Consider the following 57,671-nt stretch of genomic DNA (forward strand, 5'->3'; position numbering starts at 1 on the left):
CTTCCGGATCGGCTCGATGACGAAGCCGGTGCTCGGAGTGGCCACGATGATGCTGGTGGAGGACGGCAGGCTCGCCCTGGACGAGCCGATCGACCGCCTGCTGCCGGAGTTGGCCGGCCAGGGCGTGCTGCGCCGGCTCGACGGCCCGCTCGACGACACCGTCCCGGCCGACCGCCCGACCACGGTCGAGGACCTGCTGACGTTCCGGATGGGGCACGGCATGATCTTCGAGCCGAGCTTCCAGCCTCCCTACCCGGTCGTCACCGCCGCCAGCGAGCGGCAACTGCGGATCGGGCCGCCGGATCCGCGTACGCCGCACGACCCGGACGAGTGGATGAGACAGTTCGGGGCGCTGCCGCTGCTGCACCAGCCCGGCGAGCGGTGGCAGTACGACAGCGCCGCGCTGGTGCTCGGGATCCTGGTCGCCCGTGCCGCCGGGCAGTCGTTGCCGGACTTCTTCCGGACCCGGATCTTCGAACCGCTCGGCATGATCGAAACCGGCTTCTCCCTGCCCGCCGGAGACCTCGACCGGCTGCCGGGCTACTACGCGACCGACCCCGAGACCGGCGCGCTCGCGGAGCAGGAGCTCTCCGCGCCGGGCGAGTGGGCTGAGCCGCCGGTCTTCCCGTCCGGCGCGGCCGGCCTGGTCTCCACCGTGGACGACTACCTGGCGTTGGCCCGGCTGCTGCTGCACCGGGGAGTTCACCGGAGCGAGCGGCTGCTGTCGGAGCGATCCGTCGAGTTGATCACCACCAACCACCTGACGCCGGAGCAGATCGCCGGGGGCGGGCCGGTGCTGGACGGACAGGGCTGGGGCTACTGCCTGGCGGTCAACACCGCGCCGGACGAGGTGTCCCCGGTGCCGGGCCGGTACGGCTGGGACGGCGGCTACGGTACGTCCTGGTTCAACGACCCCCACCGGGGTCTGATCGCGATCGCGCTGACCCAGACCGTCGCCTTCCTGTTCGACGGTGGGCTGACGGAGTTCCGGCGGCTGGCCTGACCGCTCTCCGACGAGCGCCTGGCCGGAGTTCCCGGACCCCGACGAGCGAGCCGGATCAGTCGCGCCGGGTCGGGCTGACAAAATGCATGTTCATGGAGCAACGCGTTCATTTCATCACGGTGGCGACGCTCGATCTCGATGCGGCCCGGCGCTTCTACGTCGAGGGGCTGGGCTGGACGCCGACGCTCGACGTACCGGACGAGATCGTCTTCTTCCAGCTGGCTCCGGGAGTGGTACTCGGGCTCTTCGACGCGGACGCGTTCCTCGCCGACATCGACGCCGGATCCGCACTCGCCGCCGCGCCGAGCGGCTTCACCCTCTCGCACAACGTCGACAGCCCCGAGGAGGTCGACCGGGTGTTGGGTCAGGCACTCGACGCCGGGGCGAGAATCGTCAAGTCGGGCCGGCAGGCCGCCTTCGGCGGCTACCACGGGATTTTCGCCGACCCGAACGAGGTGTTGTGGGAGGTCGCCCACAACCCGGGCTGGCGGGTCGCCGACGACGGAACCGTCGTCCTCGGCCCGGTCGAGGAGTAGCAGCCCTGGCCCGGTCGAGGAGTAGTGGTCCCGGCCCGGTCGAGGAGTGGCGGGCCGATCCTGTACGCCCGCCGGCACCGGTGACCGCGAGACACGACCCGGCCCGGCCGCGCCTCGCGGTCACCCGTCGCCGGACCTGCTATCGCACCAGGCCGATGCCGGTGAAGGTGCGGTCGTACTCGGGGAACGACTGGTTGTTGAAGGGCGCGTAGATCCAGGTACGCAACGAGTTGGCCGCCGTGTCGACCTCCATCAGCCGTACCGGGTTGGTGGTGTTCGAGTGGAACGTCTGGAGGAAGGTGTAGATCCGGTTGCCGTGTACGCCGGTGTCCACCCGGTTCGCCGCCACACCCACGTGGCCGGAGAAGACGAACTTGATGTTGGCGTACTGCTTGATCAGGTTGTCGTACAGGTACTGCGGGCTGGTGGCGCCGTAGCTCGCGCTCTGCTCGATATTGCCGTTGCCGTCGATGTAGTCGTGCGTGACGACCACGACGTTGTGCCGCGAGTTGGCGGCGACGACGCCCTTCGCCCAGTTGACCGCCTCGGCCCGGGGCCACAGTTCGAGGGTCAGCACCAGCCACTGCACGCCGCCGGCCTCGTACGTCGAGTACGAGTTGTCGACCTTGCCCGCCTCGAACTGTCCCCGTACGCCGCCGTACTGGCCGGCGGTGAAGTACCGGTTGAACACGGTCGTGTCCCGCACGAGTTCGCGGGTCCGGGCGGGATCCCGGGCCGAGCCGCCGACACCGGTCGCCTGGGTGTCGTGGTTCCCGATCGCCAGCGAGTACGGAATCCGCGCCGTCTCGAACGGCCGCATGGCGTTCCGGGCGATCTCGTACTGCGAGTGGTCCGGGGTGTCCCAGTTCACGACGTCACCAGAGTGCGTCACGAACCGCAGGTCCAGCGCGGAGCGGTTGCCGACCAGCCAGTCGGTGCGCTGCCGGAAGCGGGTGTCACTCGCGTTCAGGACCTCCTGCTGGGTGTCGGGCATGACCGCGAAGCTGAACTTCGGGTCGGTCGTCGTGGCCGGCGTCTCCATCCGGGCGTACGCCACGTGCACGTTGCGGTCGCACGACGCCGTACTCCGGTCGTTGACCAGCTGGATCCGGACGCTGTGCTGGCCCGCGCCGACCGCCGCGCCCACCGGATAGCTGCCGTAGCTGGTGGCGCTGACGATCGTGCTCTCACCGACGACCGCGCCGTCCACGGTCACCCGGATGGTCGGCCAGCCCTCGCAGTTGTCGCCGATGGCGCCGACCAGGACCCGGCCGGAGCCCTGGATCGTGGTGGTGGCGTAGCTGGAGTTGCTCCACAGTGAGGCGTGGGTACCCGACGCGGGCACCGGCGTGCCGGTCGCCGGGCGGATCGTGCCGTCCACCACGCTGAACTGCGACGGTTCGGCGGCGCTCGCGGCGCCGGTGAAGCTGGCTCCCGACGTCACCACCGCCGCGGCGACGACGATCACCGAGGTGATCACGGATCTGCTCTTCCTGGTACGCACCGTCGTTCCCTCCATGCAGGCTCCGCCCGTTGGCGGACATCTGGAGGTTAGACAAGATCAGCATCTCATCCAGCGCGATGCATGGGAACACCTGGAGAACAGTGGGAGACCGGCGGAAATGAGGGCGCGGGGGGCCCGGGACAGGGCCCCCCGCAGGGAAGGGACGGCCGGCTGTGCGCAACAGCCGGGAAGACCGTCCTACCGGTACGGGCCTCTCGCGGCGGCCTCGACCGGACCGGTCTTCCTGGACGCGACTGGCATCACGTCCACCCTGTCCAACGAGGCTCACCGGAGGGTGGTAACGGTAGAAATCGGTCGTACCCGGACGCCAACCGGGATGGCACCGGTGGATGTTGACGACTTGTCGTCGTCGGAACGACCACAAGTCGTCAACATCGCGGACGGCGCGGTGTCAGCTGCGGACGTGCAGTGTCAGCTGCGGACGGTGCGGTGTCAGCCGGCGATCTTCTTGGCCAGGTTGCTGTCCAGCGCGGCCATGAACTCGTCGGTGCTCAGCCACGGGGCGTCCCGGGAGATGAGCAGGGCCAGGTCCTTGGTCATCTGGCCACCCTCGACGGTCTCCACGCAGACCTGCTCCAGCGCGTCGGCGAACCGGGTCACCTCGGGCGTGCCGTCCAGCTTGCCCCGGTGGGCCAGGCCACGGGTCCAGGCGAAGATCGACGCGATCGGGTTGGTCGAGGTCTTCTCGCCCTTCTGCCACTGCCGGTAGTGCCGGGTGACCGTGCCGTGCGCCGCCTCGGCCTCGACCGTACGGCCGTCCGGGGTCATCAGCACCGACGTCATCAGGCCCAGCGAGCCGAAGCCCTGCGCCACCGTGTCGGACTGCACGTCACCGTCGTAGTTCTTGCAGGCCCAGACGAAGCCGCCCTCCCACTTCAGCGCGGCGGCCACCATGTCGTCGATCAGCCGGTGCTCGTAGGTGATTCCGGCGGCGTCGAACTCGGCCTTGAACTCCGCCTCGAAGACCTCGGCGAAGATGTCCTTGAAACGGCCGTCGTACGCCTTCAGGATGGTGTTCTTCGTGGACAGGTAGACCGGGTAACCGCGGTCCAGGCCGTACCGGAGCGAGGCCCGGGCGAAGTCCCGGATGGAGTCGTCGTAGTTGTACATCCCCATCGTGACGCCGCCACCGGTGAAGTTCGCGACCTCCATCTCGACCGGGGCGCCACCGTCGGTCGGGGTGTAGGTGAGGGTCACCGTGCCCGGCCCCGGCACCACGAAGTCGGTGGCCTTGTACTGGTCGCCGTGCGCGTGCCGGCCAATGATGATCGGCTTGGTCCAGCCGGGCACCAGCCGCGGCACATTGGCCATGATGATCGGCTCACGGAACACCACGCCACCGAGAATGTTCCGGATCGTGCCGTTCGGCGACCGCCACATCTTCTTGAGGCCGAACTCCTCGACCCGGGCCTCGTCCGGGGTGATGGTGGCGCACTTGACGCCGACGCCATGCTGCTTGATGGCGTTCGCGGCATCGACCGTGACCTGGTCGTCGGTCTCGTCGCGGTACTGGATCGACAGGTCGTAGTAGTGCAGGTCGACGTCGAGGTACGGCAGGATCAACTGCTCGCGGATCTGCTTCCAGATGATCCGGGTCATCTCGTCGCCGTCGAGTTCTACCACCGGGTTCGTAACCTTGATCTTCGCCATCGGCCGGCGCTCCTTCCCGGGACACATGCTCTAGCAGTACGAGCGTACTGCAGCGCGTCGGGGACCCGTACACTGCCCGCCATGGTCAGCCGTTCCGTTGGTCGAATCACCGTCACCGCGCTGCCGGACGCCGAAGGGCTTTTCTTCCAGCCCCGCGCCGAGGCGTTCCCCACCGCGACCGCAGAACACTGGCGGCTGGCCGACGAGCGCGACTCGGCCGCGGTGACCGCCGACGGGCGGTGGCGACTCCCGTTCCGCTGCTTCGCGATCCGAATCGGCGGCGACCCGGATCCCACTGGCACGGGCGCCGCTGGAACGGGCCCCACCGGCACGGCCTCCGCTGGCACGGGCGACGGTGGCACGGCCTCCGCCGGCACGGGTGGCGGTGGTATCGGGGCCGCCGGCGCGGGTGGCCGGGTGATCCTGGTCGACGCGGGCGTCGGACCGGCCGACGCCCCGGCGAAGAGCTGGGCTCCGGTACCGGGGCGTCTGCCGGCCGAACTGGCCGCCGTCGGCATCGCGCCGGACGAGGTCGACACGGTGGTGCTCACCCACATGCACACCGACCACATCGGCTGGGCAGTGACGGGAGACCCGCCGACCCCGTACTTCCGGAACGCCCGTTACCTGCTGCAACGGGTGGAGATCGACACTATCCGCCGGCACGGCGCCCCCGGGCTGGCCGAACACCTCCTCGACCCGCTGCTGGCGACCGGTCAGCTCGACGCCCTCGACGGTGACGAACGGCTGGCCACCGGCGTACGGGTGCTGTCCACCCCCGGCCACACCCCCGGCCACCAGTCCGTCCTGATCGAGGCTGACCGGTTAGGAAGGGGCCCTTCTTCTACAAAAAGCGATAAGAAGGGGCCCTTCCTTCAGACTGATGCGCTGCTGCTGACCGGCGACCTGCTGGTGCACATGGTGCAACTGGTCGCGCCCGAGCTGCCGTACGCCCACGAGGACGACCCGGTCGCGGCCCGGCGGTCCCGGGAAAGGCTCCTCGGTGAGCTGGCCGGACGGCCCGGCGCCACGCTCGGCACCCCGCACCTGAGTACACCCTTCGTTCCGCTGTAGTACTGCTTCAGGTCGATTGTCACCGGTGGTGTGGTTCGCCCTACCTGACGATCATCGATGACATGACTTCTCCGTACCCGCTCAGCCGCCGGCGATTCGTCTCGGCGGCCGGCGCCGCAACCGCCGGCATCGTGGTCGGACCCATGCTGCTGACCCCCGACGGCGCCGCCGCGCACATCCCGTCCAGTGCCGGTGGACCACTGCCCGGCAACGTCTTCACCCTCGGCGTCGCCTCGGGTGACCCACTGCCCGACGGCGTGGTGCTGTGGACCCGGCTCGCCCCGCAGCCCCTGCTCGGCGGCGGCATGCCGGCCCGGCCGGTGCCGGTGCGCTGGGAGATCGCGCAGGACCAGCGGTTCCGGCGGATCCACCGCCGGGGCACCGCGCTGGCCCACCCCGACCTGGCCCACTCGGTGCACGTCGAGGTCTCCGGACTGCGCCCGGACACCGAGTACCACTACCGGTTCCGGGTCGGCCAGGAGATCTCCCCGGTCGGCCGGACCCGCACCGCCCCGGCCGAGCACGCCCGACCCCGGCGGCTGCGGTTCGCGTTCGCGAGCTGCCAGGACTACCAGGCCGGCGCGTACACCGCGCACCAGCACCTGGCCGAGGAGGATCTCGCCTTCGTCGCCTTCCTCGGCGACTACATCTACGAGAACCGGCCGAATCCGGCGGCGTACCGGGTGCACCAGGGCAACGACGAGCCGTACTCGCTGACCGACTACCGGAACCAGCACGCCCAGTACAAGACCGATCCCGACCTGCAACGCGCGCACGGGGCGTTTCCGTGGATCGTCACCTTCGACGACCACGAACTGGACAACAACTGGGCCGACGAGATCCCGCAGGACCCGGATCTGCAGACTCCGGCGGCGTTCCAGGCTCGGCGCAGGGCCGCCTTCCAGGCGTACTACGAGCACATGCCGCTACGCCGGTCCGCCCTGCCGCGTGGCCTGGACCTGCGGCTCTACCGGCGGCTGCGGTTCGGCAACCTGGCCAGCGTGCACGTGCTGGACACCCGGCAGTACCGCAGCGACCAGCCGGCCAGCCTGGCCGACGCCGCCAACCCCGAGCTGTCGATGACCGGGCCGGAGCAGGAACGCTGGCTGGTGCACGGGCTGCGTTCGTCCGACAGCCGGTGGAACCTGCTGGCCAACCAGGTGATGTGGGCCTCGAACGACCGGCAGGCCGGCCCCGGGCAGACCTTCGACCTGGACAACTGGGACGGGTACCGGGCGCAGCGGCGTCGGCTGCTGGAGTTCTTCGGCTCCGGTCAGGTGGACAACCCGGTGGTGCTGACCGGTGACCGGCACTGCACCTGGGTCTGTGACCTCAAGCCCGACTTCGACGACCCGGCCTCACCGGTGGTCGGCGCCGAGATCACCGGTACGTCGATCACCTCCGGCGGCAACCCGGACACCGCCGCCTTCCACCGCACGTACGACCCGATCATGGCCGAGAGCCCGCACTGGAAGTACATCGACAACCAGCGCGGGTACGTCGTCTGCGACGTGACCCCGGAACGGATGCTCAGCTCGCTCCGGCTGGTCGACACGGTCTGGGCACCGACGGCCACCGTGCGGACGGCCGCCGAGTTCGTCGTACTGGCCGGCGAGCCGGGCATCTCGGTAGCCAGCCAGGAGACTCCGGCCACCACCGCCGCCGCCCGGATCCGCCCGACCGCCGAACGGACCTACCCGGTCGACGACCACCAGGACTCGTTCCCGCTCCGCTGAGACCGAGGCAGCGCGGCTGAGCCGACGCCCGGCCGGCAGCGCCGACGCCGAGCCGACCTCCGCCGGTAATGCGGGAAGGGGCCCTTCCTGGCGTTTTCCGCCTGGGAAGGGCCCCTTCTCCACCACTTCAGGGGTCACATGCTGGAGATGTCACCCTGCTTGGCCCGGACCGCCTCGGCGGCGGCCAGCAGGCTCGCCGTCTCGTCGGCGTCCAGCGGCGTCTCGACGACCCGGCGGACGCCCTCGCGGCCGATCTCGGCCTCCACACCCAGGTAGACACCGGCGATCCCGTACTCGCCGTCGACCCAGGCACAGACCGGCAGGACCTCGCCGGAGTCGGTGGCCACCGCCCGGGCCATCCGAGCCGCGGCGGCCGACGGGGCGTAGTAGGCGGAGCCGGTCTTCAGCAACGCGACGACCTCGGCCCCACCGTTGCGGGTCCGGACCACGAGCTCCTCGATCTTCTCGGCCGGCATCACGTCGCGCAGCGGCTTGCCGTCGACCGTGCTGCGGGACGGCACCGGCACCATGGTGTCGCCGTGCGAGCCGAGGGTGAGGGTCCGGACCGAGGCCACCGGCACCGAGAGTGCCTCGGCGACGAAGTTGGTGAACCGGGCCGTGTCGAGCATGCCGGCCTGGCCGAGCACCCGGTTCTTCGGGAACTGGGTGGCGAGCTGAGCCAGCGCGGTCATCTCGTCCAGCGGGTTGGAGACGACGATGACCACGGCGTTCGGGGCGTACTTGGCGACGTTCTCGGCGACCTGGCGGACGATCCGGGCGTTCGTCTCCAGCAGGTCCATCCGGCTCATGCCCGGCTTGCGGGGCAGACCGGCGGTGATCACCACGACGTCCGAGCCTTCGAGCTGCTCGTAGCCCTCGCCGTTCTTACCCGTCGTCACGCCGACGACGGTGGTCTCGAAGCCCTCGACCGGGCGCGACTGGTTGAGGTCCAGCGCGATGCCCTCGGGCTTGCCCTCGATGATGTCGGTGATCACGACCGTGTCGAAGACGTCGTACTCCGCCAGGCGCTGCGCGGTCGTGGAGCCGTAGAAGCCGGCGCCGACGACGGTGACCTTTTTGCCCATGGTCGTCCCACTCTCTGATACCGGTCGGGTTATTTCCGGACGGTATCAGTCAGAGGTGTTCGGATCTGGCCAGGGGCGGATTTGCCCGCTGTCGCTCACACTCGGGCCGCTCGCCCCGGCCATCCTCCGGCAGCATGTCCGGGGTGGGATGTCCGGATCCATCCGTCGATGCCCGTCCCGATCCCCGGGAGGTGGAGCCGGTGTCGACTCAGCCCCGCGCGGCGTTCTCCAACTGGAGCTCGGCCCGCTCCACGACGTTGCTCAGCAGCATCGCCCGGGTCATCGGGCCCACCCCGCCCGGCATCGGCACCAACGCCCCGGCCACCTCGGCGACCTCCGGTCCGACGTCCCCGGTGTAGCGGCCCTTGCCGTCCGTGCCGATCACCCGGGTGATCCCGACGTCGACCACGACCGCGCCCGGCTTGACCATGTCCGCGGTGAGCAGCCCCGGTACGCCGGCCGCCACGATCACGATGTCGGCCGCCCGGGTGTGTGCGGCCAGATCCAGGGTGCCGGTGTGGCAGAGCGTCACGGTGGCGTTCTCGCTGCGCCGGGTGAGCAGCAGCCCGAGCGGGCGACCGACCGTGTTGCCCCGGCCGACCACCGCCACCTCGGCGCCGCGCAACGCCACGTCATGCCGGCGGAGCAGTTCGACGATGCCGCGCGGGGTGCAGGGCAGCGGCCCCGGATAACCGAGTACGAGCCGACCCAGGTTGACCGGGTGCAGCCCGTCGGCGTCCTTGTCCGGGTCGATCGTCTCCAGCACGTGCTGGGTGTCCAGGTGGGCCGGGAGCGGCAGCTGCACGATGTAGCCGTGGCAGGCCGGGTCGGCGTTGAGTTCGGCGACGACCGCGTCGACCTGCTCCTGGGTCGCGTCGGCGGGCAGCTCCCGGCGGATGGAGGCGATCCCGACCTCCGCGCAGTCCCGGTGCTTGCCGTTGACGTACGCCTGCGAGCCGGGATCCTCACCGACCAGTACGGTGCCGAGCCCCGGTACGACGCCCCGCTCGGCCAGCGCCTTGACCCGGACGCGCAGTTCGTCCTTGATGTGTGCCGCAGTGGCTTTGCCGTCGAGGAGGGTGGCCGTCACAGCCAGATCGTCTCACGAGGCACCCCCGGTTGGTCGGGCACCCGCCTGGTCGGGGGTCCGGGTCAGCCACTCGGTCAGCCGGCGGTCAGCCGCGCGACTGGCACCAGATGCTAACTATACGTAACCGTGTTCTTAGTCACCCTGAGTGAGAACTTGTGGCGTTGTCCACAATATGGACCAGCCGAGAGGGCGCAATCAGGATTATCCGCCCACTCGTGGATTGGGGATCTCCGGACCGAAAGCAGTCCTGTTTCACGGGGGTAGGCGTGGGATGTCCGAATCAGCACATGGCCTGAGAGGCGATCTCTTTAGCAGCTCAGAGCAGATATGTGCAAGCGCTGGACGCCGCCTGTGTTATTGACTTGTAATCATCCAGTTTGGCCCGAGGTCCTGCTACGACCTACCTTTGCCCAGCGTTGCTCAGCGTCACCCAGCCATGGGAGCGACTGCTCAGCGTAAGGAGACGAGGAGGCTCAATGCAGGTTCGTAGGCTCGCTGCCTGGACCGCCCTCCCCCTCGCCGCGACCCTCGGCCTCGCGGCCTGTGGCGGCGGCGGGGACTCGGGAGAGAGCGATCCGAATGCCACGGTTTCGGTCCAGATCGCGGAACCGCAGCACCTGATCCCGACCAACACGAACGACTCAAGCGGTAACCAGGTGCTTTCCGCCCTGTTCACCCCGCTGGTCGACTACGACGCGCAGAACAAGCCGTACGAGGTCGCCGCCGAGTCCGTGTCGTCCACCGACAACACGCTCTGGACGATCAAGCTCAAGGACGGGTACACCTTCCACAACGGCGAGAAGGTGACCTCGGACAGCTACATCAACGCCTGGAACTACGGTGCCTACGCGCCGAACGGCCAGGGCAACAGCTACTTCTTCGAGAAGATCGCCGGCTACGAGGACCTTCAGGCGAAGGACCCGGACGGCGAGGGCCCGCAGAAGGCTCCGGAGCCGAAGGCCAAGACCCTGACCGGGCTCAAGAAGGTCGACGACCTGACCTTCACGGTGACGCTGGCCAAGCCGTACAGCGAGTTCAAGACGGTCCTGGGCTACACCGCCTGGTACCCGCTGCCGGCCGCCGCCTTCTCCGCCCCCGGCGTGATCAAGGACGGCTTCGAGGACGCCCCGATCGGCAACGGCCCGTTCAAGATCAAGGGCAGCTGGCAGCACGACGCCAAGGTCGAGGTCGAGCGGTACGACGCGTACGTCGGCGAGAAGCCGAAGATCGGCGGCGCCGAGTTCCGGATCTACCAGCAGCTCACCGCGGCCTACGCGGACGTGCTGTCGGACAACCTCGACGTGGACGTGACCGTCCCGACCGAGAACCTGAGCACCGCGGCGACGGACCTGGGCGACCGGTTCCAGCAGAGCCCGGCCTCGTCCTTCCAGTTCGTGGCGTTCCCCACGTTCCAGGACGACTTCAGCAAGCCCGAGGTCCGCAAGGCCGTCTCGATGGCGATCGACCGTGACGAGATCACCAAGTCGATCTTCAAGGACTCGCAGATCTCCGCCCGTTCGTTCGTCTCGCCGGTGGTCGCCGGATACCGGGACGACAGCTGCGGCGAGGCGTGCGAGTTCGACCCGACCAAGGCCAAGGCGGCGTACGAGGCTGCCGGCGGCCCGAAGCAGATCAAGATCACGTACAACGGCGACGGTGGCCACAAGGACTGGGTCGACGCGACCTGCAACCAGCTCAAGACCAACCTGGGTGTGGACTGCGTCGGTGCCGCCGAGCCGAAGTTCTCGGATCTGCTGACCAAGGTGGAGGACAAGCAGCCGGTCGGTCTGATCCGGATGGGCTGGCTCATGGACTACCCGTCCATGGAGAACTACCTCGGCCCGCTGTACACCACCAACGGCTCGTCGAACTACTACGGGTACAGCAACCCGGAGTTCGACCGGCTGGTGCAGGAGGGCACGGTCGCCTCGTCCGCTGACGAGGCGGTCAAGAAGTACCAGCAGGCCGAGGACATCCTGGCCAAGGACATGCCGGTGATCCCGCTGCGGTTCGGTCAGAACGTCTTCGCGCACTCGACCAAGGTCAAGAACGTCGAGGTCGACCTGTTCCAGGTGGTCGACATGACGAAGATCGAGGTCGTCAGCTGAGCTGACGAAGGCCCGGTCCGGGCCACCCGGTGATCCTGGGTGGCCCGGACCGTTCCCAACTCCGCACAACCCACCCCCCACGGAGAGTAAGCAAGTATGTTCCGCTACATCGTGCGGCGCCTGCTTCAGATGGTCCTTGCCTTCTTCGGGACCACCCTGATCGTCTACGCGCTGATGTTCGCCGGACAGGGCGACCCCATCCAGGCACTCGCGGGTGAGCGCCCGGTCAGCGAGGCGCAGCGGGCATATCTGACCGAGAAGTTCAATCTCGATCACACCGGGATCGGCGGCTTCTTCTACCGCTACTTCGACTACATCGGCAACCTGCTCCGTGGCGACCTCGGCGACTCGCTCACCGGTCGCAAGATCAGCGACATGCTGGCGCAGGCCTGGCCGGTCACCATGAAGCTCGCGGTCATCGGTCTCCTGGTGGCGATCGTGGTCGGCGTGACCTCCGGGGTCATCGCCGGACTGCGCCGGGGCGGCATCTTCGACAACGCCACCCTCGCGCTGACCCTGCTGGTCCTCGGCGTTCCGACCATCGTGCTCGCCCCGCTCGCCCAGTACTTCCTCGGCGTCAAGCTGCCGCTCTTCCCGCCGACCGCCGGCTCCGATCCGAGCCTGTACGCGCTGCTGCTACCCGGCATCGTGCTCGGCTCGCTGTCGCTGGCCACGGCACTGCGGCTGACCCGGACCTCGGTCGCCGAGAACCTCCGCTCCGACTACGTCCGGACCGCCAAGGCCAAGGGCATGACGACCCGGCGCATCGTCAGCGTGCACGTCCTGCGGAACTCGCTGATCCCGGTGATCACCTTCCTCGGCGTCGAACTCGGCAACCTGATGAGCGGCGCGATCATCACCGAGGGCGTCTTCAACATCCCGGGCGTCGGGTTCAACCTGTTCCGCGGCATCAGGACGGAGGACGGCCCGCTGGTGGTCGGCCTGGTCAGCGTCCTGGTCGTGGTCTTCCTGGTGTCGAACCTCGTGGTCGACATCCTCTACGCCGTTCTCGACCCCCGGATTCGCTATGAGTGAGGCACAGGCAGGCATGAGCGAGGTACTGACCATGCGTGGGCGCGGCCGGCTGACGGCCACGAGCAACTGCGGGCGAGGTGGCGACATGGGTGAGCGCAGCGAACGAATCAGCCGGTTCAGTGCCGGAACCCGGGGCGACGCCGAGCGCGGCGAGGTGGCGGCATGAGTGAGATGCAGAGCGTCGCGGCGGCGGAGTTGGCCGGCGGCAACGCCGGGGCCGCCGACCCGGGCAACCGGCCGCGCAGCCTGGCCGGAGACGCCTGGCGCGACCTCCGTCGTAAGCCGATCTTCTGGATTTCGCTGTTCCTGGTCCTGGCCGTGACCGCCATGGCGGCGTTCCCCGGCCTGTTCACCGCGAACAACCCCCAGGACTGCACGCTGAGCCGGCAGCACGCCGGGCCCGGCGGCGGCGCCCCGTTCGGGTACGACTTCCAGGGCTGCGACATCTACGCCCGGGCAGTCTTCGGCGCCCGCGCCTCGCTGCTGGTCGGTGCGTTCTCCGCGCTGCTGACCGGGGTGATCGCGGTGGTGGTCGGAATGCTCGCCGGCTACTTCGGCCGGTGGATCGACTCGGTGCTGTCCCGGCTGATCGACGTGGTCCTCGGCATCCCGCTGCTGCTGGCCGCGATCGTGATGCTGAAGCGGATCAGCAGCGACAGCCCGAACATCCGGATCATGGCCGTGATCTTCGTACTGGCGATCCTCGGCTGGACCACCGCCGCCCGGGTCATCCGGTCCTCGGTGATCAGCGCCAAGCAGCAGGACTACGTGGCGGCGGCCCGGATGCTCGGTGCCGGCAACGGTCGGACCATGTGGCGGCACATCCTGCCCAACTCACTGGCTCCGGTCATCGTGGTGCTGACCATCGCGCTCGGATCCTTCATCGCCGCCGAGGCGACGCTGTCCTTCCTCGGTATCGGCCTGAAGGCACCGACGATCTCGTGGGGCATCGACATCGACTCCGGTCGGACCCACATGCGGGAGTCGGCGCTGCCCCTGGTGGTGCCCTCGACCTTCCTCGCGCTGACCGTACTGGCGTTCATCATGCTGGGCGACGCGATCCGCGACGCCTTCGACCCGAAGCTGCGGTGATCACATGAACGAGCGAAGCGAGCAAAGCGGACGTACCAGCCCGCAGGGTGTCGCGGTGGACGGCGGCCACCTGCTGGAGGTGCGGGACCTGTTCGTCGAGTTCCACACCCGGGACGGGGCCGCCAAGGTGATCAACGGCGTCTCGTACCACCTGGACGCCGGTGAGACGCTGGCCGTACTCGGGGAGTCGGGCTCCGGCAAGTCGGTGACCGCCCAGGCGATCATGGGCATCCTGGACATGCCGCCGGCCGTCATCCCGTCCGGCCAGATCCTCTACCGGGGTACCGACCTGCTCACCCTCTCCGAGACCGAGCGCCGGAAGGTACGCGGCAAGCAGATCTCGATGATCTTCCAGGACGCGCTCTCGGCGCTGAACCCGGTCTTCCCGGTCGGCTGGCAGATCGGCGAGATGCTGCGGCTGCGCGAGGGGATGTCCCGGGCCGACGCCAAGCGCCGGGCGATCGAGCTGATGGAACTGGTCAAGATCCCCGGCGCCAGGCAGCGGATCGGCGACTATCCGCACCAGTTCTCCGGCGGCATGCGGCAGCGCGTCATGATCGCCATGTCGCTCGCCCTGGACCCGGCGGTACTGATCGCCGACGAACCCACCACCGCGCTGGACGTGACGGTGCAGGCGCAGATCATGGACCTGCTCGGGGAACTGCGCCGGGACCTCAACATGGCGATGATCCTGATCACCCACGACCTCGGTGTCGTCGCCGACGTCGCGGACCGGATCGCCGTGATGTACGCGGGCCGGATCATCGAACACGCCGACGTGCACTCGCTGTACGAGGCGCCCGCGCACCCGTACACGAAGGGTCTGCTGGAGTCGATTCCCCGGCTGGACCACAAGGGCCAGCGGCTCACCACCATCCGTGGCCTGCCGCCGAACCTGATGCGTATCCCCAGCGGATGCCCGTTCCACCCGCGCTGCCCGTACGCCCGACAGGAGTGTGTCGACGTCGTGCCGACCGTGCACTCCCTCGGCAACGACCGGACCAGCGCCTGCCACTTCGCCCAGGAGGTGCTCGATGGCCGCATCTGATTCGACCAACCCGAAGGCCGCCACCAACGGCACCGGCCCGGCCCACGCCGCCGGAACCAAGCCGCGTGGTGAGACGGTGCTGCGGGTCGAGAACGTCGTCAAGCACTTCCCGATCACCCAGGGCGTCGTCTTCAAGCGGCAGATCGGCGCCGTGAAGGCGGTCGACGGGGTCAGCTTCGAACTGAACCGGGGCGAGACGCTCGGCATCGTCGGCGAGTCCGGCTGCGGCAAGTCGACGCTCGCCAAGCTGCTCATGCGGTTGGAGACCCCGACCGCCGGACGGGCGATGCTCGAGGGCCGGGACATGTTCAAGCTCTCCGGCGGGGAACTCCGCCGGATGCGCCGGAACGTGCAGATGGTCATGCAGGACCCGTACACCTCGCTGAACCCCCGGATGACGGTCGGCGACATCATCGGCGAGCCGTTCGACATCCACCCCGACGCGGCGCCGCGTGGCGCCCGCCGGCAGCGGGTGCAGGAGCTGCTGGAACTCGTCGGTCTGAACCCGGAGCACATCAACCGGTATCCGCACCAGTTCTCAGGCGGGCAGCGGCAGCGGATCGGGATCGCCCGGGCACTGGCGCTCAAGCCGGAGATCATCGTCTGCGACGAGCCGGTGTCGGCGCTGGACGTGTCGATCCAGGCACAGGTGATCAACCTGCTGGAGAGCCTCCAGGACGAGTTGGGGCTGTCGTACATCTTCATCGCGCACGACCTGTCGGTGGTCCGGCACATCGCCGACCGGGTCGCGGTGATGTACCTCGGCAAGATCGTGGAGATCGGCACCGAGGACGAGATCTACGAACGGCCGACGCATCCGTACACCCAGGCTCTGCTCTCCGCGGTGCCGGTGCCGGACCCGAAGGCCCGGGCGCAGCGCGAGATCATCCGGCTGGACGGCGACGTCCCCTCGCCGGCCAACCCGCCGTCGGGCTGCCGGTTCCGGACCCGGTGCTGGAAGGCGCAGGACATCTGCGCCACCACGGAGCCACAGCTGGTGCTCCGCGCCGTCGAGCCGCACCCGTCGGCCTGCCACTTCGCCGAACTCAGTGAGCGACAACTGGCATAAGAATTCACAAACCACCGAAACCCCTGACCAGGAACATCCCGCCTGGTGCGACGCCAACCTATGCACCGCCGACCCGGTCGCGAAGGCCGCTGACGGCTACCGGGCGGGTGCTGGCGAGCAACACCGGTCGGCCTCGGTCCCGCTGAACCTCACCACTGCCATATGGCTTCCGCGGCGGGCCGGTACGGCCTTTCTCACCGAGGCGGTAGCCCCGTGGCCGTGCGCGCCGTACCTGCGGGTGCGCCTCGGTGATGCGGAGCTGTCGATGCCCGCCGAGCATGCCGGCCCGGCGCTGACGACGCTGTCCGCGCTCGCTGCCTCCGCTGGTGAGGGGGTGGACCGGTGAGCAACCGTACGGACAAGGCGCTGCGTACGCTGACCGGGTTGACCGTCGCCGGGCTGGCCATCGTGGCAGGCGCGATCTCGTTCGCGCACATGACCGAACTCGCCATCGAGCACGGTCAGACTGGTTGGAAGGCGTACGCCTTTCCGATCAGTGTGGACGGGCTGGAGATCGTGGCGAGCCTGTACCTGGTGGTGCAGCGTCGCGCCGGTCGCCCCACGGGCTGGATTCCGTGGGTCGCGCTGGTGGTCGGCACTCTGGCCAGTCTCGCCGCGAACGTCGCGGTGGGCGGGCACGATCCGATCGGCAAGGCGTTGGCCGGGTGGCCCGCGCTGTCCATGCTCGTCTCGGTCAAGCTGCTGTTCTCCATGATCGACCACACCGAGGTTGATCAGCGGACGGCCGAGGACGATCAACGGCCGTCCGCTGATCGTCCGTCCGTCCCCGGGTCGGTCCGGGGGACCGGCCCAGACGGCGGAGTGTCGTCCCGGACGACGATGGACGGGCGGACGGGCAACCCCGGACCGTCCCTGACCGGCAGGACCAACCGCACCGACGACGCCATCCCGCGCCGGACAGCCGACCCGGGCATCCAGGCCACGCCAGTCGACATCCGCACCGTGACCCACCTGGTCCCGGCGGCGCGGGCAGCCCGCGCGGCGCTGGCCGAGAGTGGCCGGTCACTGTCGCGGGACGCGCTGGCCGACGCGATGCGCGACGACGGGCACGGCGTGTCTAACGCCCGCGCGTCACTGCTATTGAAGATCCTTAAAGCGGAGCGGGAGGCGACGCCGTTCGCAGCGCCGACCCACGCCAGTGAGGCGGGGACGGGCACGGCTGAGGCGGCAAAGGTGCCGGCGTAGGAGACGGCGTTCAGATCTCTTCCCGAGCGGCGATACGGCGGCAGGCGCCCCGGGCGGGTTGCCTGCCGCCGTGCGTCGTTAGGGGAGCACTGCGCCGCCCGACATTGAGCCTCTCCAAGCTGATCCTGCAGCGCGGGGCGGTGTTGATGGGCCGGACATCGATGGAAACGAGGCTCCAGGTCTGACAGCAGTCGACCAAGACCAGATGCTCCGACCGGGAGCCTCGCATGTGCTGCCGTACCCGTCCATGATCTCATTGTCCAGCCAAACCCTGAACTATCTCGCCGACCGCATCGGCAGCCGCCGCAAGCAGCATCGATCCACTGGCGGCGGCTCGATCCGGGACGGCAGGCGCTGCTCGTCCTCGCGCACCAAATCGTGCGGACCATCCTCATCCTGCACCAGGTGAAGCCAACGTTGCTCACGATGAAGAGAGCTGGCAAGGTCGGTGTCCGCTCGATCGGTAGGGTGTTGATCGTCGAGCCTGGACAATCTCCAGGTAGATGGTGTCATCGACCAAGGCGCATGTCGTCTGTCCAGGTGTCGACGTACAGGTCTGAGTACTTAGGTAGGTACGCCGTGACGCACAAAGATCCACATACGACGGGCGCAGGGTGGCCGACTTGAGGCTCCCATCGTCATTCAGGCGGGGTGTTCTTTTCGGCTACACCCGGTCACCGCACTAAGGACGGATGCGCGCGGATCGCGGCAGTTCCGGATGTCCACCGACACCAGAGGCTGGTCATGAAGCCCGACAGCTCCGGCTGCTGGTGGCGCGCACGGACAGCGGCATGTTAGTCCTTGAATTTAGCCGTCGTCGGTCATCGGCGGCAGTTCAGCCAACAACCGACAGATGGAACTCACGCTCGCAACGTCACCGGAATCCGCAAACGCCCTGGCAGCTCTGCCCCAATGATCACGGGCCTCCTCGTACCGACGCACCTCAACTAGGGCTAGGCCGAGATTGCCCAGCGCTTGGCCTTCGCCGTGCCGGTCACTGAGATGGTGAAAGATGTCGGCAGCTTGAATATGGGCGATAATTGCTTTCTCAGACTGGCTTGCGTCGGCTAAGGTAGCGCCGAGGTTGTTGAGGGCACGGCCTTCGCCGTGGTGGTCACCGAGCTGGCGGTAGACGGCGACAGCCTGGGTATGCGTGGTCAATGCCTTGTCGAACTGGCGCACCTGCCGCAGTGCGTTGCCAAGATTGATTAGTGCCGTGCCTTCGCTGTGCCGGTCGCCGAGCTGACGGTAGATCGCGAGAGCCCGGCTGTGGGCGGAGATCGCTTCTTGGAACTGGCGCGCCTCGTCCAGGGTCGCCCCGGAGTTGGTCAGTGCATGGCTTTCGTAGTGCCGGTCACCGAGTTGCTGGAAGATGTCGACGGCCTCTGTATGGGCCGTAAGCGCTTTCTTGAACTGGCCTGCCCCTGCGAGTGCGGAGCCGAGGTGGTCTAGGGCCCGACCCTCGCCATGGCGGTCACCGAGCTGACGGTAGATGTCAACGGCCTGCGTATGGGCGGCGACTGCCTTGTCAAACTGGCGCACCTCCCGCAGTGCGAGGCCGAGGTTGTTCAGCGCCCGGCTTTCGCCGTGCGGGTGACCCAGCTGACGGCAGATGGCGACGGCCTGCGTATGGGCGGTGACTGCCTTGTCAAACTGGCGCCCCTGCTGCAGCGCGGAGCCGAGGTTGTTCAGCGCCCGACTTTCGCCATATCGGTCACCGAGCTGACGGTAGATCGCGACAGCCTTAGTGTGGGCGGGAATCGCTCTTTGGAACTGGCGCGCTACGGTTAGGGTCGCGCCGAGGCTATTTAGGGCATCGCCTTCGTAGTGCCGGTTACCGAGCTGCTGGAAGATGTCGACGGCCTCCGTGTGGGCCGCAATAGCCTTCTCTAGCTGGTGGACCCCTCGTAGGGCGTTGCCAAGATTGATCAGAGCCGTGCCTTTCGCGCTTTCCATGCCGATCTGTTGGTAGATTTCAATGGCAATATTGGAAATGGTGATCCAGTCGCCGAAGTAGCGGCGGAGTTCCAGGAACCTGCCGAGGGTGAGTGCGAGGTCGATGCTGGACTCTGGCAGACGGTGCTGGGGGGCGGTGGTGCAGACGGCGATCAGGTTAGTGTGCTCGCTGTCCAGCCAGGCCAGGGCGTGGTCGCGCGTGGCGAAATTGGCAATGTCAGTAGTGGTGATCGGGTTCAGGTGGGTGTTAGCGGCAGCAGCAGTGTCCTGGTAGTAGGTGAACAGCCGCCGCCGGCCAATGTCGGCCTCGTCTCGGGCCTTGGGTGGTTGGCTGTTGGCGTACAGGAGGATGAGGTCATGCATGCGCCACCGGTCGGTGGCGGGTTCCTCGATGAGGTGGGCCCGGTGCAAATCCTGCAGAAGAACGATGGCCTCGCCGGATGGTAGATCGGCCAGTCGGGCGGCGGCGGTCGTGCTGATGTCGGGGCCGGGGTTGACCGGCAGGAGCCGGAATAACCGGGCCTGCCCCCGGGTCAGGTGACGGTAAGACAGGTCGAACGCGGCGCGTACGGCGATCTCGCCGCTGGTCTCCCGCCGAGCGAGCCGGCCCAGGCGGTGGCGGGCGTCCCGCAGCAACGCGGCCAGCGAGGCTGGTTGCGGGCGGTCGGCCAGTAGCGCGGCGACGATCCGCAACGCCAACGGCAGTCCGGCACAAAGACCGCCGAGTTCGGTCATCGCCTGCTGCTGGTCAGGCTCGCGCAGCCGGGAGGCGTCGCCGCGACGGAGCGCGACCACTTCGGTGATCAGACGGATGGCTGCCCCCGTGCCGAGAACGCCGAGGTTGTGCTGGCGGGCGTCGATGTCCAGGGTGTGCCGGGACGTGACCAGCACCGGGATGCTGGGATCGGCGGGCAGTAGCGGGGCGACCTGGGCGGTGTCGGCGGCGTTGTCGATGACCAGCAGCAGCCGGCGGCCCTGCTGCACGTACGCGGTCAGGACGCTACGCCACAGCCGCGAACGGTCTTGCTCAGCAGTGGGAATTTGCTCACCGGGAATACCGATGGCCTGCAACCAGCCCAGTAGGGCGTCGGCGGCGGTCAGCCGCCGGTCGGGGTCGTAGCCGAACAGGTCGACGAACAGCACCCCACCGGGAAGCCAGATCGTAGCCCGCAGGGCACGGTAAGCCGTCTGCAGCACCAGTTCGGTCTTGCCGATCCCGGCCATGCCGGCCACCGCCGACACCAGCACCGCTCCGCTCTCAGCGCCCGGGGCCAACGCTTTGAGGAGGGTCTCGACCTGGTCGTCGCGGCCGGTGAACACCGCCGCCGGAGCGGGCATCCCGGTCATGGCCGGGGTGACCTCGGCCGGCAGTATCACCTGCACATTCCGGCCCTGGATCACCGGACCGGTGAACACTCCGCCGGTGATCCTGTTCGACACCGGTCCCGGCTCCGCCAGCTCAGTATCCTGGTCACTCACCCCGCTGGATTCTCCTGTCCGGATTGCGTATCAGCGTGCCTAGACGCAGGCAAAAACGCTCCCCGCATATCGCGACCCTGGAGCACCGGGCCGTGGAACTGTCCATCCTCAATCAGGTTCGACACCGCCCCCGGCCTGGCCGGTCCTACGGCCGGCGCCGCATCCGGCGCTGCGGCCAAGGCCTCTGACGGGCTGGCGCTCGCCCGTTCCACGTCGCGGGCCTGCACTACCGGGCCGGCGAACCGGCCGCCGCGGATTGTGTTATCCACCTGGCCGCCCGTCGCCGCTGGTGGAGCCGGTGCGGCGACCGCCCGGCGGGTCCACACCGCGCTGTAGACGGCCACCGACAGACCCGCGATGTTCAGGAGCACCCCGAACACGCTGGCCCACCGGTCAGCGTCCTCCAACCCGGCACGGACAAGTAAGACGCCCAGGCCGACAAGGAGCAGGCCGAGACCGACACCGGCCACCCACCAGCCTTTCCAGCCACGCACAGTCATTGGGCCATTATCGGTCGTACCGCAAGTCACGCCATCGATCGCCCAAGTGAGCGTCGGATAGACGACTGAGCGGTGTTCGGGCATCGTCCGACCGCCGACACGGGTCGCCCGGCTACTTCAAATCTTGATCAGCAGATGATGGACGTTTACCCACCGTCATTGGCTCAGGCCGGCGCGGGGGCTTTTGGCTGGTCTAGACGTTGAAGGGCGCAAAAGGCGTGGGCGGCGTCCACGAGATTGATGTGGTGGTGCCAACGGCACCGCCATCGACCCCTTCGCCGGGTCGGACCCCACAGCCATCGCCGCAAACACGGCCGGGCGAGTGATCCTCGTCGAGGCCGACGAACAACATTGCGAACACATCGCCCGCTGGCTTACCGGGCCGCGTTAGCGCAGCCCAGAGCCGCGCTTTTTTGAGAGATCCGCGATGCGTTTACGGGAGCGTCGCCGGCCCTGGTCGACGGGACATCGCGACAGCGGCGGGCGCCGTACAGTCCGCCCCTTGCCCTGGGACCGGGCAAGGGGCGGTGGTGCTCAGCCGTTGGCCGGGAACAGCCACGGTGGATACAGCAGCCGGGCGACGCTAGATACCACTGTCCCAACACTCGTACGTCTGCGGTTGAGGGTTGGCGGCGGTTCCGGGAGTGTTGAGGTTGTGGTCGTTAATCCATCCGTGCGTGCCTCGGTTGCGGTCGTAGGCCATGTACCAGAGCGAGTTGTTGTACGGTCCGGCTGACGCTCCGAAGAAGTAGCAGTACAGCTCCATGGTGTCGCCCGTGAGGAATCCATGCCCGGCGGACCACATCTTGGCTGGGTGGTTACCGAAGAGCACGGTGCTGGGGGCGTTGACGGCGGTATACACGGCGTTGTCCGGGTAGATGCGTCCTTCACCAGCAGGCATGCACGGCTCGGCTTGCGGTTGGGGGTTGGCGGCGGTGCCGGGGGTGTTCAGGTAGCGGTCGTTGACGAACCCGTAGCCGCCGTCGTCGCCGTTGTTGGCGTGGTACCAGAGGGGGTTGTTGTTGGGGCCCGCAGGTGCGCCCAGGAAGTAGCAGTAGAGCCAGAGGACGTCGCCGTTGCGGAAGGTGTCGGAGTCGGGGTAGTTCCAGTTCGGGTGCTTGCGGTAGTTAACCGGGTTGAGGGCGTTGACCACACCGAAGTAGGCGCCCATGGCGGCGCTGTCGTGAGAGTCGCGGCCGGCGGCGGTGGCGGCGTAGGCCGGGGCCGGGAAACCCCCCACGAGTAGCGTACTGATCGTGATGGCCGCGAGAGCCGTCATCAGACGTCGATGCATCCCTGTCTCCTTCTGGATATGCCCCGATCTCGGGTCCCTTAATGATCGAGGTATCTGGCTACGTGAAGCCTATTGATCGCTGCGACGACGACCTTCGACTGTCGCCGCTTGCTTTTCACCGGCAATGGAGCTTGCACTATTGACTTGATGTTGCTATCTGGCGACACTGTGCTCGTGCTCCCCTCGACGCTCGCCTGCCGACGTGCCGGATGGGCCCTGCGCGCAAACAGATGCCTCGGCAGGGACCGAAAGTGGAAATCGGCGAGGCTATTCGCCAGTGCATTCCGGAATTCCGAGGACCCCTCGCTCGCACCATCCCAAATAACACGCTGGGAGAATGGGGAACGGCTTCCTAGTCGGATGGCGATCCGCAGGTACGAGCATGTGCTGGAGATCGCGCCACTGAGGCTTGGTGGCGCAATAGATGCGACACTTCGATTCGGAGCCGCCAAAAAAGCTCGGCCGCCGGGTGGCTACCGTCGCACCTCGACAGTCGCATCTGCGTCTCTACACGGGTTGCTCGGCCAGGTCGAGTCGAACGCTGGAATGGACGATCCGGGATGGTACGCGCTGGCAACCGAGGTGGAGGCACGCCCCGAATTGGTGCTGCACCCTCCCAAAATATGGGAGGAGGCATCTCAGAACCTCCTTGGCGAGCTTGTCGCCGCGACAGACACTTCATGGCTCGCACGACAGGAAGCACTCAGCATCCTGCTTGAGCATCCCGACGCCCAGAGACACGCGGTCGACGCCTGTATACAAATGATCGAGGACGAGGCGAATCCTGCCGTCCTCGAAGCGTTCTCCCTGCTGGACGTCGTGGACGACCAGACTGCGAATCGATACGTACTCAGGCACCTTCAATCCCCGTCCAGTCCTCATGCCCTCATGGGCGCGCTGCTCGCCGGAACAAGCAAACTCAGGAAGGGCCACTTCGTCGGGCCCGACCTTCAGGCCCACCTACCGGCGGCGGCAGTCGACATCTTGCAGTTTGCCGAGACCAATCAGACCCTTCTTCCACTGACCCTCGACTTCTGCTCGACACTCATGCGAAAGCACCTGGCCGGGTCACCCGCCAACCAAAGATTTCTACACGTCCTTGGCGGCTACCGAGAGTCGAGCGAATGGCACCTTGCCATCCGACGCAACGGGCGGAAGTTGTGTTACCGCCTTGTGCGCGAGGTGCTTCGCACCCACAGCCTCTACCCGGACGAGACAGACAGCGTCCTGTTCGGGCTCGTGGAAGACATGCTTCTCAACGCAAATCCGGACGCTCAGCTCTATGCCTCGATGCTCGTGGCTGCCACGCCCTACCGAGATCCACTAGCATCGGCTCTGATCACAGAGATCAACGCCCGCCTCTTCGACCTCGACGAGTTGATTGTCGCCGCCAGCCTACGGGCTCTGACGATCTTCAAAGTCGCCGCACACCGGACGGTCCTCCTCCGGATACTTGCCGCACACAATGCGCCGGCGGGGCTGAGGCGGGCCGCTGCGGCAGCGGCACCGCACGGTGCCGGAGAGCTTCACGAGAATGACTGGCGGCGAATCATCGCGGTGCAACTCGACAGCTTCCGGGCGCTACCCAGCACGCTGAACGAGGACGTTCTTTTCTACGCCGTGTACGGACTGTTCACAGATGGGCATGTCGTTCTCGCACAGGAGATCTCCGAGGACGATCGCTTCCCGCGCCGCGTTCGCAACGCGGCACAATGGTGGCGGGGCTCTTCCTGGTGGCCGGCGGCCCCGCAGCAGTAGATGCGGGGCTGTCTTTTGCGGATACGGTGCGGATCGGGCAGGGAAGCTACGGTTCAGCTGGCATGGGGTTTGCTGAGGTCGGACGGGGCTGACAGACCGTCACCGGCCGTCACGGCGGCGCCGGTCGCGGACTGTGCAAGGGTCTACGTCTCGAGCGGAGCCGGGTCCGCTGCCTGCGAGCCACGGGCATCCGGACTGGGTGGACCAGGCTGCACAAGCGCGGCTTGGTCGTCACCTTCGCAACTATCATCGGCGTCGTCGCTGCCGTGCTTGCCATGTCACCTGGATCGGCTGGACACCCTAGTGGCGCTGACCGTCAGAGGATCCGCCATCGTTCGAGTTCTTGACCTTCGTGCCGGAGTCCGTTGATTCGCTGGTGGACTTCGGCGGCGGCTGGGGTGCCGGTTCGGGATTTGCGGGCGTTGGTGGCGATCATCTGAAGTTCGCGGAGTTGGCACAAGGGCTCGAAGCTCTGCCATCCGGTGGGGTCCCAGCCGTACGCGGTGATGAAGTCGGTGAAGGCGGTGGGGTTAGGGTGGGCAAATCGGCGGCAGTGGACAGCCACCGTGGCGATGTCCCATTCTCTCGGGCCGATGCCAGCTCCGTCCCAGTCGGCGAGCACGGGTGTCCCGTCGATGCGGCGTAGCGCGTTACGGATCTGGGGGTCGGACTGGATCAGACTCGCTCCTAGGGGAAATGTCATATCCGTCCATGTGGCGGCAAGCGCTTCCAGCCGCCTGAGCATGAGGTCACGGTCGTCGTGGTTCAGGACCATGGACCGGGTGACGGAGTCGTGCACGCTCTGCACGGGCTGTAGCGTCGGCAAGCTCACGGGCGGGTCTGGCAGCGCGTGTAGCTGCCGAAGGAGTGCACCAAGCTCGGCGGTGGTGATTGGGTTGTCGTGGGCCGGATCTAGACGTTCCCAGACGGTGATCGCGTGGTTGCCGACCCGCAGCGGTTGGTGGAGGTGCGAACTGGGTCGCACGGTCGGGAAGCCTTGGTCAACCAGCCACCAGACGAGGTTCATGATCGGTCGCATGCGGTGGAAGTCGAACTCCGCTGGCGCGATCTTTATTACCACGTCGCCGACCGCGTACACGGCGTTGGTGTGATGCCGCAGCAAGGTCGCGTCAGTCTCGGAGTAGCCGAGGCGCTGGCACACCTCGGCGAGCACGGGACGCGTTCGCGCCTCGACGAACATGCGGCTCCTACGGATCGAGCACGGCGGTTCCGCTTGCAAGCGTACGGGCTCGCTCCCGGCAGTCCTGCACGTAGTCCGTCAACGCGGCCACGGTCCCCCGGCGGTGCTTCTCTGGAACGGCCGACACGACATCACTGGCTCTGGTGAGGATGATCTCGGTACGTTGGGTCTCGGGAAGGTCTTCGATCGCCTCGTGAGCCGTCGCCGCCGCTTCCGCGATGCGATGGTCGTGAACGAGGCAGATTGATCGGTCGAGCGCGATGAGCGCGGGATCGATCGGCACCGAGGTGCTGGCAGCGTACAGCCCCAGAGCCTCATCCTGAGCCTGGTAGGCCCGCTTCGTGTCGCCCAGCCAGGTGTGCGCGCCGGACAGGTAGAGCAGCAGGCGCTTTGCCGGGAACCGAAACGCTGCGTCGCTGTCGTCGTCGCCGACTTGGTCGAAGATCCTGTGGGCATGGTCGATTGCTGCTCTGGCTTGATCAGTATCGTTCATCCGGGCTAGCGCGCGAGCCCGTCCCGCCGCCGAAAGAGCGGTCGAGGATGCTGGTGGCGCGGTTACTGCCAAGGCCTCGTCCGTCAGGGCGACTATTTGCCGGGGATTCCCAAAGTAGTAAGGCAACATGGCTGCTTGCGCGCGGACCAGGACCCGAAGTTGGGGCCGCGCGCTGTCATCTGCGGCGTGGAGAGCTGTGCGGTACCACAGCCGGGCCTCGCCTACGTCGCCGAGCCGCATCAGTGCGTCCGCACACATCGTGGCGAGCAGCGCCGCGATGCCGGACAGACGGGCCTGGATTGCTGCGGGTTGCCTACGTCGTGACAACACCTGCACCTCTGCGCACTCGGCGAGGAGTAGGGGCAGCATCATCTTCGGCGGGGCGGACGGGTAGGTCTCCATGTAGTCGGTGGTAGCCCTCTCGATGAGTTCGAGTTGCCGTGGCGTCACACTCGATGACGCCAGCGCCTCATCCAGATCCGCGCGTAGCCGCGCTGCTGTGCCCTGGTCGCTCCCCATCCCGTCTCTCGCTATCACCAGGCTTGGCACCTCGCTTGGGCCTTGGCCGTCCGGCGGCGTCACCCCGTCTCGGTCCGAACCCTTGCTCTGGTCGTAGCTGAGACCCATGAATGAGCGAGGGATGCGTAGGCCGAGGGCTATTCGTTCGAGGACCTCGTAGGCCGTTACTTGCCTTGCACCCTTAGCGATCTCGGCGACACGGCTAGGGGTTACATCGACGAGCGCCGCGATGGCGCTGTACGACACGCCTCGGGCGTGGAGGAAACGAAAAATGCCGGTGATATCGCGTCGGGCCAGGAACTCGTGAATGGGTTGCCCTTCCCAGCGCCCGGAGGCCCACCACGTTGGGTCGATCTTGGTTCTCACGGCGCACCTCCTGATGCCCAAGTAGCCAGCCCATCGCCCGCGACTCGAACGTAGGCGCAGCACGACCGCAAGTCGAGGGGACTGACGGGTGCCATACACGCATTCATGATCGACGAAGCAACGTCGGTTGCCTACCCCTCACCGTGGCTCCCCACGGTGGACCCTCGCCACAGCGTCGCCGGCCACGTCGTTGTCCGCGAAGACTGGCGGGAAGAAACAACGATGGCCAGCATCGAAGCGGGGACAGATAGACCGAATCATCGGCTGAGGAGTCGGGTACGAGCAACGGAAAGGTTGAGAATCGGCCATGGCCGTACCAACCATGACGCCAAATGATCGGCCCCGCACCGACCGGGAGATGCAAGTCTTCCCGGTCGCGGCCTCCGACAAAGGCCCCCAGCGAGGGTGGGCTTCGCAGGTGGGTGTTTGCTTGCCGCTCCTGGCTGGGCCTGAGCCGAGGGGACTGGTGCGGACATGTGGGTAGGCACTGTGGTTGCCGCGTTACTGCTCGGCTACCTCGCCGGGCTTCTGTCGTTCAAGGTCAAGGCGCGGTGGTGTCCGCGCTGCGGCGCGCTCACGACTCAGGTTGTCCCTGGGCAGGTCAGGCGGACGCCATGAAGGTTGTCGCCAGGGAACACGTCCATCAGGCGCTCCGTGATATCGGCGGATGTCTCATGAGGAGGCACCTAAGCCCCTGATTTGAAAAGGGGTTACGCGCCGGTCAGCAATTGGTTCTGGCGAGGGAGGAAACGTGGCGACGACATATCACGGTGGCGATCAAATCGAACGCGCGCAGAAGACGTTGGAGCGACACGCGGTGTCCAGCGCGGACGGGTTGTGTCTGGCCTGCCGGGTAACTGGCCCGTGCGCCGCGCACGAGCAGGCGGCCAAGGTGTTCAGGTTCGCGCTGCGGCTGCCTCGCCGGGTGCCGGGAGCGACACGTCCGGAGTTGATCGGCGCCCGGCGGGTGGGTGTGCCTGGCCTGCTTTCCGAGGCGAGCTGAGGGGGTTGTGGGTATGCAGCCTGATCCCGGCAGCCGCAACGGTGTGCGAGCCGGTGACGTGGTCCATGTCGGCCGGTCCGCGAGCGTGCAATTCGATGGGTCGTCCGCGCTTCTGTTCCGAGTGATCCGCGTTCATGACCGGCCCACTTACGACGGGTGGACGTGGCTGGACGGCTACCAGCTGAACAGGAACGGCAACGCCGTGAAGCGCCGGACAATCTTCGTCCAGATTGACGGACTCCGACCGGTGGCGCGGCGCACGTCGGCGCCGAAGCGTGTATCGGTACCGAATACTCGCCCATACCCGGCCTCGTCCCAACTGCCGCGTCAGCGAAACTGACAACGACTTACCCGCGGCGAGAGCCATCGCGCCAACCCACGGAAGTTTGGGTCACTTCATGAATAGCGCGTCGTTGGTTGGACAGATCCGTCAGAAGTCGCGGATGGATGGTGTGTCGGTTGCCGAAGTCAGTGGCGGCGATTGGTGCCGCATTCCTGTACACAAGCGGAATGGACGCGCTTAGTCCTCGACCGGTACGGCAACCTGTCGCCGGGGCCAGCGACCATGCAGCAAGGGCACGGTTCCTCCGATGCTCGTTCGACTTTCCCGGACAATCCACATCCTAGAAAGCGTCGATCAAGGCGCAACTTTTCGGCTCAATGGCTGACCCGACGCGGGGCTCTCGTGATGAGCGCCGCTTCAGTCGGGTTGGTTGCTCGGTTTCGTCACCCCTGATCTGAGGAGGGCATGATGCCTGGCCAGACGACACTCACCCAACCGCAGCGCCGCGACCACGTAGACGGACTGAGCATGCCGGCACATGAGATGCCGGCACCGGCCGTCGCCCCGGCTCAGGCACCGGCGAGGCTGTCGCTGTTGTATTTGCTCAACGTGACCAACCCGGGACGGCTGTCGGCTGACTCGGGATTGCTGTTCGCGGACATCCTCGCGCCGGCCTTGCTCGACCAGGGCGTTCGGTTCACGGTCGCGGGACCGGTGGGTGTCTCCGATCCTCGGGCCGGTCACATCGAGGTGTCCGCGCCCACGACGAAGTACCGGGCGCGGTTTGCGTTCGATGTCGACGCGTGCGCCGCGTTGCTGCGTCGGGTACGCCCAGAGGTCGTGATTGCCAACCAGATCGAGGCCGCGCCCGGTGTGCGGGCCGCGATGTTGGAGGCCGGCATCGACGCGCTGCTGGCCGGTTACTGCCACTACCTGCCATTCCACCTCGACCCGGCAGGCCAACTGCGCTTGGACCCGTCGCTGAACGACGCCGGTCTCGGGCACCCCGTGTTGCTGTCGTTCTTCGCCGGGCTTATGGCCTGCGACCGGGTAATGGTTCATTCGAGCACCGCCGAGAGATGGGTAACCGAGACCGCGGGGCGGCTCGGTCTGGACCTCGGTGACCGCGTTCGGATCGTACCGGCGCCGGCAGACCCGAATCTGGTCCGCAGGACGGGCGAGATGCCCGATCCGGGGCTGCCGGTCGGCATCTACAACCACCGCCTGTACGAGCACTACGGCACCGGGCAGTTCCTTGAGGTGGCGCGACAGTTGGGCGCCGCGCGTGTCCGTGCCCGGCTGCGGGTCACCGACCTTCTGGGCCAGCGCCGGCCGGACCGGATCCGACTCGACAACAGCCCGGAACGCTACCTGGCTCAACTCGGCGCACTGGACAACGTCGAGATCGTCGCCGATACCGTCGAGCGTCAGCGCTACCGGCGATTGCTCGCCGGAGCCACCTTCGCGTTCGCCCCCTTTCGCCCGGGCACCATCTGGTCGATGTCCGTGGTCGACTGCCTATCCATGGGCTTGCCCCTGCTGACCCGCCGGTTGGGCTGGCTGGGCGAGATCGGCGACCCGGAGCTGACGTTCGATACCCCTGCCGAGGCCGTAGCGATCGTGCGGCGTCTTGTGACAGACCCCGGCTTCGCCGCCGCAGCCATGGATCGGGCGATCCGCTCCACCGCCGGCCTGACCCCCGATGTCGTCGCCACCGCCTACTTGAAGGCAATCACCCGATGACGCACCGCTCACCGTTCGACGTGGTGTTCCTCTCCTACGACGAACCCCTCGCAGACGCGCTCTACGCCCGACTCAGCGACACGTTCGGACGGGTGAAGCGGCTCCACGGCGTCCACGGCATGCGCCGCGCCTACCAACTGACCGCAGAGATGGTCGACAGCGAATTTCTGTTCATTGCCGACGCCGACTTCGAGATCGCAGCCGACTTCAACCCCGAGGAGGTGTGCGCCCTCGATGAGGAGGTGGCAATGCGGGTGTGGCGCACGGTCAACGCCGTCAACGGTCTCGTCTACGGCCACGGCGGTCTGAAACTATGCCGCCGGCAAGCCCTCCGCGACCTCCGCGACGACGTTGTCGACGTGCTCGCCGGGCTGCCGGGCAGGATCGAGTTCACACCGACCGTCGCCGGCAGGACGAGGTTCAACCAGTCGGCGTTCCACGCCTGGCGGGCTGGGTTTCGTGAGTGCGCGATGCTCGCCCGAGGCTGCGAGTACGGCACCACGAGCGCGGATGCGCTTGCCCGGTTGGACACGTGGACTTCTACCGGCGCCGGCCCGTACGCCGCCGACGCAATCGCCGGTGCGCGGGCCGGTACCGCCTTCGCCACCGACACCCCACCTGACGACAGCCCATGGCAGAACCTCAACGACCCGGCGTGGCTCGCGCAGCGCTACGCCGCCAGCCGATGACCACCGCCGCCGCGCCGTTGGTGCTCATCGAACCGGCGGCCGGCTCGATCGGCGGTCACTGGTTCCAGGCTGCTATCCGCCTGGCCCGGCAGTGCACCGCCGAGGGACGCGTGTGCATGGTCGTCGCCCCCGGTGGTATCGAGCCGACCGCCCGCGCCGCTCTCCACCGCGCGGGAGCACACGTCCTCGGGCGCGTCGGCCGCGAGCCCACCGAGCGTGCGTTATGGGCGGCCAGTCGGCTACTCGACCGCGCCAGCCGGCTCACGGGCCGGCTGGCGCGGCACCGCCGGCTGCCGCACCAGATCGGCGCTCTCGCCCGGTGTCTGGCCGAAGCGGCGGCGCTGCGGGCGGGTACGCGCCGCGTCTGGACCGACAGACCGGTCGTGGTGGTGCTGTCAGCCAGCGGCGCGTTGCACGGCCTCGCCGCCGCACTGTCCCGCACAGCCCATATCCGGGTGGTGCACGAGGTTCCCACGACCGAGGACCGAGTACTACGCCTCATCGGTCAGCTCGCGTCCGCGAACCTCCACCAGGTCCGCGTGGTGTGTCCCACCAAGGCGGTCCGGGCACGGCTGGCGCACCTGTTCCCCGGGCTGCCGGTCGGAGTCTGGCCGTTCGCGCTCGCGGATGCCGAACCACGCCTCAGCGACGCCGAGCGCACCGCCGCCAGGGCGGACTTCGGGCTCCAGCCCGACGACACGGCGCTCGCCCTGGTCGGCGGATGGTGGCCCCACAAGGACATCCCCACCGTCGCGGCGGCCCTGGCCCGGCTGCCCCGTCCGGTCTGCGTGCTCGTCGCCGGGCACCCCCTCGATCCGGTGTTGCTGCGCGGCCTCGCCGCCGCCGCGGACGGCCGGGTGCACGCGCTACCCGGCCCGGCACCTCGCTGGCACATCCGCCGCGTCTACGCCGCCGCCGACGCCGCGATCGTCGCCCGCCGAGCCGGTGTCGGCAAGGAGAGCGGCCTGATCGCCGACTGCACGGTCCTCGGCGTGCCGTTGCTGGTCTCCGATCACGACCCCGCCATCACCGACCTGCTCGGCAACCGGCCCTGGGTGCGCCTGTTCCGCACCGCCAACCCCGCTGCCCTCGCCGCAGCGATCACCGACCTGGCCCGCCGGCCGCTGCCTCGCCCAGCACCAGGCGAGGCAGCCCACCTCGGCCTGCCCACCGCAGCGACCACGCTCGCGTTCTGGACCGACCTGGCCACCGACCTCGGGAGGAATCAACACCATGCCGATCCCGCCGCTGATCGCCGTCATCGGGCCGGTTGAACCAGACCTGCTCACCGCCTTCGTCGGGCACTACCGCGCCTACGGCGTGCAACGGTTCCTGCTCGCCTTCCACTTCCCCGACCACACCAGTGACGACAAGCGCGTCCACCTTCTCGACACCTGCGGCGCTCTCGGCATCAGTCCCGCACTGGCCAACATCGGCCCCTGGCACGAGCACACCAACACCCGCCTCCGCGACGAACTGCGCGCCCTCGCCGGCCCCGGCTGGCACCTGCTCGCGGACGCCGACGAGTTCCACACCTACCCGAACGGCCTGGTCGACACCCTGCACGAAGCGGCCAGCGCCGGCATCGGCACGGTCGGTGGACTGATGCTCGACCGGATCGCCATAGACGGCCAACTCCGGCCATGGAACCCGCAGCAGGGCCTCGACCGCGCCTACCCACTCGGCGGGTTCCTCACCCACTACCTACTGCGCGGTGACCCGCGAAAGATCGTCCTGGCCCACTCCAACGTCCCGATCGCCAGCGGCAACCACCGCGCCCCCGGACACCGACCACTGAACCGGCTACCAGTCGTGGTGCATCACTTCAAGTGGCGCCACGGGGTCTTCACCTACCTCCAGCAGCGCGTCAACCACCTTGCGAACGGCAGTTGGCGCAGCAGCAGCCCCGCCATGCTGCGGGAATCCCGACGCCTGCTCGACCACCTCACCCGCCACGACGGGCACATCGCCGTCGACTCACCCACATTGCCGCTGCGCCCGGTAACCCTCGACGAGCTACCGGCCTGGTGGGCGCAAGAGGCCGCCCACATCATCGACACCTGGCGGCCACCGCCTCAGAACGACCCGACCGGCACGATCTCCTCACCCTCACCGTCCGGCACGTCAAACCGGGCGTAGAAGTCGTCCAGCGCGCTCTCGGTCACCGCCAGCGCGTTGGCGTGCTCCTCCTGGTTACGAGCCGTCAGACGGCGAAGCAGCTCCTCGCGGGGGACCGGGAAGTACAGCAGCCGCCACCGGCCGCCGGCCGTCTCCACCAGCTTCTTCCACGCGTCACGATCCGCCCGACGCCACAACCCGTGATCGAGCACCACGTCACGCCCCTCGGACACCAGCCGGACCAGCCGGTCCCGCACCTCGGCCACGACCGGCGCCTCTCGCTCGAAGTACTCGTACTCCGGATAGTCGACCCCGTACCGGCCATGCCGGGCGAAGACCTCCTCGTCCACCGACAGCCGCACCGCCCCCGCCGGCTCCAGCGCCCGCCTCGCGTACGTGGTCTTGCCCGAGCCGGTCAGCCCCACCAGGAAGAACACCACCGGCGCTAGCTCGTCCACCCGATCCCCTTGAACCTCACTCGCCCTGGCCACCGTGACAGTCTGCCACCTTCCCAACACTCCAGGAGCCGCGTCGATGTCGCAGCGCCTTATTGCCAACACTCTCCGGGCCTACCTCCGACACGGTCCCGGCGGTGCCCAGCTAGCCACCCGCCTCAATGACCACCTGACCCGCCATCCCGTCACCATCACCGCACACACCGTCGACGGCGTCGCCTTCCCGAACCTCAACACCACCGACATCATCCAGCGCTACCTCTACCTGTTCGGCACCTGGGAACCACACCTCACCGCCTGGATACGCCGACGCCTCGCCCCCGGCGACACCTTCATCGACGTCGGCGCGAACATTGGCTATTACAGCCTGCTCGCCGCCCACCTCGTCGGTCCGACCGGCCGCGTCGTCGCCGTCGAACCCTCCCCCCACTTCGGCCGCACCCTTGCCGCCGCCGCACACGCCAACAACCTTCACCACATCCGGATCGTTCGCGCCGCCGCATACGACACCACCGACCAGGTCACCTTCTACACACCGAGTACGGCCAACCTCGGCAACACCACCCACGTACGGCCACGCCGCTGCGCCGCCATAGCGTTCCAGGCAGAGGCCAGACCCCTGCCCAGCCTCACCACCGGAAGCGAACTCGCCCAGGCCCGCATCATCAAGATCGACGCCGAAGGAGCCGAAGCGGCCATCGTCCGAGGACTCACCCCAGCGCTTGATCACCTTCGCCCCTCGGCCGAACTCGTCATCGAGATCACCCCGCGCCTACTGGCAAAGCAGGGACTCGCACCTACCGATGTCACTGGACCGCTCACCGCGGCAGGATTCCACGCGTACCGCCTCGACAACGACTACGCCGCCAGCGCCTACCCCCGAGCCCAACGTCATCCCATCGCGCCCCGTCGATGGCATGAGCCAATCGCTGACATGAGTGACATCATCTTCTCGCGGGTCAACGCGGCCTTCCTCCCGTGAGGCTACGAGTCCAGCAGCGCCGGAAAGGCGACGCCAGACGGCGCAGCACTTTATCCGTTTTGTAGAAATGGAGCGGATTCGTCCATCAGCTTTTCGGCTGATCTGGTGGACAGCGATGGTTGGGAAAGCGCTTTCTGATCAGTATTGGTAGACAAGAAATCAGTGTCGCATCGGCTGGCAGGCTGGAGTCCGGGCCCGCGTCGTACCAGACGGCGGGGGCTGAGCTTGCTTGGTCGATCCTCGGGGGGAGGGTTCGGCGTTGCGTCGGTACGAGGTGGGACCGCACGGCAACCCGAAGGTCCCGCCTGCTCGTCGGCCTGATGGCGGCGACACCCGCAGGCTGGGTCGGCGGCATTGGGCGTTGCTGGCCCTGTTGGCAGAGCACGGAGTGCTGCACACCGGGCAGATAACGGCATTGCTGTTCGGGAGTCGGCCCGCCGCTGTCCGTCACCTAACCAGGTTGATGCGGGCGGGGCTAGTGCGCCGGTTCGTTCACAGGAACGACCCGACGCATCTGGCGTACTACGAACTGAGCGCTGACGGGGCGGAAAGGTTGACTGTCCGGCTGCGCGAGGCAAATCGGCCGGTACCGGTGGCAATGGGCAAGCCAGGCCCAGACCTGTTCGTGGTCAACGAGTTCTTCGTCGGCCTGGTCGGTGAGGCCCGCCGTCAAGGGCGGGGTGTTCTGTTCCGGTGGCGCAGGGCGCTGGAAGCGGCGGTGTGGCTACGCGAGCATGCGGTGCCGGCGGCACCGAGCGCGTACGGAGTATGGATCGAGGACGGGGCAGCGGTCCGGTTCCTCCTGCACGTCGACCACGACAAGCCAGGCCGCTTATCCAGCACCCCGGCACCGCCGGCGGCTGCCTGGCTGGCCGACTACCGCCAGGCTCCCCGAGGCGTGCCCGCCACCGCTGTCCTGGTGCTGTGCCCAACCCGCCAGCGGGAAGACGAGCTGCACCGCGACCTGACCGCCGACCCGCTACCGGTGACCGTCGCGACCACCACCTTCGAGCAGCTCGCCACGGCCGGCAACGGCGCCGAGGCGATCTGGCGCGTCGTCGGCGCCGAGCCAGCCGTGCTGCTGCGGTTGGCCGAGATCGGCCGGTAGCCGTCCTCAGCAGACGGAGCAGCCGGCTCCGCTGACAGAACCCGGGCCGGTGGTGGTTCGGGGGTGCGTCCGGGTGTCGGTGGGGGTGTCGGTCTTCATCCGGACCCCCAGACCGACCCCTGCCTTCGCCCAACAGCGCACGTCACGGCACCTGTCAGACCCGGCCGCCGTGCTGCGACAGAACCTCTATCTGGGGGTCTCCCATGGGGCTAAACGCGTATAGAATTCATCGAAGGATGCATCATGGATGAAACGTTCCTGCGGGTACAGGCCCGCCTCACCGACCGCGACCACGTCCTGCTCGGCTGGCTGGCCGACCACGGCGTGCTCACCACCGTCCAGATCAACCACGCCCTGTACGGCTCCCTCGACTTCGCCCAACGACGCCTCCGCAAACTCTGCCAGGTCGGCCTGCTGGGCCGGTTCCGGCCGTTCCGGGCCCAGGGCGGCACCTACCCCTATCACTACGTCCTCGGCCAACTCGGGACCGAGGTCGTCGCCGCGCACCGCGGCGACGAGCTGCCCCGCAAAGACCACGCCCGCCGACGACGATGGCAGTTGACCAACCGGGCCAACCTGCCGCACCTGCTCGGCACTAACCAGTTCTTCACCGACCTCGCAGGACACGCCCGCGCCCACCCCGACGCCAGCCTCGACCGATGGTGGCCAGCAGCCCGCTACCAACGGATGGGCGCCTTCACCGAGCCCGGTGACGACGTGCGGGTCCGCGTCTACACGCCACGGGCCCGGCCTGATGGGCACGGGATCTGGACCGAACACGGGATCAGCCTGCCGTTCTTCGTCGAGCACGACACCGGAACCGAATCCCTCTCCGTCCTGATCTCCAAGATCACCGGATACCTGGACCTGGCCCGAGTAACCGGCAGAGCATGGCCGGTGCTGTTCTGGCTGCACTCCGCCGCCCGAGAACGTCACCTCCACACACGCCTCACCGAGGCCGGCGGCAGATACCCGATCGCCACCGCAGCCCGCGACAGCGCCAGACAACGGGCCGCCGACCCCGCCGATGACGTCTGGCGCATCCACCGCCAGCCCGGTGCGCCGCTACGCCTCGCCAGCCTCGCCCATGCCCTGCCGGGCGAGCGAGGCCAGACAGCGTGATCCTGGCGGCATCCGCTCGGCGCGGTTATTGAGCAGCCCCATTGGGTTCCCATTGGGTGAGGCTACCCAACAGCATCTTGCGCTGGCAGCGGATCGAGGTACCCTCCCTGGTTTTCGCCGCGCTCTACAACCTGCGTCTGGCAGACCACCCGCCACATCACGCGCTACCGACGAGACGAGGCTGACAGGCTGGGTTGACCGGAGACTGATCGCCGACTGGTCGGAGCCAACGGATGGCGATGCGCCGTTGTCGTGCGTCCATCAACCGGGTGGCCTGAAGCGGCGGCGGTCAAGTGTGGAGGGTGCCGGTGTGGAGGGTCGAGGCAAGGCGGGGTGACAGTTCCCGCACCGCAGTCTTGTGGTGTGCCCGTGCAAGTTCCTGAGCGAGCCGACGGAGGTCCACCCGGATGGTGGCGGAGTCCGCACGGGCGAGGGCCTCCAGGACGGGCTCCACCTCGAGACACGCCCGCTCGGTCTCCCCGGCAGCTGCCAACGCAAGCGCCCACCGAGCCGTGTAACGGGCTCTCGCACGGTGCGCGTGCACGGGGATACTGCGGATCGCGGCATCGAACAGTTCGACCGCCGCTTCCGGACGTCCGAGATCATGGAGGCACCAAGCAGTCGCGAGGGTGACTGGATCCTCGACGGTTGACGTGCCGATGATGGGTTCGTCGTCTTCACCGCGCACGTTCAGCAGGTCGCGGGCGCGGTCGAGAGCCCTCAGACAGGCGTCGTAATCACCGGCAATGGCATGCCCCTGGGCTTCACGTTGCGCGGCCAGTCCACAGATCCTGGGATTCTGAGTCTGCTCCTGGGCCAGTTGCGCAAGTTCGACGGTGCCGGGGGCATTGTGTCGATACATCGTGATCAGCGCCTGCCGGACAAGTGCGTACGCCGCGAGGTCGTGGTATCCCGCTGCCTCTGCGAGGTCGCAAGCGTGATCTGTCCACCACATCGCCGCCCCGTCGTCGCCGGCCTCCTGGGCCATCCAGCCCGTGTACTCGGCGAAGCGTGCGGCGAGGGTGAGTATGCGAGCCCGATCGTCGGACCTCGCCTGCGGCGCCATGACGCGGAGGGCGTTGGTCTGCGCGATCAGCATGGGGATCAGTGCCGCTGGTGCGATGGTCTGTCCGAGACGGCGTGACTCCTGAAATATCGTCAGGAAGGCGGGTAAGGTTTCGCCTTCGGTGTGTCGTGGGCCGGAGGTCGGCTGCAGCCTCCACGTGTACACGGTGGCTACCCCGGTCGTCTCGGGGCCTTGCCGGTGCCGGCCACTGAACTCGCTGTGTCCGTCGGGGCTGAGACCCATCGTCCAGACGTCCGCCGTACCCGCCGGAGGCGGCGAGGGGCTCGGTGGCGACTCCGGCGCGAGCGCGGCCAGGGCTCCACGGGCGCCCAACTGCGCGTCGCACCTCCGCGCCAGATCCAGGCTCGGAACCTTCAACCCATTTTCGATCTTGCTGAGGTAGCTCTTACTGTAATGAACCAGCTGACTCAACTCCGTGAGCGACAGGCCAGCGGCGTTACGACGCTCCCGCAACGCACTTCCAAATGACGGTGTGTCCTTCTCGACGCTTCGAGGCATTTCGTCTCCCGTTGCCTGGGACGTAACTGGCTGGGCAACAACTGTCCGCTGACCCCGTGACGCTGCATGCTTCTATTAGCGACCCGCTGAGGCGAGACTACACGAGACATTCAACTCGATGGAAGAGCCGAGAGCGGGAATCGGTATCAACGATTGGATGACGATGGTGGCAAAGCTCATTGGCTTCGACTTGATACGACGTTGTGGTGCCGTCGCTCTCGGCGTCACCGCCGGCTCGGTGGCCCTATGGTGGCCTGAACTGGCATCTGCGGTCGCGTTCGGCTGGATGGCCGCAGCGGGCGTGGTCGTCGGGGTACGACCGAGGACCGGAAGTTCAGGGACACCAGACAGCGTGTCCCGTTTCCCTCTTGGCGGGCAACGGGCACCGGCTGGACTTCCCCCCTCTGCGAGCCGATCATCCATACGTATGCCTTCGTCCGGGCAGGCCGAGCGTTGGCACATACCCAAGCGGGCGCCTGAGGGGTATATTTCCGGATGCCAATCCGGGGCCTCTGGAACAGATGCCAATCCACCTCGGGAGTAGAGCGCAATGGCCAAGGTTTTTATCAGCTATCGGAACAGTGACGATCCATCGGCTGCCGTGCTACTGGCGCGGAGCATCGACGAGCGGCTAGGAGAGGGCGAATCCTTTTTGGACAGCAAGTCCATTCCGCTCGGAGTCGATTTCCGGCCCACACTGTGGGGTCAGCTCGCCAAATGTGTGGCGATGGTTGTCGTCATCGGTCCCAGATGGCTGGTTCCCGACGCGGATGGCGAACGTCGCGTAGATCGCACGGACGACTTCGTACGGCAGGAAATCGAATTCGCCCTCCAAATCGGAATCCCAATCATCCCTGTGCTGGTGGGTGGCGCCGCGAAGCCCTCCGATGGCGTTCTGCCGGCGTCGCTCGCCGCGCTCGAGCACCGGCAATACCTGACTCTGCGTCATCGGAGCGCGGACCGGGACCTCGAACGCCTGCTCGACCAACTCCAGGAGCTTGTGGTGGCGAGCAACGGTCCCGGCACCGGCGCCAAGCGGTCGGACAGCCCACCTGCGGCCGGCGGCATTACCTTCAACGGCCGCGTACGCGTGGGTGGAGACATCGTCAACGGCTCCAAGTACGTGACCCGGTATGAGTGAGGGGCCGGGCCCCACCGCGGACGACCCCCGACCAGACGCGGGGGCCCCGGACCGGGAGACTGTCACCCCTGCCGGCACCGAAACCGCGGCCTCAGGGACGGACCGTAGGACCGGCGGCACGGGTGAGGTGAACGGTCGTGCGGAACCGGGCGGTACGGGAACCGCGCCGGCGACTGACCCGGGAAACGCGACCCGGCGACAACAGTGGTTGGAAGAAGCGGAGCAGGTGCTGATCCAGGGCGACCTGGTCGGCGGCGACAAATACATGATCTCCTTCGGTCGAAGCGAGACACCCGCGCAGATGCACCGTCTGTCTCCCCTGTTGCTGGAGCCGGCCCGCGTCGCATTCGCACCGCCCCAAGCCATGGGAAAGTTGCAGGCCGACTTCGAGGCCCGAAACACCTCCCTCGTGCAGGCCCCGGCCGGCCACGGCAGAACGACTCTCGCGATCAGGCTGCTGCTGGAGGCAGCCCATGACACGATCTACGTTCTGGACCCGGCCGTGGATCTTGCACAGCTCGCCGATGCGATCGAGGTGGAACGGCGGCAGCCCGACGGCCGGTTCAGGGGCGCAGGCCTCATACTCGAACCCGAGGCCGCGATGATTGTCTCCGGGCGCCAACTGCGAAACCTGGACCACCTCCTCATGGAGGCCAAGGCTCGGCTGGTCATCATCGTCGGGCCCGATACCCGGCTCGCGGACGAGGAGGCGCTCGACCACCGCCTTCCAGCGTTCGATCCCCCGACGCATCGAGCCATCGTCGAAAGCCACCTGCGCTGGCGCCTCGGCTACCGGGCGGAGCAGGTGCTCGAGCAGGACGGAATGGGCCCGGCCATCGACGATCTGGTACCGCGGTTGCCGCGCAGGCGGGCAGCCACTTTCGCCGAACTCGTCCAACGCGCCACCGAGGACGGCAAGACCAACATAACGCTCGTGCGGGACAGGATGGCGCGACGGAACGCCGACGACTTCACCATCTGGCTCGATGGGTTCACCGACCGTGAGGACATCTGCTTCGCCATCGCACTTGCGGTACTCGACGGGTTGCCCCATGAAACGGTGACGGAAACAGGCAGACTGCTGCTGTCAAAACTAGACACCACGAAAAGCAAGCCGACAGACGTCGGTCGGGCCGGTCACCGGGACCGGCTGGACGAATTCCGCGCGTGCCTGCGGGAGGTGTATACCCGAGGCTCCTTCGGCCGCACCGTCGTCCACGCCATCGAATATTCCGAACGGACATATCCCCGGCGCGTCATCCAGCACTTCTGGGGTCGATCCGGACTCACCGAGGCGATCACCGCCTGGTTGCTCGAACTGGCGTCGGCCAAGGAACAGCCGGAGCGTGTCCGGATTCGCGCTGCGACAGCCCTCGGGCTTCTTTCCATCCAAAACTTCGACTATCTGCACCACCGCATGTTCGCCCCCTGGGCCCGGGACGAGGATGACCTGCGCCGCGAGGCGGTCGCGAACGCCCTCCGGGTGCCTGCCACCACCGCCTCCACGGCGGCAAACGTAGTGCGTCTCGTCGAGGAATGGCACGGCGGAGTCCGAGGCAATACGCGGACGCGGGCTACGGCGGCCCGTGCATACGGCGTAAGCCTCGCATCGACAAACCCGACGTGGTTGATCGACCGGCTCGGCAGGCTTGCCGTCGTCGACAGGCACGAGGTCAGAACCTCTGTCGGACACAGCCTCTCCGATCTCGCTGGGCGGGCTGACTGCCGACTCGCGGGCCCGGTTCTGTCGGCTCTGTGCGGCTGGTTGCCCAACTACCGGCGCGAACCGGCAGCGCAGCGGGCATTCCTCGAAGCCGCACGGTCGCTGATCGCCGAGATGGGTGACGACGACCGCGGAGCACCGGAGTTGTGGCCAGTCCTGCTCGTCCTCGCCGACGGCGACCATCGGCTGCGGGGCAGGCTGCGTCTCCTGTGGGCAAACGCCCTACAGTCCTGGACCTTCGGTGACCAAGCCGCCGCGGCTCTCACCGACTGGGCCGTCATGGCGGAGAAGAACCAGACGATGCGGCGGGCATTCATATATCTGGTCGGTGCCGTATATCAGCAGGACGAGCGGATGCGGCACACCGTACGCCATCTGGTCGAACAGTGGCAGAGCCCTGATCACCTACAAGCACTGACAAGAACCGCGACCGCCGTCAAAGGCTACCTCGACCGGCTCGAGACCGACGCCACGAACATGGAGCAGACGTAATGGCACGTGGATTCCAGCCAATCATTCGCTCGGCACCTGTCGCCTGGCCCGGCTGGCAGCGCACCCCTGCCTCGCGACCTGGGGTAGCCGTTGTGTACTCGAACGCCGCGGGCGAGGTGACCGACTCGGATACCGTCCGCTTCAAGTGGAGGCGTCAGGCCCCGCTGTTCGCCTGGACGCGACATGAGATAGACGTGGCAGATCATCGGCGAATCGCGAAACTCGGCGGACTGGACCTGCCAACCGCAAGGCACGCGCATTATCTGGAGGCGACACTGAGCATCGGATTCCGTGTAACGGATCCGGCCGAGGTGGTACGCCGCAATATCACCTACGGCGCCTCCGCGATCCTCAACTACGTCACGGACGCGCTGAGGGCCACGGTCCGCGAGTTCGAAATCGATGAGGCTCACCTCGCCGAGGAACGGTTCAACCACGGACACGCTGAAGGCATCGCCCTTCCTGAAGGAATCATGATCTACCACGTGTACGCACAGCTCGCCCCCGACCTCGCCGCACGTGAATACCTGGCCGACCGCAGAGATTCGCAACGCCATAGGGAGATCGAAGCCGAGCGCCATGAGCAGGCCAAGTTGGCCGCCATGCGGGCAAACGAGATCAAGAGAATCGAACATTCCGGCGAGCTGGAAAGGCACAAGGAAGCTCTGTCGGCCCTTCGTGGACTGGATCTTGACCCCTACCAGTTACTACTCGCGCACGTGGCCGAGAATCCGCAGGACACGGAAGGGACCTTCGACCTCATCATGCAGGTTTGGAAGACTGGAATCGATCGCGACGAGGCACGCGACGTGCGGTCGTCGGAGCTGCTGACGTATCTGATCGAAAAAGGAGTGATGCAGGCTGTCGACATTGAGCGATTTAGGGACGAGCTAACCGATCGTATCCGTGAGGCGGTGTCACGCAAACGCCCTGCCCCTGCTGGTTGGACGGAACATCCCGTTCTCTCGCCGGTGAAACTAGGACCCGCGAGTACGGTGCCGCCGCCCCGGCCCGGCGCCGACGGCCCGTCGGTCAACGGAACCCGGCGTCTCTGAGCATCTCCGGACCCGCCGATCCTGGAGCGCTATTCAGAATGGGGCTATCCCCTGGTTCGGTAGATCTCCAGTCCGGTGACGGTGCGTAGGACTTCGGGGAAGTCGGTGAGGCGTCCGCGCCAGCCGGTGTCGAGGACTTTCCAGTTGACCAGGTGCGCGATCGCTGGTTCGACCGCCGCGCGGGTGCTGTTGATCGCTCGGTTGCAGGCGCCTCGCAAGTGGCCGAGTTCGGCGCCGCGGGGTTTGCGGGTGCCGGTGATCGCCGGGGGTGCCCGGACTAGGCGTCGACCCACACCAGCGGCTACGGACGCCACCCCGCCAAGAGCTCTGCCGCCATCGCCGTTACCTCACGTACATCCGACGCGAAGGATACCCAGGTCTGTCCTGGGAGCAGGCGCGGCGGGACTTGATTCACCTGGGACACATCGACAACTTGGCGGAGCGGCTGCGAACATCAGGTGCCTGTTGTTCGGCATGCCCGATCGGAGACAATCTTGGTCGCACCACTCGTCATCCCGCTCGCCGCCCTGATTGCCGCCGGGGTTGGCGCAGCTGGCAAGGGCGTCACCGATCTGGTCCAGGCGAACAAGACGGCGAAGGCGGCACAGCGCGACCATGAGCTGGCAGTCAGCGCTGTTGAGGTCTGCCAGGGCCGTACGCACGAGTTTGCGGAGGACTACGGCAAGGATCAACTACGCGCACAAGCCGAGACGATCGGCCGATTCGCCGCGTGGCTTGAGAAGAACGAGCACCTTGTTGAGCGGCTCGATCGCAAGGTTGTTGCGGGTGTCGAAGTTGCGGTGCCCTCACTGCCGAAGTTGAAGTTCGACGTCGAACAGGCGCGGACGGGGCTGACCGGCGGGTTCGGAGCTCTGGGCGCGGTGGCCAGCGCACAGGGCGCCGCCCTGTGGGGTGTGTCTGCTTTCGCGTCGGCGAGCACGGGCACTGCCATCAGTGGTCTCAGCGGTGCGGCCGCCACGAACGCGACTCTCGCGTGGCTCGGGGGCGGATCGCTTGCGGCGGGCGGCGGCGGCATGGCTGCGGGTGCGATCGTTCTGAACTTGATTATGATCGCTCCTGCAGCGTTCATCACGGGTATCACTGTCGGCATCCTCGGTGCCAAGCAGAAGACCAAGGCGCGGGAGTACGCGGCAAAGCTCGCGGTGTCCATCGAGAACATGGAGACCGTGAAAGCACTGTTGAAGTGCGTCGACACGCGTATCAGTGAACTGCAGGCAGTTCTCTCCGGGTTGGTCGTCCGGGCGGAGCACGCGATCGACGAGCTTGAAGTCCTCGACTTCGATCCTGACGTTCACGGCGCGGACTTCCTCCGGGCGCTGCAACTCGTGACCGCGATCGGTGAGGTGATCGAGACACTCGTTCTCGATCCTGACACCGGTCAACTCACCGAAGTGTCAATCAAGATTGTGGAGAAGTATTCATGAGCAAGGTTCCGAACATCACGTCTCTGGGCAAGACGGCCTTTGTCGTTGGCAAGGCGGCCCAGGCTGTCGACCTGGGCCAGGTGCTCTCTCAGATGGTCGATACCGCAGACCACTGGGTGAAGGTCATCCAGGAGGAGTCGACGCGGCGCGAAGAGATCCGTGCTTGGGAGGCAACCGAGCGGGAACGGATCGTCGCGCAGCGCGACGTACTGCTCCGGGGGCTGGAGCTGACCCACGACGAGCGCCGCGAGAACTTCCGGCGCCTGTTCGACAACCTTGACGTCGCGATGCGCAAGGACGATGCCACGACGGCAGCAAGCTTGCTCGACTCGATTACGGAGCTCGCCAAGTCGAGCCCCTTTAAGGACCTCGGGAACGTCGAGTTCGTCGTCAACGAGCTCAAGCAGCCTGATCGCACCTGGAGGATGTAGTCAGCCTGCCGGTCGCCGCTGATCTCCGACGGCGGCGGGCTCGGGATCAGCACCACGCCTGTCCTGCAGTTTATATCGCAGGCGAGGTCGGAGTGGGGCCTCAACGTCGCCACCACGATCCTCGGCGACGGGCCCGTCGCCGAGGACCTGCGGGCCGATTGCCACGGTTAGCGGGCCGATCGCTTGAAGACCTTGCCGAGCGTCTTACTCCTGCTGACCGTGCAGCATCTCGGGGCAGCGTCGTCGGCGACGGGCCTGCCGAGGCTCGGCGATTCGGAGCGGCGGTCGCCCGCAGGGCTGACGCCGTGCGCCAGCGGCGACATCGTCGGCCGACCGGGGCGGTGGCCTCTCCTGCCAGCGGCGTTCGGCGCGGCCGCGACTCCGTTAACCGTTCTCCTGTCCATCAGCCGATCAAGCCGGAAACCGCAAGGTAGGTCCGGACCCTTCGGCTCGCTGGCATCTCGGTCCGCTTCACTGACGCGGCCGATCGCCGCTGACACCGGAACGCCCGCAGCGACCTGGTCCGCGCCGAGACCTGAAGATAAAAGCTTCCCAGCCTCGGCGCCCGCTCGCAGTTCCGGTGACCTGCCGTTCGGCGGTGCCATGACGCGGCCTGATCTAGCCGGTGACGTCCTTGATGGCCTCGTAGAACTCGGGGTCGTTGGTTCGAGGTATCAGCGCGTTCCGGTTTCCGGACCACAGGTCTGTCCGCAACGCGAGAGTGCACGTGGTACGCCATCGTCGCCGCCCCCAACGTTGCGGCAGGACCAGCACCTCCACGGTGGCGGCGTAGGGACCGTCCTTCAGTTGGGTCTCGGGAGTGTCCCACTGGAACTCGATTACCCTCTCGACCGACTTGCGGCCCTCGACGGCAAACGGCATGGCGTACTGCCGGTGCTTGTCCGATTCTGGGTAGACAGACCCGTGGAAGGCGATCCAGAACATGCGTTTGGGCAGTCCCTTGTGGTCCGGGGAGTTCTCGCCGCCGGCGCCGCCGCTCAGGCGCAGCTTGATGTCGGCGACCACGAGGGAGGCGGGGGCCGGGTTGTGAAAGACCAGGGGTATGTCGAGCACGATCTTGTTATTAGTGATGGCGCCACTGAACACGTGCCCCGTCTCCACTCGCAGGCGACCGCGGCGAACCTGCATCCACCAGAACGATGCGAGCGTGAAGATCAGCGCGGTAACGGAGATGGCCACAGGCGGAGTGATCCAGGCGTTGGTGGCTCCGAGGAGTGGAAGCGCGGCGTCCATGCGCTGAAGTGTCTCGGGCGCCCGCAACTTGGTCACTGAAGAGGCCCACGCCGTCGAGCTGCTGCGCATCGACCGCTGACCGGCATACTGCGGTGACTGGTGGCGATGCACCGGCCCGGCTCGGCGACCGGGACGCTCCAGGTCTAAACCGGCGCCGTCATCGAGCCCGCCGACCGAAGCTGAGCACCGAGCGCGAAGTACCTGGAGAACTCGCACCAGTCGAATACGCGAGGCAGCCAGTCACCCCAGGCCCCGCACCCCACCGGGTACGGGCCCGCCGCCACACAACCCCGAGGCTGAGGAAGAGTTCCTCGGGCACCAAGTGTGTCGGTGGTCCCAGCCATACTTAAGTCCGAGTGCAGCGATAGTCAGTGACCGTCGCTCTTCCGCGGCACGTGCGGCCGGGAGGAACCCACCGGGGGTGTGCACCTCTTGGTCGCTAGCGAACGGGGAGAGATGGCGACAGACCCCGCCGTCAAGACAGAGCGAGATGAGTACCTGTTGGCCCAGGTGCGGGAGGCGTTCGGTCGTGTGGTCTACAGCCACAAGACCCACGAGAAGCAAGCCGACCTATGCTTCCGGAAGCATCGCAGCCAGCAGGCTGCGCTTGTCGTCTTCACGGCGGTCAGCGCCGGCACGTTCCTCGCGGCGCTGCTCGGGAACTTCGTGAGCCCGAAGATCGCAAGCCTCGTCACGTCGTTCATCGCCCTGATCGTCACAGCGCTGACCCTCGCGACGAAGAGCTTCAAGTTCGGCGAGGAGTCCGAGGCGCACCGCGACATCGCCTCGCGCCTGTGGGACGTGCGCGAGTCGTACCTGTCTCTGATCGCCGACCTGATGTCCGGCGCGACGTCGGCGTCCGATGCCCGTGAGCGCCGTGACAAGCTCCAAGAGGCCACGCGTGTGGCTTACGCCGACGCGCCCAGGACCACGTCCAAGGCATATGGCAAGGCGCAGGACGGGCTTAAGAACAACGAGGAGCTGACGTTCACGTCACGCGAGATCGACCTCTTCCTGCCGGAGGCCCTCCGGCTCAACGAGAGGGAGGCGGCCGCATGAAGGTCTCGGAGATCTTCGACACCCTTCTCGAGAACCTGAAGGTCGGCGACGCCAGCACCACCATCGCCGCGCGTCGGGATGAGATCACTAAGGCGCTGAACAAGGACTTCAGGTCGGTCGAGGGATCCACCGCGAACCGGCTAATGGTGGGCTCCTACGGGCGACACACGGCGATCCGTGGGGTGTCCGACCTCGACATGATCTACATCCTCCCGGCCAACCTCCGCTCGAGCTACGACAGCGAGAGTGGGCCGCGGAGGATCCTCAACCGCGTCCGGGATGATCTGAAGGCTCGTTATCCCAACACCGAGATCCACGTCGACCAGTGCGTCGTGCGGGTGCAGTTCACCAGCAACAAGTTCAAGTTCGAGGTTCAGCCGGCCTTCGAGAACGCTGACGGCACCTTCGACTACCCGGACACGAAGTCCGAGAGCTGGAAGGTCACCAAGCCGCGCCACGAGATCACGGCGACCAAGGACTGCAACGATCGCACGTCGAAGAACATGCGCCACCTCGCTCGGATGGCCCGAGCGTGGAAGGACACGAACGGCGTCGTCATGGGCGGCCTGCTTATCGACACGCTGGTACACCGGTTCTTCTCGACCACCACCGAGTACGACGACAAGGGGTCTCTCTGGTTCGACTTTATGGTCCGGGACTTCTTTAAGTTCCTCGCGGACGAGCCTGACAAGGACTACTACCTCGCGCTGGGCAGCAACCAGCGTGTGACGGTGAAGAAGCGGTTCCAGCCGAAGGCAAAGAAGGCATACAACCGCTGCCTCGAGGCTATCGCCGACGAGGGCAAGGCATCTGCGCACAAGAAGTGGCGCAAGGTGTTCGGCACGGCGGTTCCGCTTGAGACGACCAAGTCCGCCCGGTCGTTCAGCGACACGGAGGAGTTCATCGAGAACCTGTTCCCCGTCGACATCGGGCACTCGGTGACGATCGACTGCGAGGTCACGCAGAACGGCTGGCAACCGACCCTGCTGCGGATGATGCTCCGCGACCGGACTCCGCTCCTCGCCAACAAGGGCCTCGACTTCACGATCACCGAGTGCGGCGTCCCGGAGCCGTATGACGTGAAGTGGAAGGTGCTGAACCGAGGGGACGAGGCCGAGCGCCGGAACAACATCCGCGGCCAGATCATCTCGTCGAGCCGCCCCGGCGTGAGGCACGAGCGAACCAGCTTCCGCGGGGAGCACGTCGTCGAGTGCTACATCGTCAAGGACGGGATCGTGGTCGCACGTGACGTCATCGACGTGCCAATCAGCACCAACGCGGCATAGCGCTACAGAGCGGTGATGGCCGTCGTTACTGGTCGGCGGCCGGAAAGCTAGATCACCACCCGGTTGACGCCGATGACGATCAGCATCGAGAACGCGCTGGCCAAGGTAGCCACCAGTGCGGCCAATGACGTGGATCGTGTAGCGCCGAACGCGACAGCTCCAAAAAGCTCAACGATCTGCAACCGCTGAGTGCGTGCAGGACGACTACCCCGACACCCTGACCATCCGCCACAACCGCGCCTACTGGCGGGGCGAAGCGGGTGAGCTGGCCAGCGCCGCCGAGGCCACCGAGCAGCTGCTCGACGATTGCCTGCGGATCTTGGGCCCCGATCACCGCACCACCCTGACGGCCCGCAACAGCCTCGCCCGCTGGCTCGGCGAAGCAGGCGACCCCGCCGGCGCCACCGAAGCCGCCGAGTAGCTACTCGGCAACTGCCTGCGGGTCCTGGACCCCCGACCACCCCGACACCCTGACCACCCGCCACAACCTCGCTTACTGGCGCGGCATGGCGAAGAAGTCCGATCACAATCCGTAACAGCGGCTGGCTGGTAGCGGAGAACTCGCACAGAACGAATACGCAAGATTGCCAGTCGCGCTTCGGCGGCCAAACGCCATAGCTTGCTGCGCGGCCGAAGGCACGTACACGAGATCTCGTAACCCGTACTACAACTTGCTCACCAGTCCGGCCTTTGTGGAACTGTCAGCGCAACCGAACTACGGGGGTACGGACTAACCAATACGGAACGGTACAGCACGGCACGAGCGGCGTACAGCACCAAGGCCGCAATGAACGCGCCTCGTGGCCGGTGCCGGTGAGGCTCCCGCCTCGCCGCTGCGCCGGTAACCCCTGTTCCCGGCATTCCCAGTCGCTGCCTGTAGCGCCGTAGCACCGGCGAGAGCCGTAACGCCACGGGATCCGCCGATCGCGTCGGCGCGATGAGCCGACACGAATGTGCCACTTTCCTCACACCGCACTTCCCGGCTTGTGCCGGGTCTTCGATTCCTGACGGATAAGCCGTTACCAGCGGCTACGGGAAACGCGGATGGAAACGCCTACGCGTCATTTTCAACTACCGAAAGGCGAACAGCGATGACCACAACACACCGGACCCGACGAGCGCCATCCACAGCGGAGGGACATGGCCACAAGCCAGACGACACCTAACCCGCGCCGTCGCCCACGAGGCGACCGGGGAACGCTCAACTGCGCGGCGACGCCGGACGGCGATCCCACCCCCGACGACAATCCACACGCCACCACACCCGGCCACCCGGACGCACGGGGGACGCTACCGATGGCCCGCCACCTACTCGACCCGGCGACCGAAGACGAGATCCAGGCACTCGCCCGAACCGCACCACCGATGACCCCTGACGTGGCGATCCGGATAGCCCGGATGCTGCGGTGGAACGAACGCGACACCACCGCCACCGACCGGGCAGCCTGACATGCACGAGCCGGGCGGACCGGCCACAGCAGGCTCGGCCGCCCGGCGCTCATGTCGTCCGGCCGCTTACGCCCCGTTTTCCTCGGCTTCCGGGCCGAACCGCCACTTCCAGTCCAAGCGATGCGCCCCGAATGGCTGTCGGCTGCCCTTACCGGCTGGCAGCAGCCGGATCTCCGCCACGGTACGGATAATCTCCCGCTTCACCGCAACCTCGTCGCCCAACTCAGCCCACTTCCGCGCCGCGTGCTCACCGAGCATCCCTCGCAGAACCGGCGGGATACCCGCCTCCTGCGCGCGTTCCTCATGATCGGCAATCTGCGCCGTCAAGCCCTTCTCCGCGCGGGCGAACGAGATCGCCGTAACATCCCCGGTCTCGGCGAGCCTCCGCCAATCCTCCAGCTCGGCCCGCAGCCGTCCCGCCTCGGCCCGGGCGTGCGCCACCTGTTCGTCTCCACCGGACAGGGCCGACAGCATCTCGCCAGTCTCCGGCAGGGACAGCCACGCCACCACGGTCCGCTGCACATACTCGTCAAGAAACTCCGACTTGACGGCGGCACACCGCTTACGCAGGCAGGAGTACAACCGCCCTTCCCGACTCCGATGGTTCCCGTGGCTAGACGCGATCGGCCCGTCACACACCCCGCAGCGGACGATGTAGGACAGCAGGTGGACGGCCCGTCCTGCACGGGTCGTCGTCCGGGACGGGTCCTCCAGCAGGCGGACGCACGCCCAGTACGTGTCCTCGTCCACCAGCGCCGGCCAGATGCCGTCCCCGATCACCTCGCCCCGGAACACCCGCTTGCCGATGTAGGCGGGGTTCAACACCTGCTTGCGAATCATCGACCGTCGCCACGTCGACCCTCGCGGCGACGGGATGCCCCGGCCGTTCAACTCGTTCTCGACCGTGATCAGCGGAACTCCTCTGGCCACCTTGGCGAAGCTGTCCCGCACGATCCCGGCGTAGCTGTACTCGGTCACCGTCCCGTCCGCCGCTGTCGCCTTGCGGATCTCGGTGTCCGGCTCCTGCCGCAACAACGCCTTCGTCCCCTGGTCGTAGACCCGCCGGTAGCCATAGGTGAGCCTTCCGTGTGGACGCCCCGCCTCGGCGGCGCCGACGATGCCACGCAACACGTTGTCGCGGATCGGGTCCGCCAGCCACTCCGCCTGTACCGCCTGGAAGCCGAGCATCATCCGGTCATTCTTGTCCCGCAGGTCGAACAGCACCCCGCCGACCAGCCAGAAGTACAGGCCGGCCTCGGTGCACATGTCCCGGATCTTCACGTACACCGCGAGGTCGCGTTCCTTGCGGGAGATCTCCCAGATCACCAGCACGTCGCCCTTGCCCGCCTTGATCTGCTCGATCAGCAACTCGAACTCGGGCCGGTCCTTCGTCGCGTGCCGGCTGGCCGACCGGTCGTTGTCGGTAAACGACCCGGCGTCCGCCCAACCGCGCTTCGTGATCTCGGCGAGGTTCAGCTTGTCCTGATCGCCGACGCTCTTGCCCTGTTGCTTCCTGTCCTGGCTGGCCCGCTGATACCGCATTGCCCGCACGTCAGCGCCACCGGCCAGCAGGGCGTCCTTCGTCTCGAAGCGAATCCGATTTCCGACCCGCGATCCCCGCCGTATCATCGGAACGTCCCTCCCATCGATGCCCTGGCCTGGTAACACATCGACGTTAGCATCTAACGACACTTAGGAGAACTCAAGCAGCACGTCGTCGCCTGAACCACCGAACGGTGACAGGCACGTCGTCGCCTGAACCGCCGAACGGCGACAGAGCAGAGAGCCCGGGAACCAGGGGGTGGTTCCCGGGCTCTCGTCTGTCTGCCCGAAGCGTGCTCGCGACCGCTGTCAGTGGAAGAAGTGCCGGGTGCCGGTGAAGTACATGGTGATGCCGGCCTCCCGCGCCGCGGCGACGACCTCGTCGTCCCGGACGGACCCGCCGGGCTGTACGACGGCCCGTACCCCGGCGTCGGTCAGCACCTTCAGCCCGTCCGGGAACGGGAAGAACGCGTCGGAGGCGGCAACCGAGCCCCGGGCTCGGTCGGCACCCGCCCGGGACACGGCGAGGTGCGCCGAGTCGACCCGGTTGACCTGCCCCATCCCGACCCCGACGGTCGCCCCGTCGGCGGCGAGCAGGATCGCGTTGCTCTTGACCGCCCGGACGGCCCGCCAGGCGAAGGCGAGATCACGGCGTACCGCCTCGTCCGCCGGTTCCCCGGCGACCAGGGTCCAGGCGGCCGGGTCGTCACCGGGCGCGTCGACCCGGTCGGCCATCTGCACCAGTACGCCGCCGCTGACCTGGCGCCACTCGGCGGGCAGCGGCGCCCAGGCGGGAGCCCGCAGCAGTCGGATGTTCTTCTTCCCGGCCAGTACGTCGACCGCACCGGGCTCGAAGTCCGGCGCCACGACCACCTCGGTGAAGATCTCCGCCACCTGCCCGGCCAGCTCGACCGAGACCGGCCGGTTGACCGCGATCACGCCGCCGTACGCGGAGACGGGGTCGCAGGCGTGCGCCTTGCGGTGCGCCTCGGCCACGTCCGCGCCGACCGCGATGCCGCACGGGTTGGCGTGCTTGATGATCGCCACCGCCGGTACGTCGGCGAAGTCGTTCGCGGCTCGCCACGCCGCGTCGGCGTCGACGTAGTTGTTGTACGACATCTCCTTGCCGTGCAACTGCTCGGCCTGGGCCAGTCCGGCCGGCGCCGACGGGTCAGTGTAGAGCGCCGCCTGCTGGTGGGGATTCTCGCCGTACCGCAGGCCGGTCGTCGCGTGCAGGGCCAGCCCGGCGAAGGGCGGCCATTCCTGGTCGTCCGGGCCCGAACGCACCGCGAACCAGTTGGCCACGGCCACGTCGTACTCGGCGATGTCGGCGAAGGCCCGCGCCGCGAGCGCCCGGCGCTGACCGTGACTGAAGCCGCCGTCGGCCAGGGCCGCCAGCACCGACGGGTACGCCGACACCGACGTCACCACCGCCACCGAGGCGTGGTTCTTCGCCGCCGCCCGGACCATCGCCGGCCCACCGATGTCGATCTGCTCGATGCACTGATCCTCGTCCGCGCCCGACGCCACCGTCTCGGTGAACGGGTACAGATTCGACACCAGCAGGTCGAACGGCGCGATGCCGAGTTCGTCGAGCTGGCTGGCGTGACTGTCCAGCCGCAGGTCGGCCAGCAGTCCGGCGTGCACCTTGGGATGCAGCGTCTTGACCCGGCCGTCCAGGGTCTCCGGGAATCCGGTCAGCGCCTCGACCGGGGTCACCGGCACGCCGGCCCCCTCGATGGTCCCCGCCGTGCTGCCGGTGGACACGATCTCCACCCCGGCGGCGTGCAGGGCCTGGGCGAGTTCGACCAGCCCGGTCTTGTCGTAGACGCTGACCAGCGCGCGCCGGATCGGCCGCCGGCCGTCCGCCGTGGAACTCCTGTCGCTCACTCCGATCGTGACCTTCCTTCCGGTGATCGTCCAGCCCTCCCGGAGCAGTCGGCCGACCTGCGTGACGAGCTGTCGTCGCTCGGCCACCTTGATCCGCTCGGTGAGGGTCTCCTCGTCGTCGTCGCCGAGTACCGGCACCGCCACCTGGGCGATGATCGGTCCGGTGTCGACCCCGGCGTCGACGAAGAACAGGGTGGCCCCGGCGAGTTTGACTCCGTAGCCGAGGGCGTCGCGCGGGCCGTGCATGCCGGGAAAGGCCGGCAGCAGCGAGTTGTGGGTGTTGACGTACCGGTCGCCGAAGGCCGCCAGGAAGTGCGCGCCGACCAGCTTGAGGAAGCCGGCGGAAACGACCAGGTCCGGCTGGTGTTCCGCGACGTGCGCGGTGAGCGCGCGATCCCAGTCCTCCCGACTCGGGTACGCCGCGACGGAGTCGACGAAGACGGGTACGCCGGCGGCGGTGGCCCGGTCCAGCCCGGCGATGCCGTCGCGGTCGGCGCCGACGGCCACCACCCGGACCCCGTACGCGGGATCGGCGCACGCGTCGAGCAGCGCCTGCAGGTTGCTTCCGGAGCCGGAGACGAGGACGACGATGCGGGCTGCCGACACGGGCTCAGTCACCCCCAAACCCTACCGGGCAGGTCAGGCCGGCTCTCCGGCGGCGCGGCCCGACCTCGCGGCCCGGCTGCCCGGGCCCTGCGCCCACGTCGGCATGTCGAAATCGGGCGGCACCCCAAAGTGGTCCTGATTAGGTACGCTGCCGGACGCTCAGGGCGGTGACCACCCCTAGGACATCGACCCTCGGTAATCCAAAATAAGCGCTGAGTGAAGTCTCAAGGAGAGCAACACCGATGCAACCCGGCTACCCCTCATCCCAGCCGCAACAGATCAATAACAACATGACGATGTCCATCGTCGCCATCTTCCTGTGCTGGCCGTTCGCCATCCCCGCGATCATGGCCGCCTCGAAGGTGAACCCGCTGCTCCAGCAGGGCAACTACGGCGCGGCCCAGGCCGCCGCCACCGAGTCCCGGAAGTGGTCGAAGATCGCGCTGATCGTCGGCATCTGCTTGTGGGCGGTCAGCATCGTGTGCTGCGTGATCGGTGTCATCATCAACGTGAGCAGCTCCACCAGCGCCTGACCAGTACCACTTGTCGAAGGAGTTTTGTCATGCAGCCCGGCTACCCAGGCCAGGACCCGTACGGGCAGCAGCCGTCGGATCCCAACGCACCGCAGCCCCAGGATCCGTACGCACAACCGCCACAGCCCGGACCGGGACAGCCCTATGGGCAGCCGACCTCAGGACAGCCGTACGGCCAGCCGACCTCGGGACAGCCGTACGGCCAGCCGACCTCGGGACAGCCGTACGGTCAGCCGACCTCGGGGCAACCCGGGTACGGCCAGCCGACCTCCGGACAGCCGTACGGCCAGCCGGCGCCGGGACAGTCGCCGTACGGGCAGCCGGCGCCGGGACAGCCCGGGTACGGGCAGCCGCAGTACCAGGACGCGCAGCAGCCGTACCAGGACCCGTACGGCCAGCAGCCGATGCCGGGCCAGCCGTACGGCGCGGCGCCGGGATATCCGGGTGCCGGCTATGCGCCCGTCGGCTCGGGCCAGAACAACACCCTCGGCCTGATCTCGATGATCGCGGGCATCGTCTCGATTCCCACGGCCTGCTGCCCGATCCTGGGCATCGTGGCCGGCATCGCCGCTATCGTGCTCGGCATCATCGGCCGGGGCAAGGTCAGCAAGGGTGAGGCGAGCAACTCGGGCCAGGTGATGGCCGGTCTGATCTGTGGCGGCATCGGCCTGCTGCTCTCCGTGGCGCACGTGGTGCTCACGGTCGTACTGAACGTCGGCGGCTTCCCGTACAGCCCGTAACGAACCGCCGCGCGGTGGTTCCGCCGCTCTGCACGAGGACAGTCCGCCGTGGGGCGCTCCGAGCTTTCGGGGCGCCCCACGGACGTTCCGGCCCGCACGGTCCTCGGGCGTCGCCGCGGCCACGGCCATCGGTCCGGTGTTCCGGACAGTGGTACCCCGCTGCGGTACTCCGACCGGCGCGAGATCAGGTGCGGGCGACCACCCGGTTGGCGGCGGCGCCGATCAGGGTGCCGATCAACACGACGACTGTCGCGCCCGCCGCCACCTGTAGATAGGCCGGGCCGACCTCGGCCAGCCGGCCTCCACCGAGGGATCCGCCCGACATGAAGGCTGCGCCGCCGAGCACCACCCCGGCGACCGGCCCACCGAGCGCCGCCGCGCAGAGCATCGAGCCCCAACCCGGTGCCGGCAGGTTCCGATCGGCGGCCACCCGCATCATCCGCCGGGCGAGCAACCAGCCCGCGCCCATCCCGGCCAGCACCGGCACGGCCAGCACGGCTCCGCCGACGCCGCCAAGCGGCCCCTGCGGGAGCCCGGCCAGCAGCGGTACGGCCGGCAGCGCACCAATGGACACCTCCGAGGTCCGGACCACCGTGTCCGTACCGACCGCGAATCCCGGGCCGAGCAGGTAACTGACCGCCCACACGGCCGCGTTCGGCGCGTAGCCGAGGCTGACCAGGGTGATTCCGGCCTGGCCCAGGACCCCGGTGCGGTAGGCACCGATCATGTCGCCGGCCTCGCCACCGCCGGTGGCCACCGCGAGTCCGGCGGCACCGGCACCCGCACCGAGCAGCAGGAAGGCGGCGACCACCCCGGTACGCAGCCCGTGCCGGAGCACCGCCGGGGTGCGCCGGGCGAGTACGCCCAGGGCACCGGTGGTACGCAGCGCGCCGACCAGCGCGGCGAGGGTGCCGAAGGCGGTAAGTGTGCCGATGGCCCGGGGCGCCGAGACACTTGGCCCGCCGGCGCCGAGCAGGAGCGCGGCGAGCCCACCGAGTGCGCCGTACCCGATCCCGATCGTGCCCGCGACCCCGATCGCCCGTCCCATCGTCGGATGTTCCCGGGCCCGGATCGCGCGACTGACGTGCACACCGGCCCGGGCCAGCCGCCACGCGGCGAGCATGGCGAGCGCGAGCGGTGCCAGGCCGAGCGGTCCGGCCCCGGTGTCCAGCCGTACGCCGTGCCCGAGCAGCCATCCGGCGAGGCCCAGCCGGGCGGCACCGACGATCGAGCCGCTTCCCTCGGCGAACTGGGCCACCCCGAGCACGACCGTCACCGGCAGGTAGGAGACCACGGCCGCCCAACAGGTGGCCACCCCGGCGGCCACCAGAAGTGGAGCCCGCCCGGTACGCCTGCCACCCGATCTCGGCTGCGGCGCCGGTCGACGCGGTCTGCGGTCCTGCTCGACGGGCCTGCTGGGGGAGGACTCCGGCCGGTCACGCCCGTCCGGCTCCGGCCCTTGCGCCGGCTCGGTCAGGCCGGACTGCGGAGCATCGGAGCGGCGGGGCCGCTCAGGGACAGTGGGTGGCATCAGGGCCTACTCTGGCACGGCAGCGGGTCGGCCGGTTCACGACACCACCGTACGTAGGCCCCGCGTCGGGCGATACCCGCTGATCCGGCCGTACCGCGTACCCCGGCACGGCCGATCGTCGGACCCGGAGTTACCAGACCGGGTGCCTAAGTGGCTCCGACCCGTACCCGAGCCCGGTCCCCGGGGCGATCGGCGCGGGCCGAGCACCCCGGGGATGGCTGTCGATTCAGTTGCCGGACATGATCTGTCGCATCAGCCGGGCGGTCTCGCTCGGCGTCTTGCCGACCTTCACGCCGACGGCCTCCAGCGCGGCCTGCTTCGCCTCGGCGGTGCCCGCCGAACCGGAGATGATCGCGCCGGCGTGCCCCATCGTCTTGCCGGCGGGCGCGGTGAATCCGGCGATGTACCCGACCACCGGCTTGGTCACGTTGTCCTTGATGAACTCGGCCGCCCGCTCCTCGGCGTCGCCGCCGATCTCACCGATCATCACGATGGCGTCGGTCTCGGGGTCGGCCTGGAACGCCGCGAGCGCGTCGATGTGGGTGGTGCCGATGATCGGGTCACCACCGATGCCGACGCAGGTGGAGAAGCCGATGTCCCGCAGCTCGTACATCATCTGGTAGGTCAGGGTGCCGCTCTTGCTGACCAGGCCGATCCGGCCGGAACCGGTGATGTCGGCCGGGATGATGCCGGCGTTCGAGGCACCCGGCGACGCGATGCCGGGGCAGTTCGGCCCGACGATCCGGGTCCGCTCACCCTGCGCCACGTTGTACGCCCAGAACGCGGCGGTGTCGTGCACCGGCACGCCCTCGGTGATGACCACGGCCAGCGGGATGCCGGCGTCGATCGCCTCGACCACCGCTGTCCTGGTGAACTGCGGCGGTACGAAGATGACGGTGGCGTCCGCGCCGGTGCTCGCCATCGCGTCCGCGACGCTGGCGAAGACCGGCAGCTCGACACCGTCGAAGGAGACCTTCTGACCCGCCTTGCGGGGGTTCACCCCGCCGACGACGTTGGTACCGGCGGCCAGCATCCGCTTGGTGTGCTTGGAGCCCTCGGACCCGGTCATCCCCTGGACGATGACCTTTGATTCCTTGGTCAGCCAGATTGCCATCTCAGACCCCCGCAGCCGCGAGCTCGGCGGCCCGCTGGGCCGCGCCATCCATAGTGTCCACCCGCTCGACGAGGGGGTTGGCGGCGCCGTCGAGAATGGCGCGCCCCGCCTCGGCGTTGTTGCCGTCGAGACGTACCACGAGCGGCTTCTCGACCTTCTCGCCCCGCTCCTGGAGCAGCGCCAGCGCCTGGATGATGCCGTTGGCGACCTCGTCGCAGGCGGTGATGCCGCCGAAGACGTTGACGAACACGCTGCGTACGGACGGGTCGGACAGGACGATCTCCAGCCCGTTGGCCATCACCGCGGCACTGGCGCCACCCCCGATGTCGAGGAAGTTCGCCGGCTTGACGCCGCCGCGCGACTCGCCCGCGTAGGCGACCACGTCGAGGGTGGACATGACCAGGCCGGCGCCGTTGCCGATGATGCCGACCTCGCCGTCCAGCTTGACGTAGTTGAGGTCCTTCTCCTT

The 57,671-nt window shown here is 67.6% G+C and carries 52 protein-coding genes (2 of these 52 only partly in view); 34 read left to right on the top strand and 18 right to left on the bottom strand.

The genetic code is table 11. From position 1 onward, the window contains the following. A protein-coding gene (locus tag H4W31_RS03000; RefSeq protein ID WP_192765243.1) for a serine hydrolase domain-containing protein crosses the window boundary here: on the top strand, positions 1–1,003 show its 3' portion. It extends 179 nt beyond the left edge of the window; 1,003 of the gene's 1,182 nt are visible here — the last part of the coding sequence; its start codon lies off the left edge, out of view; the stop codon is at positions 1,001–1,003. Between the two features lie 92 nt (positions 1,004–1,095). Next, positions 1,096–1,539 carry a VOC family protein gene (locus tag H4W31_RS03005; RefSeq protein ID WP_192765244.1) on the top strand — a complete coding sequence of 148 codons (444 nt, stop codon included), beginning with the start codon at positions 1,096–1,098 and terminating at the stop codon, positions 1,537–1,539. A 139-nt stretch (positions 1,540–1,678) separates the two neighbouring features. Here the strand turns inward: H4W31_RS03005 and H4W31_RS03010 are convergent, their stop codons facing one another. Continuing rightward, complete coding sequence (locus tag H4W31_RS03010) at positions 1,679–3,058, bottom strand: carbohydrate-binding domain-containing protein (RefSeq protein WP_192765245.1); 1,380 nt, start codon at positions 3,056–3,058, stop codon at positions 1,679–1,681. 438 nt (positions 3,059–3,496) lie between these two features. Then, positions 3,497–4,714, bottom strand: coding sequence for an NADP-dependent isocitrate dehydrogenase (locus tag H4W31_RS03015; RefSeq protein WP_192765246.1), 1,218 nt, complete (start codon positions 4,712–4,714; stop codon positions 3,497–3,499). Positions 4,715–4,795: 81 nt separating this feature from the next. Between H4W31_RS03015 and H4W31_RS03020 the strand changes: the two genes are divergently transcribed. Then, positions 4,796–5,788 (top strand): MBL fold metallo-hydrolase, encoded by a 993-nt coding sequence (locus H4W31_RS03020; RefSeq protein ID WP_225945368.1) that lies wholly within the window; start codon positions 4,796–4,798, stop codon positions 5,786–5,788. A 62-nt stretch (positions 5,789–5,850) separates the two neighbouring features. Then, positions 5,851–7,524 carry an alkaline phosphatase D family protein gene (locus H4W31_RS03025; RefSeq protein WP_192765247.1) on the top strand — a complete coding sequence of 558 codons (1,674 nt, stop codon included), beginning with the start codon at positions 5,851–5,853 and terminating at the stop codon, positions 7,522–7,524. A 134-nt stretch (positions 7,525–7,658) separates the two neighbouring features. Here H4W31_RS03025 and H4W31_RS03030 read toward each other — a convergent pair whose 3' ends face one another. After that, positions 7,659–8,609 (bottom strand): malate dehydrogenase, encoded by a 951-nt coding sequence (locus tag H4W31_RS03030; RefSeq protein ID WP_192765248.1) that lies wholly within the window; start codon positions 8,607–8,609, stop codon positions 7,659–7,661. Positions 8,610–8,817: 208 nt separating this feature from the next. After that, positions 8,818–9,699, bottom strand: a complete 882-nt coding sequence (locus H4W31_RS03035; RefSeq protein WP_192765249.1) for a bifunctional methylenetetrahydrofolate dehydrogenase/methenyltetrahydrofolate cyclohydrolase — start codon at positions 9,697–9,699, stop codon at positions 8,818–8,820. Between the two features lie 476 nt (positions 9,700–10,175). Between H4W31_RS03035 and H4W31_RS03040 the strand changes: the two genes are divergently transcribed. From H4W31_RS03040 to H4W31_RS03075, 8 genes are all read left to right on the top strand, one after another. Next, positions 10,176–11,807: a peptide ABC transporter substrate-binding protein gene (locus tag H4W31_RS03040; protein WP_192765250.1), complete on the top strand. Its 1,632-nt coding sequence runs from the start codon at positions 10,176–10,178 to the stop codon at positions 11,805–11,807. Between the two features lie 96 nt (positions 11,808–11,903). Continuing rightward, positions 11,904–12,842, top strand: coding sequence for an ABC transporter permease (locus H4W31_RS03045; protein WP_192765251.1), 939 nt, complete (start codon positions 11,904–11,906; stop codon positions 12,840–12,842). Then, positions 12,835–13,008, top strand: a complete 174-nt coding sequence (locus H4W31_RS03050; RefSeq protein ID WP_192765252.1) for a hypothetical protein — start codon at positions 12,835–12,837, stop codon at positions 13,006–13,008. Before H4W31_RS03045 ends, H4W31_RS03050 begins: the two co-directional genes overlap by 8 nt. Beyond that, positions 13,005–13,934, top strand: coding sequence for an ABC transporter permease (locus tag H4W31_RS03055; RefSeq protein WP_192765253.1), 930 nt, complete (start codon positions 13,005–13,007; stop codon positions 13,932–13,934). Before H4W31_RS03050 ends, H4W31_RS03055 begins: the two co-directional genes overlap by 4 nt. Before the next feature lie 4 nt (positions 13,935–13,938). Beyond that, complete coding sequence (locus H4W31_RS03060) at positions 13,939–14,982, top strand: ABC transporter ATP-binding protein (protein ID WP_192765254.1); 1,044 nt, start codon at positions 13,939–13,941, stop codon at positions 14,980–14,982. Continuing rightward, the gene (locus tag H4W31_RS03065) at positions 14,969–16,051 is read left to right on the top strand and encodes an ABC transporter ATP-binding protein (protein WP_192765255.1); all 1,083 of its coding nucleotides are present in this window, start codon (positions 14,969–14,971) and stop codon (positions 16,049–16,051) included. The genes H4W31_RS03060 and H4W31_RS03065 overlap by 14 nt, the downstream gene beginning before the upstream one ends. Further along, the gene (locus H4W31_RS03070) at positions 16,032–16,397 is read left to right on the top strand and encodes a hypothetical protein (protein WP_192765256.1); all 366 of its coding nucleotides are present in this window, start codon (positions 16,032–16,034) and stop codon (positions 16,395–16,397) included. The genes H4W31_RS03065 and H4W31_RS03070 overlap by 20 nt, the downstream gene beginning before the upstream one ends. Continuing rightward, a complete protein-coding gene (locus H4W31_RS03075) occupies positions 16,394–17,257 on the top strand; it encodes a DUF2637 domain-containing protein (RefSeq protein WP_192765257.1) in 864 nt (287 codons plus the stop codon). The genes H4W31_RS03070 and H4W31_RS03075 overlap by 4 nt, the downstream gene beginning before the upstream one ends. A gap of 807 nt (positions 17,258–18,064) precedes the next feature. Here the strand turns inward: H4W31_RS03075 and H4W31_RS44100 are convergent. The 3 genes from H4W31_RS44100 to H4W31_RS03090 all read right to left on the bottom strand — a co-directional run bounded on the left by H4W31_RS44100 (position 18,065) and on the right by H4W31_RS03090 (position 22,486). After that, positions 18,065–20,692 (bottom strand): ATP-binding protein, encoded by a 2,628-nt coding sequence (locus H4W31_RS44100; RefSeq protein ID WP_192765258.1) that lies wholly within the window; start codon positions 20,690–20,692, stop codon positions 18,065–18,067. After that, entirely contained in the window at positions 20,689–21,192 is a 504-nt protein-coding gene (locus H4W31_RS03085; RefSeq protein WP_192765259.1) for a hypothetical protein, read from the bottom strand. Before H4W31_RS03085 ends, H4W31_RS44100 begins: the two co-directional genes overlap by 4 nt. 583 nt (positions 21,193–21,775) lie before the next feature. Next, on the bottom strand, positions 21,776–22,486 hold the full coding sequence (locus tag H4W31_RS03090) for a hypothetical protein (RefSeq protein WP_192765260.1): 711 nt from the start codon (positions 22,484–22,486) through the stop codon (positions 21,776–21,778). Between the two features lie 360 nt (positions 22,487–22,846). Between H4W31_RS03090 and H4W31_RS03095 the strand changes: the two genes are divergently transcribed. Next, the gene (locus H4W31_RS03095; RefSeq protein ID WP_192765261.1) at positions 22,847–24,244 is read left to right on the top strand and encodes a hypothetical protein; all 1,398 of its coding nucleotides are present in this window, start codon (positions 22,847–22,849) and stop codon (positions 24,242–24,244) included. Positions 24,245–24,560: 316 nt separating this feature from the next. Here the strand turns inward: H4W31_RS03095 and H4W31_RS03100 are convergent, their stop codons facing one another. After that, on the bottom strand, positions 24,561–25,445 hold the full coding sequence (locus H4W31_RS03100) for a phosphotransferase enzyme family protein (RefSeq protein ID WP_192765262.1): 885 nt from the start codon (positions 25,443–25,445) through the stop codon (positions 24,561–24,563). A gap of 7 nt (positions 25,446–25,452) precedes the next feature. Next, positions 25,453–26,823: a hypothetical protein gene (locus H4W31_RS03105; RefSeq protein ID WP_192765263.1), complete on the bottom strand. Its 1,371-nt coding sequence runs from the start codon at positions 26,821–26,823 to the stop codon at positions 25,453–25,455. Between the two features lie 751 nt (positions 26,824–27,574). Between H4W31_RS03105 and H4W31_RS03110 the strand changes: the two genes are divergently transcribed. The 6 genes from H4W31_RS03110 to H4W31_RS03130 all read left to right on the top strand — a co-directional run bounded on the left by H4W31_RS03110 (position 27,575) and on the right by H4W31_RS03130 (position 32,680). Further along, on the top strand, positions 27,575–27,826 hold the full coding sequence (locus H4W31_RS03110; RefSeq protein WP_192765264.1) for a hypothetical protein: 252 nt from the start codon (positions 27,575–27,577) through the stop codon (positions 27,824–27,826). A 13-nt stretch (positions 27,827–27,839) separates the two neighbouring features. Beyond that, complete coding sequence (locus H4W31_RS42445) at positions 27,840–28,166, top strand: hypothetical protein (protein WP_225945369.1); 327 nt, start codon at positions 27,840–27,842, stop codon at positions 28,164–28,166. A 408-nt stretch (positions 28,167–28,574) separates the two neighbouring features. Next, a complete protein-coding gene (locus tag H4W31_RS03115) occupies positions 28,575–29,852 on the top strand; it encodes a glycosyltransferase family protein (RefSeq protein WP_225945370.1) in 1,278 nt (425 codons plus the stop codon). Further along, positions 29,849–30,541 carry a hypothetical protein gene (locus H4W31_RS03120; RefSeq protein WP_192765265.1) on the top strand — a complete coding sequence of 231 codons (693 nt, stop codon included), beginning with the start codon at positions 29,849–29,851 and terminating at the stop codon, positions 30,539–30,541. The genes H4W31_RS03115 and H4W31_RS03120 overlap by 4 nt, the downstream gene beginning before the upstream one ends. Next, on the top strand, positions 30,538–31,815 hold the full coding sequence (locus H4W31_RS03125; protein WP_192765266.1) for a glycosyltransferase family protein: 1,278 nt from the start codon (positions 30,538–30,540) through the stop codon (positions 31,813–31,815). Before H4W31_RS03120 ends, H4W31_RS03125 begins: the two co-directional genes overlap by 4 nt. Beyond that, the gene (locus tag H4W31_RS03130; RefSeq protein WP_192765267.1) at positions 31,775–32,680 is read left to right on the top strand and encodes a glycosyltransferase family 2 protein; all 906 of its coding nucleotides are present in this window, start codon (positions 31,775–31,777) and stop codon (positions 32,678–32,680) included. The genes H4W31_RS03125 and H4W31_RS03130 overlap by 41 nt, the downstream gene beginning before the upstream one ends. Here the strand turns inward: H4W31_RS03130 and H4W31_RS03135 are convergent. Then, a complete protein-coding gene (locus H4W31_RS03135; RefSeq protein WP_318782995.1) occupies positions 32,617–33,117 on the bottom strand; it encodes an AAA family ATPase in 501 nt (166 codons plus the stop codon). The two genes, H4W31_RS03130 and H4W31_RS03135, sit on opposite strands and share 64 nt — an antisense overlap. 76 nt (positions 33,118–33,193) lie before the next feature. Between H4W31_RS03135 and H4W31_RS03140 the strand changes: the two genes are divergently transcribed. The 3 genes from H4W31_RS03140 to H4W31_RS03150 all read left to right on the top strand — a co-directional run bounded on the left by H4W31_RS03140 (position 33,194) and on the right by H4W31_RS03150 (position 36,326). Further along, on the top strand, positions 33,194–34,096 hold the full coding sequence (locus H4W31_RS03140) for an FkbM family methyltransferase (protein ID WP_192765268.1): 903 nt from the start codon (positions 33,194–33,196) through the stop codon (positions 34,094–34,096). A gap of 274 nt (positions 34,097–34,370) precedes the next feature. After that, on the top strand, positions 34,371–35,204 hold the full coding sequence (locus H4W31_RS03145; protein ID WP_318783701.1) for a replication-relaxation family protein: 834 nt from the start codon (positions 34,371–34,373) through the stop codon (positions 35,202–35,204). Positions 35,205–35,447: 243 nt separating this feature from the next. Then, complete coding sequence (locus H4W31_RS03150; RefSeq protein ID WP_192765270.1) at positions 35,448–36,326, top strand: replication-relaxation family protein; 879 nt, start codon at positions 35,448–35,450, stop codon at positions 36,324–36,326. 289 nt (positions 36,327–36,615) lie between these two features. On the opposite strand, the gene H4W31_RS03155 is transcribed toward H4W31_RS03150, so the two are convergent. Continuing rightward, positions 36,616–37,911, bottom strand: a complete 1,296-nt coding sequence (locus tag H4W31_RS03155; protein WP_192765271.1) for a helix-turn-helix domain-containing protein — start codon at positions 37,909–37,911, stop codon at positions 36,616–36,618. A 550-nt stretch (positions 37,912–38,461) separates the two neighbouring features. Here H4W31_RS03155 and H4W31_RS03160 point away from each other — a divergent pair. From H4W31_RS03160 to H4W31_RS44665, 6 genes are all read left to right on the top strand, one after another. Then, positions 38,462–39,052 carry a toll/interleukin-1 receptor domain-containing protein gene (locus H4W31_RS03160; RefSeq protein ID WP_192765272.1) on the top strand — a complete coding sequence of 197 codons (591 nt, stop codon included), beginning with the start codon at positions 38,462–38,464 and terminating at the stop codon, positions 39,050–39,052. Between the two features lie 226 nt (positions 39,053–39,278). Then, positions 39,279–41,267: a hypothetical protein gene (locus tag H4W31_RS03165; protein ID WP_192765273.1), complete on the top strand. Its 1,989-nt coding sequence runs from the start codon at positions 39,279–39,281 to the stop codon at positions 41,265–41,267. A gap of 92 nt (positions 41,268–41,359) precedes the next feature. After that, positions 41,360–42,322, top strand: a complete 963-nt coding sequence (locus H4W31_RS03170; RefSeq protein ID WP_192765274.1) for a hypothetical protein — start codon at positions 41,360–41,362, stop codon at positions 42,320–42,322. 494 nt (positions 42,323–42,816) lie between these two features. Continuing rightward, on the top strand, positions 42,817–43,767 hold the full coding sequence (locus tag H4W31_RS03175; protein ID WP_192765275.1) for a hypothetical protein: 951 nt from the start codon (positions 42,817–42,819) through the stop codon (positions 43,765–43,767). After that, complete coding sequence (locus H4W31_RS03180; protein ID WP_192765276.1) at positions 43,764–44,198, top strand: hypothetical protein; 435 nt, start codon at positions 43,764–43,766, stop codon at positions 44,196–44,198. Before H4W31_RS03175 ends, H4W31_RS03180 begins: the two co-directional genes overlap by 4 nt. A 21-nt stretch (positions 44,199–44,219) precedes the next feature. Beyond that, positions 44,220–44,369, top strand: coding sequence for a DEAD/DEAH box helicase family protein (locus tag H4W31_RS44665; RefSeq protein WP_404825687.1), 150 nt, complete (start codon positions 44,220–44,222; stop codon positions 44,367–44,369). Positions 44,370–44,816: 447 nt separating this feature from the next. Here H4W31_RS44665 and H4W31_RS03185 read toward each other — a convergent pair whose 3' ends face one another. Then, positions 44,817–45,452, bottom strand: a complete 636-nt coding sequence (locus tag H4W31_RS03185) for a hypothetical protein (protein WP_192765277.1) — start codon at positions 45,450–45,452, stop codon at positions 44,817–44,819. Between the two features lie 456 nt (positions 45,453–45,908). Between H4W31_RS03185 and H4W31_RS03190 the strand changes: the two genes are divergently transcribed. Then, positions 45,909–46,511, top strand: a complete 603-nt coding sequence (locus H4W31_RS03190; protein WP_192765278.1) for an SLATT domain-containing protein — start codon at positions 45,909–45,911, stop codon at positions 46,509–46,511. Beyond that, a complete protein-coding gene (locus H4W31_RS03195) occupies positions 46,508–47,797 on the top strand; it encodes a nucleotide-binding domain-containing protein (protein ID WP_192765279.1) in 1,290 nt (429 codons plus the stop codon). The genes H4W31_RS03190 and H4W31_RS03195 overlap by 4 nt, the downstream gene beginning before the upstream one ends. 47 nt (positions 47,798–47,844) lie before the next feature. On the opposite strand, the gene H4W31_RS43635 is transcribed toward H4W31_RS03195, so the two are convergent. Continuing rightward, positions 47,845–47,979 (bottom strand): hypothetical protein, encoded by a 135-nt coding sequence (locus tag H4W31_RS43635; RefSeq protein WP_264084059.1) that lies wholly within the window; start codon positions 47,977–47,979, stop codon positions 47,845–47,847. An 11-nt stretch (positions 47,980–47,990) separates the two neighbouring features. Here H4W31_RS43635 and H4W31_RS03200 point away from each other — a divergent pair, with 11 nt between their 5' ends. Further along, positions 47,991–48,218, top strand: a complete 228-nt coding sequence (locus H4W31_RS03200; protein ID WP_192765280.1) for a tetratricopeptide repeat protein — start codon at positions 47,991–47,993, stop codon at positions 48,216–48,218. A gap of 719 nt (positions 48,219–48,937) precedes the next feature. Further along, positions 48,938–49,246, top strand: a complete 309-nt coding sequence (locus H4W31_RS03205) for a hypothetical protein (protein WP_192765281.1) — start codon at positions 48,938–48,940, stop codon at positions 49,244–49,246. 66 nt (positions 49,247–49,312) lie between these two features. Here H4W31_RS03205 and H4W31_RS03210 read toward each other — a convergent pair whose 3' ends face one another. Both H4W31_RS03210 and purH read right to left on the bottom strand, forming a co-directional pair. Beyond that, complete coding sequence (locus tag H4W31_RS03210; protein ID WP_225945372.1) at positions 49,313–50,788, bottom strand: recombinase family protein; 1,476 nt, start codon at positions 50,786–50,788, stop codon at positions 49,313–49,315. 309 nt (positions 50,789–51,097) lie between these two features. Continuing rightward, positions 51,098–53,296: a bifunctional phosphoribosylaminoimidazolecarboxamide formyltransferase/IMP cyclohydrolase gene (gene purH, locus H4W31_RS03215; RefSeq protein WP_318782996.1), complete on the bottom strand. Its 2,199-nt coding sequence runs from the start codon at positions 53,294–53,296 to the stop codon at positions 51,098–51,100. 284 nt (positions 53,297–53,580) lie between these two features. Between purH and H4W31_RS03220 the strand changes: the two genes are divergently transcribed. Both H4W31_RS03220 and H4W31_RS03225 read left to right on the top strand, forming a co-directional pair. Beyond that, a complete protein-coding gene (locus tag H4W31_RS03220; protein WP_225945373.1) occupies positions 53,581–53,817 on the top strand; it encodes a CD225/dispanin family protein in 237 nt (78 codons plus the stop codon). A 29-nt stretch (positions 53,818–53,846) separates the two neighbouring features. Continuing rightward, positions 53,847–54,557 carry a DUF4190 domain-containing protein gene (locus H4W31_RS03225; protein ID WP_192765284.1) on the top strand — a complete coding sequence of 237 codons (711 nt, stop codon included), beginning with the start codon at positions 53,847–53,849 and terminating at the stop codon, positions 54,555–54,557. 184 nt (positions 54,558–54,741) lie between these two features. Here the strand turns inward: H4W31_RS03225 and H4W31_RS03230 are convergent, their stop codons facing one another. The 3 genes from H4W31_RS03230 to sucC form a co-directional block, all read right to left on the bottom strand. Further along, the gene (locus H4W31_RS03230) at positions 54,742–56,088 is read right to left on the bottom strand and encodes a cell division protein PerM (RefSeq protein WP_192765285.1); all 1,347 of its coding nucleotides are present in this window, start codon (positions 56,086–56,088) and stop codon (positions 54,742–54,744) included. Positions 56,089–56,314: 226 nt separating this feature from the next. Further along, entirely contained in the window at positions 56,315–57,202 is an 888-nt protein-coding gene (gene sucD / locus H4W31_RS03235) for a succinate--CoA ligase subunit alpha (protein WP_192765286.1), read from the bottom strand. 1 nt (position 57,203) lies between these two features. Then, positions 57,204–57,671, bottom strand: the end of a protein-coding gene (gene sucC / locus H4W31_RS03240; protein WP_192765287.1) for an ADP-forming succinate--CoA ligase subunit beta. Its footprint extends 711 nt past the window's final position; 468 of the gene's 1,179 nt are visible here — the last part of the coding sequence; its start codon lies beyond the right edge, outside the window; its stop codon occupies positions 57,204–57,206.

It is taken from the genome of Plantactinospora soyae, assembly GCF_014874095.1.
Lineage (GTDB): Bacteria > Actinomycetota > Actinomycetes > Mycobacteriales > Micromonosporaceae > Plantactinospora > Plantactinospora soyae.

Coding starts and splice junctions, on each gene's coding strand:
- H4W31_RS03005 (WP_192765244.1), top strand. CDS start 1,096: ATGGAGCAACGCGTTCATTTCATCACGGTGGCGACGCTCGATCTCGAT.
- H4W31_RS03010 (WP_192765245.1), bottom strand. CDS start 3,058: ATGGAGGGAACGACGGTGCGTACCAGGAAGAGCAGATCCGTGATCACC.
- H4W31_RS03015 (WP_192765246.1), bottom strand. CDS start 4,714: ATGGCGAAGATCAAGGTTACGAACCCGGTGGTAGAACTCGACGGCGAC.
- H4W31_RS03020 (WP_225945368.1), top strand. CDS start 4,796: ATGGTCAGCCGTTCCGTTGGTCGAATCACCGTCACCGCGCTGCCGGAC.
- H4W31_RS03025 (WP_192765247.1), top strand. CDS start 5,851: ATGACTTCTCCGTACCCGCTCAGCCGCCGGCGATTCGTCTCGGCGGCC.
- H4W31_RS03030 (WP_192765248.1), bottom strand. CDS start 8,609: ATGGGCAAAAAGGTCACCGTCGTCGGCGCCGGCTTCTACGGCTCCACG.
- H4W31_RS03040 (WP_192765250.1), top strand. CDS start 10,176: ATGCAGGTTCGTAGGCTCGCTGCCTGGACCGCCCTCCCCCTCGCCGCG.
- H4W31_RS03045 (WP_192765251.1), top strand. CDS start 11,904: ATGTTCCGCTACATCGTGCGGCGCCTGCTTCAGATGGTCCTTGCCTTC.
- H4W31_RS03050 (WP_192765252.1), top strand. CDS start 12,835: ATGAGTGAGGCACAGGCAGGCATGAGCGAGGTACTGACCATGCGTGGG.
- H4W31_RS03055 (WP_192765253.1), top strand. CDS start 13,005: ATGAGTGAGATGCAGAGCGTCGCGGCGGCGGAGTTGGCCGGCGGCAAC.
- H4W31_RS03060 (WP_192765254.1), top strand. CDS start 13,939: ATGAACGAGCGAAGCGAGCAAAGCGGACGTACCAGCCCGCAGGGTGTC.
- H4W31_RS03065 (WP_192765255.1), top strand. CDS start 14,969: ATGGCCGCATCTGATTCGACCAACCCGAAGGCCGCCACCAACGGCACC.
- H4W31_RS03085 (WP_192765259.1), bottom strand. CDS start 21,192: ATGACTGTGCGTGGCTGGAAAGGCTGGTGGGTGGCCGGTGTCGGTCTC.
- H4W31_RS03090 (WP_192765260.1), bottom strand. CDS start 22,486: ATGCATCGACGTCTGATGACGGCTCTCGCGGCCATCACGATCAGTACG.
- H4W31_RS03095 (WP_192765261.1), top strand. CDS start 22,847: ATGGCGATCCGCAGGTACGAGCATGTGCTGGAGATCGCGCCACTGAGG.
- H4W31_RS03100 (WP_192765262.1), bottom strand. CDS start 25,445: ATGTTCGTCGAGGCGCGAACGCGTCCCGTGCTCGCCGAGGTGTGCCAG.
- H4W31_RS42445 (WP_225945369.1), top strand. CDS start 27,840: ATGCAGCCTGATCCCGGCAGCCGCAACGGTGTGCGAGCCGGTGACGTG.
- H4W31_RS03115 (WP_225945370.1), top strand. CDS start 28,575: ATGATGCCTGGCCAGACGACACTCACCCAACCGCAGCGCCGCGACCAC.
- H4W31_RS03120 (WP_192765265.1), top strand. CDS start 29,849: ATGACGCACCGCTCACCGTTCGACGTGGTGTTCCTCTCCTACGACGAA.
- H4W31_RS03125 (WP_192765266.1), top strand. CDS start 30,538: ATGACCACCGCCGCCGCGCCGTTGGTGCTCATCGAACCGGCGGCCGGC.
- H4W31_RS03130 (WP_192765267.1), top strand. CDS start 31,775: ATGCCGATCCCGCCGCTGATCGCCGTCATCGGGCCGGTTGAACCAGAC.
- H4W31_RS03140 (WP_192765268.1), top strand. CDS start 33,194: ATGTCGCAGCGCCTTATTGCCAACACTCTCCGGGCCTACCTCCGACAC.
- H4W31_RS03150 (WP_192765270.1), top strand. CDS start 35,448: ATGGATGAAACGTTCCTGCGGGTACAGGCCCGCCTCACCGACCGCGAC.
- H4W31_RS03155 (WP_192765271.1), bottom strand. CDS start 37,911: ATGCCTCGAAGCGTCGAGAAGGACACACCGTCATTTGGAAGTGCGTTG.
- H4W31_RS03160 (WP_192765272.1), top strand. CDS start 38,462: ATGGCCAAGGTTTTTATCAGCTATCGGAACAGTGACGATCCATCGGCT.
- H4W31_RS03180 (WP_192765276.1), top strand. CDS start 43,764: ATGAGCAAGGTTCCGAACATCACGTCTCTGGGCAAGACGGCCTTTGTC.
- H4W31_RS03185 (WP_192765277.1), bottom strand. CDS start 45,452: ATGGACGCCGCGCTTCCACTCCTCGGAGCCACCAACGCCTGGATCACT.
- H4W31_RS03190 (WP_192765278.1), top strand. CDS start 45,909: ATGGCGACAGACCCCGCCGTCAAGACAGAGCGAGATGAGTACCTGTTG.
- H4W31_RS03195 (WP_192765279.1), top strand. CDS start 46,508: ATGAAGGTCTCGGAGATCTTCGACACCCTTCTCGAGAACCTGAAGGTC.
- H4W31_RS03205 (WP_192765281.1), top strand. CDS start 48,938: ATGGCCACAAGCCAGACGACACCTAACCCGCGCCGTCGCCCACGAGGC.
- H4W31_RS03210 (WP_225945372.1), bottom strand. CDS start 50,788: ATGCGGTATCAGCGGGCCAGCCAGGACAGGAAGCAACAGGGCAAGAGC.
- H4W31_RS03220 (WP_225945373.1), top strand. CDS start 53,581: ATGTCCATCGTCGCCATCTTCCTGTGCTGGCCGTTCGCCATCCCCGCG.
- H4W31_RS03225 (WP_192765284.1), top strand. CDS start 53,847: ATGCAGCCCGGCTACCCAGGCCAGGACCCGTACGGGCAGCAGCCGTCG.
- H4W31_RS03230 (WP_192765285.1), bottom strand. CDS start 56,088: ATGCCACCCACTGTCCCTGAGCGGCCCCGCCGCTCCGATGCTCCGCAG.
- sucD (WP_192765286.1), bottom strand. CDS start 57,202: ATGGCAATCTGGCTGACCAAGGAATCAAAGGTCATCGTCCAGGGGATG.